Origin of the sequence: Pseudomonas sp. NPDC087342 (genome assembly GCF_044744265.1) — a bacterium.
Classification (GTDB): domain Bacteria; phylum Pseudomonadota; class Gammaproteobacteria; order Pseudomonadales; family Pseudomonadaceae; genus Aquipseudomonas; species Aquipseudomonas nunensis.
Genome location: NZ_JBIUXZ010000003.1, coordinates 284,675 through 342,345, shown reverse-complemented (window position 1 = coordinate 342,345; position 57,671 = coordinate 284,675). Strand labels below are relative to the sequence as shown.

Annotated in this window: 50 protein-coding genes and 3 pseudogenes (1 of these 53 cut by a window edge); 27 read left to right on the top strand and 26 right to left on the bottom strand. The window is 51.3% G+C overall.

Annotated features, from left to right (window positions below; translation table 11 throughout):
- Positions 1–983 precede the first annotated feature (983 nt).
- A complete protein-coding gene (locus ACIOYV_RS11935) occupies positions 984–1,244 on the top strand; it encodes a DUF1652 domain-containing protein (RefSeq protein ID WP_401323904.1) in 261 nt (86 codons plus the stop codon).
- Between the two features lie 52 nt (positions 1,245–1,296).
- On the opposite strand, the gene ACIOYV_RS11930 is transcribed toward ACIOYV_RS11935, so the two are convergent.
- From ACIOYV_RS11930 to ACIOYV_RS11920, 3 genes are all read right to left on the bottom strand, one after another.
- The gene (locus ACIOYV_RS11930; RefSeq protein WP_401323902.1) at positions 1,297–1,725 is read right to left on the bottom strand and encodes a low affinity iron permease family protein; all 429 of its coding nucleotides are present in this window, start codon (positions 1,723–1,725) and stop codon (positions 1,297–1,299) included.
- A gap of 289 nt (positions 1,726–2,014) precedes the next feature.
- Entirely contained in the window at positions 2,015–2,263 is a 249-nt protein-coding gene (locus ACIOYV_RS11925) for a hypothetical protein (RefSeq protein WP_401323900.1), read from the bottom strand.
- Positions 2,260–2,517, bottom strand: a complete 258-nt coding sequence (locus tag ACIOYV_RS11920) for a DUF6555 family protein (protein ID WP_401323898.1) — start codon at positions 2,515–2,517, stop codon at positions 2,260–2,262. Before ACIOYV_RS11920 ends, ACIOYV_RS11925 begins: the two co-directional genes overlap by 4 nt.
- A 207-nt stretch (positions 2,518–2,724) precedes the next feature.
- On the opposite strand from ACIOYV_RS11920, the gene ACIOYV_RS11915 reads away from it, so the two are divergent.
- Positions 2,725–2,976 (top strand): hypothetical protein, encoded by a 252-nt coding sequence (locus ACIOYV_RS11915; RefSeq protein WP_401323896.1) that lies wholly within the window; start codon positions 2,725–2,727, stop codon positions 2,974–2,976.
- 1,112 nt (positions 2,977–4,088) lie between these two features.
- On the opposite strand, the gene ACIOYV_RS11910 is transcribed toward ACIOYV_RS11915, so the two are convergent.
- Positions 4,089–7,022, bottom strand: a complete 2,934-nt coding sequence (locus tag ACIOYV_RS11910) for a TIR domain-containing protein (protein ID WP_401323894.1) — start codon at positions 7,020–7,022, stop codon at positions 4,089–4,091.
- A 706-nt stretch (positions 7,023–7,728) separates the two neighbouring features.
- Here ACIOYV_RS11910 and ACIOYV_RS11905 point away from each other — a divergent pair.
- Positions 7,729–8,470, top strand: a pseudogene (locus ACIOYV_RS11905) (SDR family NAD(P)-dependent oxidoreductase).
- A 188-nt stretch (positions 8,471–8,658) separates the two neighbouring features.
- On the opposite strand, the gene ACIOYV_RS11900 reads toward ACIOYV_RS11905, so the two are convergent.
- The 3 genes from ACIOYV_RS11900 to ACIOYV_RS11890 all read right to left on the bottom strand — a co-directional run bounded on the left by ACIOYV_RS11900 (position 8,659) and on the right by ACIOYV_RS11890 (position 9,966).
- Entirely contained in the window at positions 8,659–8,886 is a 228-nt protein-coding gene (locus ACIOYV_RS11900) for a hypothetical protein (protein WP_401323893.1), read from the bottom strand.
- A gap of 380 nt (positions 8,887–9,266) precedes the next feature.
- Positions 9,267–9,485: a hypothetical protein gene (locus tag ACIOYV_RS11895; RefSeq protein ID WP_401323891.1), complete on the bottom strand. Its 219-nt coding sequence runs from the start codon at positions 9,483–9,485 to the stop codon at positions 9,267–9,269.
- Positions 9,486–9,570: 85 nt separating this feature from the next.
- Complete coding sequence (locus ACIOYV_RS11890; protein ID WP_401323889.1) at positions 9,571–9,966, bottom strand: hypothetical protein; 396 nt, start codon at positions 9,964–9,966, stop codon at positions 9,571–9,573.
- Positions 9,967–10,146: 180 nt separating this feature from the next.
- Between ACIOYV_RS11890 and ACIOYV_RS11885 the strand changes: the two genes are divergently transcribed.
- Genes ACIOYV_RS11885 through ACIOYV_RS11870 form a run of 4 tightly spaced genes read left to right on the top strand, consistent with a single transcriptional unit; the run spans position 10,147 to position 13,527 of the window.
- Positions 10,147–10,686 carry an AAA family ATPase gene (locus ACIOYV_RS11885; RefSeq protein ID WP_401323888.1) on the top strand — a complete coding sequence of 180 codons (540 nt, stop codon included), beginning with the start codon at positions 10,147–10,149 and terminating at the stop codon, positions 10,684–10,686.
- A 3-nt stretch (positions 10,687–10,689) separates the two neighbouring features.
- The gene (locus ACIOYV_RS11880) at positions 10,690–12,363 is read left to right on the top strand and encodes an adenylosuccinate synthetase (protein WP_401323886.1); all 1,674 of its coding nucleotides are present in this window, start codon (positions 10,690–10,692) and stop codon (positions 12,361–12,363) included.
- 3 nt (positions 12,364–12,366) lie between these two features.
- Positions 12,367–13,017, top strand: coding sequence for a DUF7002 family protein (locus ACIOYV_RS11875; protein WP_401323884.1), 651 nt, complete (start codon positions 12,367–12,369; stop codon positions 13,015–13,017).
- A 24-nt stretch (positions 13,018–13,041) separates the two neighbouring features.
- Positions 13,042–13,527: an NUDIX hydrolase gene (locus ACIOYV_RS11870; protein ID WP_401323882.1), complete on the top strand. Its 486-nt coding sequence runs from the start codon at positions 13,042–13,044 to the stop codon at positions 13,525–13,527.
- Between the two features lie 422 nt (positions 13,528–13,949).
- On the opposite strand, the gene ACIOYV_RS11865 is transcribed toward ACIOYV_RS11870, so the two are convergent.
- Genes ACIOYV_RS11865 through ACIOYV_RS11850 form a run of 4 tightly spaced genes read right to left on the bottom strand, consistent with a single transcriptional unit; the run spans position 13,950 to position 17,171 of the window.
- Positions 13,950–14,690: a DUF6602 domain-containing protein gene (locus tag ACIOYV_RS11865; protein ID WP_401323880.1), complete on the bottom strand. Its 741-nt coding sequence runs from the start codon at positions 14,688–14,690 to the stop codon at positions 13,950–13,952.
- A 48-nt stretch (positions 14,691–14,738) separates the two neighbouring features.
- Complete coding sequence (locus tag ACIOYV_RS11860; RefSeq protein ID WP_401323878.1) at positions 14,739–15,677, bottom strand: AAA family ATPase; 939 nt, start codon at positions 15,675–15,677, stop codon at positions 14,739–14,741.
- Positions 15,677–16,192: a hypothetical protein gene (locus tag ACIOYV_RS11855; RefSeq protein WP_401323876.1), complete on the bottom strand. Its 516-nt coding sequence runs from the start codon at positions 16,190–16,192 to the stop codon at positions 15,677–15,679. The genes ACIOYV_RS11860 and ACIOYV_RS11855 overlap by 1 nt, the downstream gene beginning before the upstream one ends.
- 13 nt (positions 16,193–16,205) lie before the next feature.
- Entirely contained in the window at positions 16,206–17,171 is a 966-nt protein-coding gene (locus ACIOYV_RS11850; RefSeq protein ID WP_401323874.1) for a CBASS oligonucleotide cyclase, read from the bottom strand.
- A gap of 195 nt (positions 17,172–17,366) precedes the next feature.
- On the opposite strand from ACIOYV_RS11850, the gene ACIOYV_RS11845 reads away from it, so the two are divergent.
- A complete protein-coding gene (locus tag ACIOYV_RS11845) occupies positions 17,367–17,690 on the top strand; it encodes a helix-turn-helix domain-containing protein (RefSeq protein WP_063341190.1) in 324 nt (107 codons plus the stop codon).
- Positions 17,690–18,544 carry an ImmA/IrrE family metallo-endopeptidase gene (locus ACIOYV_RS11840; RefSeq protein ID WP_401323872.1) on the top strand — a complete coding sequence of 285 codons (855 nt, stop codon included), beginning with the start codon at positions 17,690–17,692 and terminating at the stop codon, positions 18,542–18,544. Before ACIOYV_RS11845 ends, ACIOYV_RS11840 begins: the two co-directional genes overlap by 1 nt.
- Before the next feature lie 529 nt (positions 18,545–19,073).
- On the opposite strand, the gene ACIOYV_RS11835 is transcribed toward ACIOYV_RS11840, so the two are convergent.
- Positions 19,074–20,996, bottom strand: coding sequence for a hypothetical protein (locus ACIOYV_RS11835; protein WP_401323870.1), 1,923 nt, complete (start codon positions 20,994–20,996; stop codon positions 19,074–19,076).
- Positions 20,997–21,205: 209 nt separating this feature from the next.
- Between ACIOYV_RS11835 and ACIOYV_RS11830 the strand changes: the two genes are divergently transcribed.
- Positions 21,206–27,049, top strand: a complete 5,844-nt coding sequence (locus ACIOYV_RS11830) for a DUF3320 domain-containing protein (protein WP_401323868.1) — start codon at positions 21,206–21,208, stop codon at positions 27,047–27,049.
- 116 nt (positions 27,050–27,165) lie between these two features.
- Here the strand turns inward: ACIOYV_RS11830 and ACIOYV_RS11825 are convergent, their stop codons facing one another.
- Both ACIOYV_RS11825 and ACIOYV_RS11820 read right to left on the bottom strand, forming a co-directional pair.
- A complete protein-coding gene (locus ACIOYV_RS11825) occupies positions 27,166–27,411 on the bottom strand; it encodes a type II toxin-antitoxin system CcdA family antitoxin (RefSeq protein ID WP_401323866.1) in 246 nt (81 codons plus the stop codon).
- A gap of 325 nt (positions 27,412–27,736) precedes the next feature.
- A pseudogene (locus ACIOYV_RS11820) lies at positions 27,737–27,927 on the bottom strand (hypothetical protein); the annotation flags it as partial.
- A gap of 478 nt (positions 27,928–28,405) precedes the next feature.
- Here ACIOYV_RS11820 and ACIOYV_RS11815 point away from each other — a divergent pair.
- The 3 genes from ACIOYV_RS11815 to ACIOYV_RS11805 all read left to right on the top strand — a co-directional run bounded on the left by ACIOYV_RS11815 (position 28,406) and on the right by ACIOYV_RS11805 (position 32,221).
- Positions 28,406–29,770 carry an MFS transporter gene (locus ACIOYV_RS11815; protein WP_401323864.1) on the top strand — a complete coding sequence of 455 codons (1,365 nt, stop codon included), beginning with the start codon at positions 28,406–28,408 and terminating at the stop codon, positions 29,768–29,770.
- Between the two features lie 62 nt (positions 29,771–29,832).
- Positions 29,833–30,822, top strand: a complete 990-nt coding sequence (locus ACIOYV_RS11810) for a LysR family transcriptional regulator (RefSeq protein ID WP_401323862.1) — start codon at positions 29,833–29,835, stop codon at positions 30,820–30,822.
- The gene (locus ACIOYV_RS11805) at positions 30,809–32,221 is read left to right on the top strand and encodes an aspartate ammonia-lyase (RefSeq protein WP_401323860.1); all 1,413 of its coding nucleotides are present in this window, start codon (positions 30,809–30,811) and stop codon (positions 32,219–32,221) included. Before ACIOYV_RS11810 ends, ACIOYV_RS11805 begins: the two co-directional genes overlap by 14 nt.
- A gap of 616 nt (positions 32,222–32,837) precedes the next feature.
- On the opposite strand, the gene ACIOYV_RS11800 is transcribed toward ACIOYV_RS11805, so the two are convergent.
- Positions 32,838–33,722, bottom strand: a complete 885-nt coding sequence (locus ACIOYV_RS11800) for a LysR substrate-binding domain-containing protein (protein WP_401323858.1) — start codon at positions 33,720–33,722, stop codon at positions 32,838–32,840.
- A gap of 102 nt (positions 33,723–33,824) precedes the next feature.
- Between ACIOYV_RS11800 and ACIOYV_RS11795 the strand changes: the two genes are divergently transcribed.
- Positions 33,825–34,247, top strand: a complete 423-nt coding sequence (locus ACIOYV_RS11795; protein WP_401323856.1) for a hypothetical protein — start codon at positions 33,825–33,827, stop codon at positions 34,245–34,247.
- Positions 34,248–34,283: 36 nt separating this feature from the next.
- Here ACIOYV_RS11795 and ACIOYV_RS11790 read toward each other — a convergent pair whose 3' ends face one another.
- On the bottom strand, positions 34,284–34,484 hold the full coding sequence (locus ACIOYV_RS11790; protein WP_401323854.1) for a hypothetical protein: 201 nt from the start codon (positions 34,482–34,484) through the stop codon (positions 34,284–34,286).
- Between the two features lie 674 nt (positions 34,485–35,158).
- On the bottom strand, positions 35,159–36,049 hold the full coding sequence (locus tag ACIOYV_RS11785; protein ID WP_401323853.1) for a LysR substrate-binding domain-containing protein: 891 nt from the start codon (positions 36,047–36,049) through the stop codon (positions 35,159–35,161).
- Positions 36,050–36,173: 124 nt separating this feature from the next.
- Between ACIOYV_RS11785 and speB the strand changes: the two genes are divergently transcribed.
- Complete coding sequence (gene speB / locus ACIOYV_RS11780) at positions 36,174–37,133, top strand: agmatinase (protein ID WP_401323851.1); 960 nt, start codon at positions 36,174–36,176, stop codon at positions 37,131–37,133.
- Positions 37,134–37,264: 131 nt separating this feature from the next.
- On the opposite strand, the gene ACIOYV_RS11775 is transcribed toward speB, so the two are convergent.
- The gene (locus ACIOYV_RS11775) at positions 37,265–37,864 is read right to left on the bottom strand and encodes a hypothetical protein (protein WP_401323849.1); all 600 of its coding nucleotides are present in this window, start codon (positions 37,862–37,864) and stop codon (positions 37,265–37,267) included.
- Positions 37,865–38,067: 203 nt separating this feature from the next.
- Between ACIOYV_RS11775 and ACIOYV_RS11770 the strand changes: the two genes are divergently transcribed.
- The gene (locus tag ACIOYV_RS11770) at positions 38,068–38,343 is read left to right on the top strand and encodes a hypothetical protein (protein WP_401323847.1); all 276 of its coding nucleotides are present in this window, start codon (positions 38,068–38,070) and stop codon (positions 38,341–38,343) included.
- Between the two features lie 199 nt (positions 38,344–38,542).
- Here ACIOYV_RS11770 and ACIOYV_RS11765 read toward each other — a convergent pair whose 3' ends face one another.
- Entirely contained in the window at positions 38,543–39,166 is a 624-nt protein-coding gene (locus ACIOYV_RS11765) for a LysE family translocator (protein ID WP_401323845.1), read from the bottom strand.
- A 120-nt stretch (positions 39,167–39,286) separates the two neighbouring features.
- Between ACIOYV_RS11765 and ACIOYV_RS11760 the strand changes: the two genes are divergently transcribed.
- Positions 39,287–39,778, top strand: coding sequence for an Lrp/AsnC family transcriptional regulator (locus ACIOYV_RS11760; RefSeq protein ID WP_401323843.1), 492 nt, complete (start codon positions 39,287–39,289; stop codon positions 39,776–39,778).
- Positions 39,779–39,881: 103 nt separating this feature from the next.
- Here ACIOYV_RS11760 and ACIOYV_RS11755 read toward each other — a convergent pair whose 3' ends face one another.
- Complete coding sequence (locus ACIOYV_RS11755) at positions 39,882–39,992, bottom strand: hypothetical protein (protein WP_401324027.1); 111 nt, start codon at positions 39,990–39,992, stop codon at positions 39,882–39,884.
- Positions 39,993–40,342: 350 nt separating this feature from the next.
- On the opposite strand from ACIOYV_RS11755, the gene ACIOYV_RS11750 reads away from it, so the two are divergent.
- Both ACIOYV_RS11750 and ACIOYV_RS11745 read left to right on the top strand, forming a co-directional pair.
- Positions 40,343–41,452, top strand: a complete 1,110-nt coding sequence (locus ACIOYV_RS11750; protein ID WP_401323841.1) for a saccharopine dehydrogenase family protein — start codon at positions 40,343–40,345, stop codon at positions 41,450–41,452.
- The gene (locus ACIOYV_RS11745; RefSeq protein WP_401323839.1) at positions 41,449–41,922 is read left to right on the top strand and encodes a hypothetical protein; all 474 of its coding nucleotides are present in this window, start codon (positions 41,449–41,451) and stop codon (positions 41,920–41,922) included. Before ACIOYV_RS11750 ends, ACIOYV_RS11745 begins: the two co-directional genes overlap by 4 nt.
- 238 nt (positions 41,923–42,160) lie before the next feature.
- On the opposite strand, the gene ACIOYV_RS11740 is transcribed toward ACIOYV_RS11745, so the two are convergent.
- On the bottom strand, positions 42,161–42,589 hold the full coding sequence (locus tag ACIOYV_RS11740) for an Rrf2 family transcriptional regulator (protein ID WP_401323837.1): 429 nt from the start codon (positions 42,587–42,589) through the stop codon (positions 42,161–42,163).
- A 141-nt stretch (positions 42,590–42,730) separates the two neighbouring features.
- Here ACIOYV_RS11740 and ACIOYV_RS11735 point away from each other — a divergent pair, with 141 nt between their 5' ends.
- Complete coding sequence (locus ACIOYV_RS11735) at positions 42,731–43,618, top strand: NAD(P)/FAD-dependent oxidoreductase (RefSeq protein WP_401323835.1); 888 nt, start codon at positions 42,731–42,733, stop codon at positions 43,616–43,618.
- Positions 43,619–43,936: 318 nt separating this feature from the next.
- On the opposite strand, the gene ACIOYV_RS11730 is transcribed toward ACIOYV_RS11735, so the two are convergent.
- Entirely contained in the window at positions 43,937–44,347 is a 411-nt protein-coding gene (locus ACIOYV_RS11730; RefSeq protein ID WP_401323833.1) for a response regulator, read from the bottom strand.
- A 353-nt stretch (positions 44,348–44,700) separates the two neighbouring features.
- Positions 44,701–47,520: an EAL domain-containing protein gene (locus ACIOYV_RS11725; protein ID WP_401323831.1), complete on the bottom strand. Its 2,820-nt coding sequence runs from the start codon at positions 47,518–47,520 to the stop codon at positions 44,701–44,703.
- Between the two features lie 589 nt (positions 47,521–48,109).
- On the opposite strand from ACIOYV_RS11725, the gene ACIOYV_RS11720 reads away from it, so the two are divergent.
- From ACIOYV_RS11720 to ACIOYV_RS11710, 3 genes are all read left to right on the top strand, one after another.
- The gene (locus ACIOYV_RS11720) at positions 48,110–48,490 is read left to right on the top strand and encodes a YidH family protein (RefSeq protein WP_401323830.1); all 381 of its coding nucleotides are present in this window, start codon (positions 48,110–48,112) and stop codon (positions 48,488–48,490) included.
- Positions 48,491–48,500: 10 nt separating this feature from the next.
- Positions 48,501–48,782, top strand: coding sequence for a DUF202 domain-containing protein (locus ACIOYV_RS11715; RefSeq protein ID WP_401323828.1), 282 nt, complete (start codon positions 48,501–48,503; stop codon positions 48,780–48,782).
- A 708-nt stretch (positions 48,783–49,490) separates the two neighbouring features.
- A complete protein-coding gene (locus tag ACIOYV_RS11710; RefSeq protein ID WP_401323826.1) occupies positions 49,491–49,727 on the top strand; it encodes a hypothetical protein in 237 nt (78 codons plus the stop codon).
- A 744-nt stretch (positions 49,728–50,471) separates the two neighbouring features.
- Here the strand turns inward: ACIOYV_RS11710 and ACIOYV_RS11705 are convergent.
- Positions 50,472–51,446 carry a LysR family transcriptional regulator gene (locus tag ACIOYV_RS11705; protein WP_401323825.1) on the bottom strand — a complete coding sequence of 325 codons (975 nt, stop codon included), beginning with the start codon at positions 51,444–51,446 and terminating at the stop codon, positions 50,472–50,474.
- A gap of 222 nt (positions 51,447–51,668) precedes the next feature.
- Here ACIOYV_RS11705 and ACIOYV_RS11700 point away from each other — a divergent pair, with 222 nt between their 5' ends.
- Positions 51,669–53,024, top strand: coding sequence for an MFS transporter (locus ACIOYV_RS11700; RefSeq protein WP_401323823.1), 1,356 nt, complete (start codon positions 51,669–51,671; stop codon positions 53,022–53,024).
- Complete coding sequence (locus ACIOYV_RS11695; RefSeq protein WP_401323821.1) at positions 53,014–54,414, top strand: lyase family protein; 1,401 nt, start codon at positions 53,014–53,016, stop codon at positions 54,412–54,414. Before ACIOYV_RS11700 ends, ACIOYV_RS11695 begins: the two co-directional genes overlap by 11 nt.
- Positions 54,415–54,572: 158 nt before the next feature.
- Here ACIOYV_RS11695 and ACIOYV_RS11690 read toward each other — a convergent pair whose 3' ends face one another.
- Both ACIOYV_RS11690 and ACIOYV_RS11685 read right to left on the bottom strand, forming a co-directional pair.
- Positions 54,573–55,103, bottom strand: coding sequence for a RidA family protein (locus ACIOYV_RS11690; protein ID WP_401323819.1), 531 nt, complete (start codon positions 55,101–55,103; stop codon positions 54,573–54,575).
- A gap of 95 nt (positions 55,104–55,198) precedes the next feature.
- Positions 55,199–55,783, bottom strand: coding sequence for a helix-turn-helix domain-containing protein (locus tag ACIOYV_RS11685; RefSeq protein WP_401323818.1), 585 nt, complete (start codon positions 55,781–55,783; stop codon positions 55,199–55,201).
- A 554-nt stretch (positions 55,784–56,337) separates the two neighbouring features.
- On the opposite strand from ACIOYV_RS11685, the pseudogene ACIOYV_RS11680 reads away from it, so the two are divergent.
- Positions 56,338–56,996 (top strand): annotated as a pseudogene (locus ACIOYV_RS11680) (methionine ABC transporter permease).
- Positions 56,997–57,016: 20 nt separating this feature from the next.
- Positions 57,017–57,671 carry the 5' portion of a MetQ/NlpA family ABC transporter substrate-binding protein gene (locus ACIOYV_RS11675; RefSeq protein ID WP_401323817.1) on the top strand. It continues 161 nt past the right edge of the window, so 655 of the gene's 816 nt are visible here — the first part of the coding sequence; its start codon is at positions 57,017–57,019; its stop codon lies off the right edge, out of view.

Genomic DNA, 57,671 nt, shown 5'->3' with positions numbered 1-57,671 from the left:
CTCTCACCGCATTCTACCAATGGGTCCTTTCGGCAGAGCCGGTGCTGTTAGTCCCTACCGAAACCTAAGGTGCCGGTGTGCAACTGAGGAACTGACGCAAAAACGATGGAGTTACCGAATCTCCCGACCCACTGATGGTAAATTTTCCCAGCTTCGGTCGATACATTGCTCTGGCGTTTCGGCCAACAACGTAGAGAGATCAAGCTTTGCAGTGTGCGGAATGGGAGAGCCTGAAGATAGGCGCTTTTCGAGGGCGAGGCCTCGGTTCGTCGTATTGATCTTAGCTCGTCGCTTTTTAGCTTTCATGGCTCTGCTCCATCATCCGAGTCAGTTTAGTCTCAAGTCCGCCCGAGAGGAGCCGGCGATGCCGGAAAGAGGCCATTGGTGGCTGTATGACTGCTTACCGGTGTTCCTCTCCGGAATCAGATGGGTAATTGCATTGACTTGACCAGATGTTTGCATAGGACCTGACCAGCTGTTTCAGCCGGGGAGGTCAGCAAATGGCCTCCTTTTTATTCAATGCGATTAGAGAAATCGCCTCTCCTAAGTCCCCATGCCCCCGGCAATGCCGGCGCACCATTGCGCTGCTGTTTTCCTTGACCAAGGAATCTTTGTGCAAGAAGGAGAGCATCCTCCCCGTACTGCGTACTAGGCCCTACACTTGCCCAGTGTTCCGCCGTCGGTTTCATAACGCTGGTATGTCATCGCCCAAGGCTTTCTTTTGTTTTGATCTAAAATCCTTGATAACGGATGACTTTACTTCCGGCCAATGAAGTTCACCTTAGTCCTTCGGAGGTGGGTCTTACCAACCCCCTAATTTTGAAAAAAATGTGAACCAGTCAATTATTCCTGCCTTGAAAGACATTTTTTTGTCGCCAGAAATGTATCGTCTTGAACGTAGTGATCTGAAGAAGATTCGTTCTTAGCCACAGTTAAAGCATTCACGTGTCTTGCTCTCGGGAGACAACACAGGAGGACTTAAGATGATTTCAACCCTGGAGCTGCGCCGGATCATAGAGGAGAGTTTTCGACCACTGGAGTGCCAATGTACTTTGATGCCTGGAAATTCGCTTCAGGTACGCGTCACTGATCCAGCGACGGGTAGTGTGGATCTGCTTGTCACCGGCATCTCGACGCATACATTGGTCAGTCCGCGAGCCATCTCAGAGTTGATTGCTGAGCTTCGGTACGACCTTGACGCAAACAAGAAAAAAGGCCTGGTGGGTATTTCTGCCGCCCGGTGAGGCTTCGTTAGTGCTGAGGGCTTGAGCCATTCTAAAGCCCTCAACACGTCTTTTAGGACATCCGCGCTGCCGCGTGCTCTTCGACATCCATCTCTGCGACGGATCCCGTATCCGTAGAGTGCAGTTGCACCTCCTCATTATCCCCCAACTTACTGTAATGCTTGCGTAATTCGCGCAGCTCCTTGGTATCCAGATGATCCAATGAGAGGAAGGCGTTCTGCGCGTCGTTGGTTGCCCGGATCAGCTCATCGAGCTTGAGGTGCAAGATGTCATTGTCCCTGTTCTGTGTGTTCTGAATGAGAAACATCATCAGGAAGGTGATGATTGTGGTCGACGTATTGATGATCAGTTGCCACGTGTCGTTGTAGTGAAAGTACGGCCCGGTTAACGCCCAAGCGACAATCAGAAGAATAGCCGTCAGGAAGGTTTTTGAGCTGCCGGCCCAGTTAGAGAGTGCTTGGCAAAATTCTGCAAATTTCATGACGCCGAATACTTGTGGTAGGTGACTCTTCGACCACTCCAGTGCTCTGAAATTCTTTGTTACATTTCCCTGCGGTACCTTCTAGCGAGCGGTTAATGGGCATGGCCCATGATAAATCTCCGCTGTTCTGCGAGCGAGAATCCACCCACAAGGGCTATCGCAAGGCGCTATTTTTTTCTGTGCGCACCCCTTGGATTTTCGCAACGTTTCAGATCGTGCTCGGATTCTGGTTGGTGCTCTTCTAGCTCACAAAACCGCTCGGTTAGCTACCAAATCACCATGCGACTGTTCAGGGTAATGGGGAGTTTATAAGTTGCCCGCGAATGCGCAGCAGATCCTGCTGCGCTTCGGTACGTTTAGCATCGGCCAGAGCTTTAGCTTCAGTAAAACGCTCCCAGGAAACCGCACTCGTCGAATCGCCCTCAAGAACTCTGTAGGCATACGCCTCCAGCCGATCCGCTTCGAAAAAGAGAGCAGCATTACGAGTCAGTTCATCATCGCCCTGCGAAACCACAGGCGGCGTCGTTTCCTGAGTCATGTTGTAACGGCCTCCGTCCAATCAATTTTGGTGGTCTCCCGCCATCTCACATTCGTCACGCCGAATCTTTCAGCCATAGGCTTGCTGAACACCTTGAGCGGTGCCTTCCCTGGTTTGGGAATAGGCGCCAGGTCCGCATCGCAACAAGCCCAATGCCAAGCATCCGCGTTCCGCATTTTTGGCGAGCGAATAACGAACGATTTCGGCTTCCCATGAAGCTGGTATTCAATGACGTACAGATCAGTGCGACTCATGAGGCCCTCCTTTTTGCTCATATGCAAAGGAGCAATTCGCTGCTCAAAAATTCCAAAAAAATGATCTGTTCTGCTTTTTCTGTTATCGCACCTCTCGCCATTAAAATCGTCCCTCCATGGCGCTTTATCTTCCCCCTGGTCGGCTTCCCTGAACTGTCTTTAAATTAGCGGGTTCAACTGGAAAACCATGTCGAAGAGTTCATCGCCATGAATACATGCAAAAGCCTTTTCTCTACCGACCGGGAAGCCACGCTTCGCGCCTACGATCTTTGGCACCGAACATTGGATGATTGCTTGCTACGAATGGACTGTCCCGATGCCTACCATGACGAACTTCTTCGCCAGGCCGATGAAATGGACCGAATAGGTGTCGTGACGTGGCAGGAATGGCGTGAGCTGCGAATCGAGGCCGATCAAGCCTATCTGCGTGCTGTCGCCGGTGCCGATTACCACGGATGAGGCGCGAATCAGCAGAGTCGCCGTGGGCCAATTCAACGTTTGCGGAGCAAAGGGAAATACGGCTCATTGCCATTGTTGGTCGGTTACGGTTAGAAGCTCAACTGGTCAAGTCATACGCAAACAGCTGGTAAGCACTAATGCAAATGGGTGGTCAAGTAGGGTGCAATTTCGCAATCAGAGATGTCACTCATCTCAGTCTGCTCGATGGCCTCAGAAATCGTAAAATGGGAGGCACTGTTCGCGACGTCAGGTCGGCGACCGACAGCCGACAAAAAAAATGACGTGGGATCTGCTAGGTCAATTCCAGACGGTAATTGTCCTTCATGCCTGTTGCCGGATACTAGGCTTCACATGAAAGCGCCTTTGCGCGCTAATCAGGCAGACGCACAAAGCCATCAGTTATTTAGTTTATAGAATATGCCGACTCCCACTCGCCAATTCGTGGCGACGAGCCCCCTAGAGGGCAATAGAAAAACGTCTGGTAAGGGCTCGGAGCCCTGGTTGCAGGTTATACCTTGGGTGAAGAAAGTTAATATCTGATTTTACTGTATGGCACGTTTTCTGATTAGGTCATTGCCCCTGAATTTCTCAAACCCATGGAGATATCAATGAGAAACGAATTCAAGCACCGTTTCGCTGTAGTCTCTGGCGCTAGTTCCCGTAACGGACTGGCCGTTACTCAGCGCCTGCCTGAAACGGCGCGCAGGTGCTGGCGATGCCTCGCAATACAGGCGGACTCGATGCATTGTTGAGCAGTTCAGTGACAACATATTTTTGCTGGACGGTGCTGTAACCCTCGCAGACGATCAAATCAGGCTTGCAGAGTGGCTAGCGAAAATCGGTCCAGTTCATTTTCTGGTACCAAATGCTGGCATCGCACAGTTGGTAAATGGGCTGGATATTCGGGCATTTGATCGGCAGTGGGCAGTCAATGGTGCGGGCGCGTTCAATATTGAGCAGCCTGGGTAGCTCCGGACGGGCTACCACAACCACACTAGGGTTAACTATAGAATTTTCTGTCCAAGCTGGCGAAGCTGAAGTGTAGCGTCCCTTCATCCTTTTGCCAAATGACGCTGTCCCTAGCGTCATTTTCTAAAGTTTTTGACAGTGATCTAACGACCCAGGAAATCCTTGAATAATTCTCGGAATTGCCTATGTACGTTGTTTTCATTTACGAGCTTTTGCACTGGCCGCATGAATATTGGATTTACCTCATAGCGCATTTGCGCTTTCGATTTGTTTTCCAATAAAACGCCAGCTTGCAGAAGTGTCCCCAGAAATTCTTTAGTCATACTCAGTTTTGGAAACTGATACAGTTCGTCAGGAAGTTTGCTGGCAAACCCACCGCCTACAAAAAAATAGCTGAAGAATCTCTTGATCTCCTCAAGAGTTAACAACGCGCCCACATTGTCTCCGTTGATTATCAACGAGGTTGTCATCTCACCTAGATCGCAGCTGTCTAAATCGAATACTTCTGAACTCATTGTAGGCGAGCAGTTTTCGGCGTGGATGGCAATAAAAGTAGAATAATAGAATTTTGTATTACTGAAGCGACACTTCGGAAAAGAATCGTATCCATTCAATTTGCAATTCCAGAACTCTCTATCGATAAAATGAAGGAGTGGGAAATCTCCCGAAATGAATAGTCCCTTGGTAAGCCTTCTTTCACCAGTTGTTTCTTCACCAACTACGGAAAATATGGCTGTGCTGAATTCCGCTCGGTTCAAACCCTTTCCTGCTGTCGCGGCAAATAGATGAAGCAGGCAACTACATACTGCCCGTGCTGAGTCTGCTGCCCCCGCATCGCTGTTTACGTTGAGGGCAATGGCTTTAAAATGCGAATAAGCGTCTGTGAGCAAATTCTGTACTTCTTTGCGAGGCTTTGAAACGTAGAAACGACTCAACTCTTCAAAAACAGCTCCCTGGCCGGTGGCCAAGCGCGAAAAATGTTTGATAAAAAGCTCGGAAGAAATTGAATGATCTTCTAGCTTTTCAATAAGCCAAAGGCCCAGAAAATAGGACTGCAGGAAATCGTAGCGATATGCTACCACCTCGTTTGTGACTAATAGCAAAGGGTTTTTACAAAAGATATCAGTCACAGCCGAACTGGTGGCGCTCGCTGCAAGATAGGTTTCCACTACTACTGAGAATTCTGCGATTTGTGCAGTGCCAAAATAGACACTCGAAAACTCTTTCAAAACGTCAACTAGGCGAACTACAGGTGGCTTCCAGTCTTGTCGTTCACGTTCACGATCAATGATGGCGAACACAAGCAAGTCGACTGCTCGCACATTATGGGGATATCCGGCTTCGGCCATTCTGTCCTTGATCGCGCCTTCGAATTTCAGCTTAACGCCTGTGCTGATGGCTTCCTCTTCTAGCTCACACAAGGCATCAACGAAGAATGGAAGTACTGTTTCATCATCCATCGCTGTAGAGACAGCTCGTAGAGTTTCTTGAATTCTTATAACAATTGCTTGTCGCTCTTCCTTCTGTCGCCTATAGAACCGCTTCTGGACATATTGGGCGACCTCGTCCGATGTGAAACCTTTTAAATTGTAAATAGGCACTCCATGGCGACGAAGAGAGGCGACTGTAGTGCCAACTGTATCCTCTCGTCCTGCCAGGAATACCCGCGTTTGTCCTAGCTCAGCATTCAGTGCTTTAATGGACTCTACAAAAGGTACAAGCTCAAAGCTTGAGGACATCATACTCAACAGCTCGTCGATACCATCAATGAGAATCAAGAGGCTCCCGCTGATGAGCAGGAGGTCAAATACGTTGCGATTTGACGGCACCCTGATAGGCGTGGCGCCAGCAGCAGTCAAAGCCATTGAGTGTAATTCACATAGATCGAACAGTGAGGACACGTGCGAACGCCGTAGCTGGTCCCTCGGCAGTTTTTTAAGAGTGTCTGCCTCAATTAGCATGACCCTTGAGTGCTTCGATTCATTGATTGCAGCTGAAAGGCTTCTCAGAAGCGTAGTTTTGCCTGCCCCGCCGGACGCTACGAGTAAAGAGAGGGGGGGGCTATCTGCCCTGCTTACGGTGCCGTTGAGGTGGACCAGCGCCGGACCCAGAGTTTCTGGATCATGCCCGTCCACCCGATATAGCGTCTGATCGATATAAAATGGTTCTCTGAAAGGAACTGAAAGCTGTAAGGAATCGGCGTCTACGCAAAAACGGCCTAAGTAACTTTTGAATGTCAGTTCGGTTACGCTGATACTATGACCCAAGTCTTCAAGCTGCTCACCCACGTATCCTACCTTGCCAGGAGATGGGCGGAGAATGGTCAGTTCGCGAAAGCTCCGGACTTCCGTAGGAAGATCACGTATTTTGGAGACGAAGTCTTCTAGTGTTTGTCGAATATTGATATTTTGCGTTAGCACCAACAGCAGTTGTGGATGCGGGGTATCTACCCTCCACAATTCGTACTTCACTCGGCGCTGTCCCGAAAAGTCCTGTACTCGCCACAATGGCATACGGACTTTGTAAAAGCCAGCAAGCAGATCGTCAGTTCTGGTAAAAGAGAAACTGTCAGCTTCGTTAGTGCCACCCTCGGGTGATGCGGACTTGGAAATGGATTGCTGATCTTCCGAGCGATTACCAATCGATTCAATCGAATGTTTAAGATCGACTAACGCACCTAGGTACGCATCTTCTGATGTGAAATCGAAGTAGAGACTAGCAACCAGGTAGCGAGGAATCTCTGCATCAGCTTCTCTTTTTATCGCAAGAATTCGGGTTTTCGACTTGCTTGAGGACTCCATCCAATGCAACTCTGCCGCCATTGCGGTCTCACGCCCGACGCCCCCTTTACGCGCGTTTGCCCGCTCGGTGTAATTCTTTGTCACGATTACCAGTACAGCGTCGCTCTCGAAGATTGCGGCTTCCATGTACTGATTACGGTCCACGCGATGGTCCATGCCCCGTTGGTCATATTCAACATTCAAATCGGGAATCAAGTCCGTGAGGTCTTCCGCTAGCTGCTGGATCCACTGCTTGTGCTCCTCCGAGTCCCAGCTATAAGAAATGAAAACTTGCATATTAGCCTCCACGGCACTTTTTGTGCGCAGATGATATACATACTTTGGATCCATATGCATCACGATTAATGGCTATAAGCCATCGGCAGCGAGTAGTTTCCGAAACGCCTCATCTGGGCTCCAAGAGTCTCTAGCCAGACACGCGAGAACGTTTCCCACCCAAGCTATTCGCTCAATGCGCTGCCATCATAGGATTGGGAGTAGGGGCTCGAACTGGTTGTAGCCAGGTCATCAAGCGGCGGAAAACGGACGGCGGCGATCATGAGTCACGACCAGTCGACGCGTAAATGCCGTGGGTCTGCCAGGTCAATTTCAAACGCTAATTGTCCTTCGTGCCTGTTCCCGGATCTTAGGCCTCACATGAAAACGCCTATGCGCGCCAGTCAGGCAGACGCACAAAAAGCCATCTGATATCTAGTTTATAGAATATGCTTAATCCTACTCGCCAAATCGTGGCGACGAACCCTAGTGGGCGACTGAGAAACGTCTGGTAGGGCTCGGAGCCCTGTTTGCAGATCACATGTCGGGTGAAGAAGGTCTAGCGCCTAAGAAGGTCAAAACGACTCGGCCTAGTCATTACGACTATCGCGAAGCAGTTGTCATAATGACTCCATCAGCGTCAAATGCCTGAATTCATTGATTTTATTATTTGGCACGTTTTCTGATTGACATCTCCCCTGAATTTTTCAGACCCATGGAGATATCAATGAGCAACGAATTCAAGCACCGCCTCGCTGTAGTCACTGGCGCTAGTTCCGGTATCGGACTGGCCGTTACTCAGCGCCTGCTTGAAAACGGCGCGCAGGTGCTGGCGATGGCTCGCAATACCGGCAGCCTCAATGCTTTGGTTGAGCAGTTCAGTGACAACCTGTTTTTGCTGGACGGTGACGTAACCCTCGCGCACGATCAAGTCAGGCTTGCAGATGGCAGCGGAAATCGGTCCAGTTCATTTTCTGGTACCAAATGCTGGCATTGCACAGTTGGCAGATGGGCTGGACATTCCGGCATTTGATCGGCAGTGGGCAGTCAATGGTGCGGGCGCACTCAATACGTTGAGCAGCTTGCGCAGCCAACTTGCGGATAAGGTTTCAGTGGTATTTGTCGGCACATTTTTGCGTCTGAGTACTTTTCCTGGCCTTGCAGCCTACATTGCTTCCAAGGCCGCATTGAGGGCGCAGGTTCGCACACTTGCGGTCGAACTCGCTCCCCAAGGCGTACGCCTTAACATGGTTTCTCCAGGGCCTACGGCCACGCCGATCTGGAGCACACTTGGTCTCGATGATGACGCACTCGGAACCGTCGCCAGCACGGTTAAGCAACGCTTGTTACCTGGGGAGTTTTTAGAGCCAGGTGCCATAGCGGATGTCATACTTTTCCAACTGAGCCAAGGCGCACGGAGTGTGTTTGGACAGGACTGGGTAGTAGATGGCGGTTACACCTTGCGTTAAGGCTTCTGGCACTTTGTAGGCATGGGTTCGGCGCCCCGCTTTAGGTCGCTGTAGACCGAATTATGCAGCTTCTGGCAGGCGCTCAACTCGCTCCTAAGGGTCTGATCTGACCGAATGCTTCCTTCAGTACTTATGGCGTATGCAGCTAAATGCAGCGTAAATTGCTTTAGGTATGCCTAACGGGTAGATCAGCCCGGCTGCACGCGTTGTTCCAGGCTTCTTGGGCCAACGCGATTTTCTTCCGCGTAAGTTAACCCCTCATCGCTAAATTCAGCCTGAGAATTTCGGTTACGGAACTCGCCGCGGAAATCTGCGCGGGAGGGCCCTGGCAAGCGAGCGTTTAGTCGTTGAATCATCTCCGCATAGATAAATTCATTGAAACAACCTGATAGAGAAATGCTTTGAATTTTATTCAACGACCGCAATCTTTCCTCTGTGGACTATTGGAGGGCGCTCCATGAGTACGGATCTTTTCACCATTGAGTACAAGCTCCATGTTGATCAAAAGTTTTTTAGTATCCGAAATAAGATGAGAAGTAATGCGGATGCGTAACACTAGGCTAGCTGTGATGCGGGAGTGGTGCCCATACCAAAACCGGGCAGGCCTCCCCTCAAAGTTATCTCAAAGTTATCTCAAAGCCTCAAGCTGAAAAGTACGGCTTGAGTGACGTTAAGTGACGGCAGACCGCTACCTTGGTCTGGACGTAGCTCGCAGGCTCACGACCTGAGGGTTATTCAGCTCAAAGCTGTTGGTCGTTTGTGTCTACATATTGAGAGGAGTGCTTCACCGAGTGATCTAGGACTGGCGTATCTTCATAATGGAAGCTGTGATGGCTTGAGCATTTTTGTCCAACGTTTCCATCGCTGATATGGCATGAGCGGCGACATTGTCTACCCCATTTTCTGAAAGCCACTTGGTTATTTCTTCTATCGCCGCACCCAAAGCGTGTTGATTGTGCAGCAGCAATGTCAAAGCATCGGCCGTGGCGATCTGGCAGTCTGAGTTATTAGGCATGTCGGTCGTCCTTGAGAAATGACGCAAGAAACCTAGTTTAGATCCGTGTTTGCTGAGGATGGATGGGTATTCGTACAGGCCGGGGTTAGTCGTCAGTATCTGATTCAAGGGCTTTAGTTTCTGCATCCGCCGGCAGCGTATCGATGACGGTTACGCTCGCGCATGCTTTCAATAAGCGCTCCACATCCTTCGCGCTGTATCCATTGGCTTCAATGACAACCGAGCCTTCTTTCACTTGGACCATTACGCGGCGGCTTTTCCGAGCCTCGACCCAAGAGATGATCACTTTAGCAATGCCGTTCCAAGGCATAGCATCGCTCAGCGCTGAGATCATCTCGGTAAAACCCGAAGCCTGCGGCTGTCCTGAAAACTGCATCACGTTGGAATGGTGAATGGAGGCATCATCCAGCGCCGCAAGAAAAGAATCCCTACTGTGCTTGAAGAGGGTGAAGCGGATCGCGATTACAGCCTGGTCACTCATTGTTACACCCCTTAAACATAATTTATAAAAACGTCTCTATCTAACAATCGCGAAAGAGCGCCCACCTCGTTGTGAAGCCATTTGGTACCTGGCTTCGATCCACGAAGATCCGGGCCAAATTCACCAACTAAGCTACGCTTTATCGCTACATTGGTTTCGCAAGACAGGGATCGTCAAAACATGAATCGACTACTTCTCCTGAGTGGCCCGATGGCCAGCGGCAAGACGTCCGTTTCCGCCGCCCTGCAAGAGTTCCATGGATTTGTTCCGATCCGCAGTGGGTCCTTTCTGCGTGCGTACCTAGCTGCCCGGAGTGAGCCACTTGATCGTCATAACCTCCAAGAACTTGGCGATTTTCTCGACGAGGCCACCGATTTTTCGTGGCTCATAGAATCTGTAGCAAACCCAGCCATCCAAGCTCGGCCAGACGTCGAAAACTGGCTGCTTGATGCCGTCCGCAAGCCCCGGCAGGTCGAATTGTTCAGACTTCGTTTCGGCAGAGCAGTGAGGCACGTGCACTTGATTGCGCCCGAATCTGTTCTGCAGCAGAGGTACGCTGCTCGTAGCACGACCGGTCCCACCGAGTATAACAATAGCGTGCTGCATCCCAACGAGCAAAGTGCCCGTTCGCTTTCAGGTCTTGCGGACAAAGTACTCGATACGCACACGTACACCCCGTTTCAAATTGCGGATCAAATAATGGGAATCTGGGAGGAGTAGCACATGGAAACTCGGCAGATCGTCGTGATCAGTGGCAAGACCTGTAGCGGCAAAAGTGGATTGGCCAGCTTGTTGATGAAGGAATTTGGCTTTGCCGTGGTTGACGATCGTCGAGCCATTGATGATCCCGAGTGGCGCCTTCGCACGGCGCAACCCGACATGCCAGATCGCCGTCACGAAGCGAAAGACGTTGACCAGTGGATGCTCCGGGAAACTCAGGCAGTATGCGAACAGGCAGAGGATGGCCGACCGTTAGTGGTGGATCACCTAAATACGCTTGCGCAAGTACTGCATTTTCGACAGGTCTTCGGTGCAAACCTGGTGCATGTACACCTATACGCAAGCGACCCTACGCTACAAGGACGTTATGCAGAGCGAGTAGAGGGACAAGTCAATCCCTTGCCATATGACGAGGTTAATCCGCTTAAGGATCAGACCGAGATCCAGGCGCTCAAGGATGATGCCGATGTTCGTGTCTACACCGAACGCTCGGACTCAAATGACACTCTCGTGCGGGTTGCCGCCCGATTGCATTTGTACACACCGCCTGAAATCAGATGTGTGGATGTGCTGATTGGCGGACAGTATGGAAGCGAGGGAAAGGGCAACATCGTCTCTTACCTCGCGCGTGAGTACGACGTAATGATTCGCGTCGGTGGGCCTAATGCCGGACATACGGTAGCCAGCTCTGCCGGCCCTTACATTTACCACCATCTGCCTTCTGGGTCGCGGGACGTGACGGCTCGGCTGCTTCTCGGCCCTGGAATGACGATTCATTTGCCAGGACTTTTGAAGGAAATCGAGGAGTGCGGTATCGGCAAAGATCGACTTTTCATTGATCCACAGGCCACCATCATTGAAGAGGAAGATATTGGGACAGAGAGAGGCGGGCATCTGGTCTCAACCATTGCATCAACAGGGAGCGGAAGCGGAGCAGCTACGGCTCGGCGTATCTTGAGCAGGGGTAAAGATATCCGGCTAGCACGAGATGTTGATGAGCTTCGTCCGTACGTCGGCACTCCTGGGAACTATCACGGCTGCACGTCAGACCGATTGGAAGAGGCCTACCGCAGCGGCCATTCCATTTTGCTGGAGGGAACTCAGGGTAGCGGGCTGAGTATTTTCCACGGAGATTATCCTTACGTGACTTCGAGGGACACGAACGTTGCGGGATGCCTAGCCGAGGCTGGGATATCGCCCAGTAGGATCCGAAAAATCCTGATGGTCATTCGTCCCATGCCTATTCGTGTAGGCGACCCCGATGGTGAAGATGGCCACACCTCCGGGACGCTCAAACATGCGACAACCTTTGATGACATCGCAGCGTTCGCAGGCCTTGAAGCCCAAGCGTTGAACGCCGCAGAGAAAACCTCCACCACCAAGCGCAGCCGGCGGGTCGGATGGTTCGAATGGGATCAATTCCGAAAAGCATGCGCCCTGAACGCTCCGACGGATATCGTCCTGACATTTGCAGATTATTTGAAGTCATCCAACAGCAACGCGCGCAGGTTCGAGCAGCTTGATTCTGACACGATTAAGTTCGTCGAGGAGTTGGAGCGCGTTTCACAGGCTCCTGTCTCGCTTATAAACACCCGATTTTCCAGAGACCCCGACGCGAGGGATTTACGCTCTCTGATTGATCGGCGGAATTGGACTGCACGTTCTGACAGGAGATAATAGATGGATCTGGACAAGCTGATCGAGCTTTACCCTCGGGTTTATCACATGGCCGAACGTGGAGCTTGGGACAGTATTCGCACGCGCGGATTGATGAGTGCCACTGCAGTTCTGGATCACCTCGCAGTGGGAGATGGGGAGCGCGCTCAATATGAGAGTGAGCATCGTGGGCAAAAGATGGATGTGAAGGCAGGCGACCCCTCCAACATCGTGCTTCGTGATCAGAAACCCATGCCTGAAGACCGGCTGGTTAGAGCGCTTATGGGAGGAACAACACCACGTCAGTGGTACGAATTAATTAACGGTAAAGTGTTCTTCTGGGCCGAGGAAAAGCGCCTCCACGGTCTGCTCGGAGCCCGCGATTATCGAAAGCTTGAACATGATGTCCTGACGCTCGACTCGTCAACCTTCATCCCGGCATATGCCGAATCCATCTGGCTGTGCCGCATGAACTCGGGCAATACCTGGCCCATGCCTCATCGTCGCGGCACGGACATCTTCTGCAAAATTGCGGACTACCCTGTGAAGCGTTCTGGAAAACCCGTGAAGGATGTTGTTGAGCTAGTTGTCGATTATGCCGTCCCCAACATTGCTGATTATGTGGTGGAAGTTCGCAGGATGCAGGGCAGCGGGGTTTTGGGCCTCATTGGTTAGTGGTCATTAATGGAGCGGAGAAATATGCCGCGAAAGCGTTTAGCCGCTCGTTTATTGGTGATCAGCCCAAGCAATCGACTGCTGCTATTTAAGATTCAGTATCAGGTTGGGGTGTTGGCGGGCATGAGCTATTGGGCTACGCCCGGCGGAAAGCTCAGGGATGAAGAGTCGTTCGAAGCGGCGGCGGTACGTGAACTCTACGAGGAGACTGGCATTGAAGTGCCCTTCGTCGGTCGCTATATCGCACACAGGGAGTTTCTGTGGCAGATGCCTGATGGCGAGCATGTGCTCGCGGTCGAAAATTACTTTACGGTGCACTCGGGTACCGAGCAGTGTTCCTGCGCCCAGTGGAGTGCACGGGAGCGTGAAGCGGTATGTGAGGTGAGGTGGTGGTCGTCAGCAGAGCTTGCGGCGTGCCATGAAAAGGTTTTTCCGCAGGACCTGAACAACCTGTTTAGCGAGGCCTTGCTCATAGCGCCGGTTGAGTCTTGGCAGAAAGGTACGCGATGAGTCTTTTCGTGAAGCAAATGTTGTCAATCCGTAAGCCTCCGCCAAAGGTACCTTCTCAATCCTAGATGTAATGACGATGGTCTCCACCTAAAAATTGGCGGACACCATCGGCCTTAATGCTGAACTACAGTAGTTGAGTTCGACGCCCAATAACATCTTATGGGCGTCCGCTGCGTTGGTGGCATAAAATCCTGCAAGCAGCGAGGCAGACACCGCCCCATGGGTCTCTTCATCGCGACTCGATGGTCTTAGGAAGCCTTAATGGACAAAACTTTATTGAACATGCGTGAGGATTGACCATGGACTTTGAGCTGTTGAATGTGCCCGGTTAGCTTATCTTTTCTTATGCCTGACCTATACAAATCAGAGGCCATAAACTGTTTCCTTTTTACATGATTCAGGCAAGGCTATTAGCCATGTGGTCATTTGTTGATTACAGAAGCGTAAGCAGCCCAGTCGATTGCCGGGACCGTTCCCAGTGACTGGAGTCGAGCAAGCAGACGGAACAAAAAGTAGATGAGTGCGCCTTCGGACCCAACAACCTTTAAGGTCTCGTCGAAGCTGTCAAACGCACCGTCCTCCAAAGCGCATCCACAGTCCAACTTCTCCATATTTTCAGGCGGGAGGTGTTTTAGGAAATGCTCTCCTAGACCATCTGCCCAGCTCGATTTCGCGGCGACGATGCCGGCGATGATCGAAAACAGTGGTTTAGCATCGAAGGTTCCACCTGCGTGCGAGATGGGAACTGAGGTCCGATGCAGTTTACGCACCGAGGCTGCCTTATCACCGGCATATTCTATATAGCTCTTATCGAAATGCGGCTTTGACTCAAAAACGGCGTACACAGCTTCCACTGGGATGTATCGATGGTTCTGCTGGTCAAGCAGCGTTGGGGTGAAGTGACGGTCAAAAATAACTATGTCAATCTGGTCACTTCTGTTTCCTAGGCTGTCGATCACTAGGCCTGTGGCTACCGCATAGCGGTTAGGTAGATATGACCGGAAGATATCGATCCAGTGATCTTCATTCACTGCACCATGTGTACCAGCGTGTGAGATGGACTGAGCTGCACGCTTTAGCTTAATTGCTAGTTCTGTTTGCACATCGACGAAGGATTCCTTCATCCAAGCTGTGTCGGCAATGCGATCTTTTTTAGTGGCCATATTGCACTCATTCGCGATGCGATCGGTTTAAAGGTGTTTTGATAATGATCAGCTGACGTGATCCTGGAAAGGAGGTGTCGGATCCATCAGGTGCGCGATTTGTACAGCACGTCTAGGATCGACTGCGTGCGTAGGATAGGCGTCCAAGACAATGGACGGGATTAGGCGCTGACTTAGGTCAGAGAATGTGAACCCCGGAACGTTGCCCTCACGCGGACCAGTTTCTTTTACCAAGGCTTCTAGGATTGACGGTGGAATCTTCAGCGAACCTAGGCGCCTTGTTAGAATGTAGCGACGCTGCTCTTCATTTGGACGATTAAAGGTAAGTACTTCGGCTGCGCGGCGTCTCACCGCTGGATCTAATGCGTTTAAGCGATTGGTGCACATGATCACTGCCGCTGGAAGCTGCGCATTCGCGATTCTGTCGATACCGCGGATGAAGGCGTTCACACCTGCGCGATCTTCATGATGCATTTGCGCGTTTTCGCGAGATTGGGCGAGCGCGTCCGCTTCATCCACAAGCAATATGACTGCGCCCCGGGAGCTTCCCTCTCTCGATTTGAGTTTTTGGGCTTCCTCAATGGTGTAGTCAAACGCTGCTGAAATGAGTTGAGTCATTTCCCCCACGCGTCCTTGTCCACGAGTTGAGAGGCTCAGTGGGAAAAGGGTGATCGCTATTTTTTCTTGTCGAGCGACAGCATCGCCGATTGTTTCTGCAAGCTCGGTTTTGCCTGAGCCCACATCACCGGCCATGACAACGAGGGGAGGGCGACGTAACACGGTTTCCAGTAGCGCCTCGGAGCCAGGGTGGAACTTCTTCGCCCATTCGCTCAGTCCTGCGGAGTTGACCAGAAGGCCAAGTACTTTGGTCAAGCGCTGCTTCTGTTCATCTAGCCCTACGAGTCTCGCTAAACGTGCTTGCGGCTCAAAATCGGGGTAATTCATCCGGTTTTCGAACAGTTCATCCAGTGTAGGTTTAGTGCTCATTAGTAGCTCCTGACGGTCGAGCGGTTGAGGGAACGGCCACCGGAGGAGTAAGAGCGATCATCGACAAGATAGCCGCTAACACCAGGTGCAGATGCAGTTCCGCGGGAGAATGGTCGGTCTCGTTCTATGGCATCCCTTTCGCTTTGCTGTGCGAGTTCCCATGCTGAGCTATACGTCAGGAAACTATAAAAAGTCGCACCTGTAATATCCGCCCCAGGGCGAATGCGGCCAGGGGAGTCGTCGGTGCCTGTGCTGGAAAGCTCGGATGCTGAGTAGGTGAGAGTGGGTTCGATCCAGTTTCCTGCACGCTTGTATCCGTAAGTCACTGAGCTAATAAAGCCGGCTTTTAGTAGCAGTGCCACTTCCTCTTCATATTCCCCAATGTGCTGAGTGCTCGGCGACCCATAAAGGCGTTGGAGTCGCATTAGATCCGCCGCAACCTTCGATGCCATGTGTTTGGCGTGGGTGAGAGTAAATGTTTGGGTTTCCGCAGCCGTATAGCTATAGGACGACATATTGCTACCTCACTCACACTTGGAAAGAAGCCCCGAAAACCTTTTGCCAGTAACCCACGGTTAGCTGCTTGTTTGGAGCGTATAGAGCCGCATCGATCGCATCGCCGGCGTCCAGAGCAGCTTCAATGATTACATCGACATTTTGCTTCGTATAGAGACGTGCAACGTTGTTATCGGGGTTTACAGGATCAATGATCTGTACTGGATCGCTGAACACGCCGACTTTTGAGGTCGGGTAGTTGTCTTCGAAGAAGATTTTTTCCCGTAGCTCCGAGCGTGCGATGTACGTGAAGAAGGCCTGAAGGGCTTCGGGGTAATCGGAAAAGTCGACGCCTTGGTCGCTGAGTTTTGCCAAGATCATTTCGATCATGAACGACTTGAAGCGAAATCCGTCGCGCTCCTGTTTCATCAGCCGGGCCCAGTATTTCACAAGCCTTACGATTTGCGCGTAATGAGTAGGCTGTGCCTGCTTACGCTTTTTTGCGAAGGCCAAATGCAATGGGATGCTGGTTTCCAAAAAAGAGCCGTCATCCTGGCTGATCAGATTGCCACGCCATTCAGGCAGTCCCGAATACAAGACAGGAACGATGTCGACGTCCAGGCCCGAACCGCGAAATGAAACAGTTACGGAATAGGTTTGTGGAACGACTTGATCAGGGCTGAAGTTCGGAAAAGCCTTACGGAGTTTTTCCGCCAAGTAGTCGAGTAGCGCCTTGGTGTCATGTGGAGCGTCTGATCCACTCACATAAACAGCGACATCGATGTCGTTCAAGGAGCGCAAGGCGGTGCCTTTCGCCAAGCTCCCGGAGACCATCATCCGCTTCAACGAGAAATCAGGGTGATCGGAAAGATAACCTTCCAGCTTGTCTTGCAAACGCCCCGCCTGTTCGCGATATGCGCTAGCCTTGTCCTTGGGAAGGTTAACTTTTTCTTCAGCGAATCGCGCGATGTCTCGGTGGTCGACGTGCTCTCTGGACATACCTGCCCCCTGTAGGAATTGCTTCAACGAAAGGCAGGACGACTACACCTACACAACGGGTTATCGGCTAGCCTGATAAAAAGTTCGGTATAGCGAACTTTTTGTAAACCTACTCCTTTTGTCGCGGTTGTCAAACGCTTTGTTCGGAACCGTGGTAGTATTTTTCCGATCACCATCAAAAAGGGAGGCTCGATCGTGACAACCCGTCTCGGCGAAAAGCTTCGCGATCTGCGCAAGCAGCGTGGGCTGACCCTAGAGAAGCTGGCGGACATGGCAGGTCTGAGCAAAAGCTATCTGTGGGAACTAGAAAATCGTGAATCTCAGCGGCCATCCGCGGAGAAATTAACTGCACTTGCCGATGTTTTAGGCGTTGCGACACCGTATTTTTTTGAAGAAGATGTTCGCGCTCCACAGGAGCGACATTTAGATGATGCGTTTTTCCGGGGCTATAAAAACCTCGAACCGGACGCGAAAGAGCAGCTACGGAAAATTTTGGAAACCTTCAAAAAGGGATCTTGATGAGCGAAGGGCAGGTATGGACACCTCAGAAAGCGGCTAATCGCCTGTCCAAAATAGTCGAAGCCGTCGGTAATGCTCACGGTGGCAACCGATTTCCCGTAGACGTACCGATGCTTGCACTGGAAGCAGCCAACATTTTTGGCTGGTCCGACCCCATCTCTGAGGTCACCCCGGTTGATATCAAAAGCTTCGATGGCGCGTTGTTTCCAGATGATGGACGCAAGAAATGGATGCTTCTATTCAACAGCGCAATGTCATCCCCAGGTCGCATTCGCTTTACCCAAGCTCATGAGTTAGGGCACTACATCTTGCACCGTCAGATGCGGGAGGCTTTTCGGTGCAGTAGTGATGACATGCTCGATTGGGAGGAAAAAACGATCGAGGCGCAGGCTGATCTCTTTTCATCCTATCTGCTTATGCCCTTGGACGATTTTCGTGCGCAGGTCACAACGGTGATCGACCTCGAATTGCTCGGACACTGTGCGGATCGATACGGCGTGTCGTTGACAGCTGCCGTGTTGAAATGGATTCAGTACACCGAAGAGAGTGCAGTCCTTGTGTTATCTCGTGACAGTTATATGCAATGGTCATTTTCGAGCCGCCAAGCGGCGCGCGCAGGTGCTTTCTTTAGGACGCGGAAACAATTGGTTGAGGTGCCGGCTGGTGCTCTTGCGGTCGCCCCGGGAGTGAAGCATGAGCGGCGGGGTATCGAGTTACCCGCGAAGATTTGGTTTCCTCACGCAGAAGTTGGAACGACTGTCCGGGAGATGAAGGTGTCCTCCGATCAGTATGACTACGTGCTTACTCTTCTCTATTTACCTCGATCAGCATCAGTATGGCGACCATTCGATTGAGCAGAAGACTGTCGAATTGTTGGACTAGTCAGTTTTGCCGTTCGGTAAATCTTCATGTGTTTCACGAAGTCATCAGTACATAGGTGACACCACCATTGCCATCAGGACGCTCGTCGATCTTTTTTAGGGGCATGTTGCTCGCATGGTCTGGCGATAGGAATAAACGCTCTACCTGGCTCGCTATGCATGGGGAAATCGTCACAGAGCTGTATTTCCAACAGTCCGATTTTGATTTCACCTGAGAATAATAAGATGATCGGATGTGAAATTCGGGCTCATGTTCCACGTCGGATTCACCTGAGGGCAGGAGCCTGCGAGCAACTGCCCGATCTCCTTATCCTCTGGCTACAATTTTCACCATCAGTGATCTCTCACCAGTCAGTTAGGCCACGAAAAAAACATCCACTTTAATGTCTGCGCATGGCTGTCTCCGCAGTCAGCTTGATACGCCGTCAAGGTGAGTGGCCCCGCTTTGCGCGATGCGGTTTCATCAGGCTGGCTCATGCGGTCCAGCGGCTTCCCTCACCCATTACTCCATCCAAATACGTTTCGAGCTGTAACTTTCGTAATTCAATATCAACGAAAGACGATCTTTATGAGTGTCTGGAAGATAGATTTTTCCAGACGCCCGCGTGATGGCTGTGTACAAGAATGCGAGCTGCTTCGACAGCGCAGTGTTTCCACGCAAATCTGAAAAATAGTAAAGGTCTTCTGAGATTGCCATCTTTTTGAATTCGAAATTCTTGACTGTATATACTGTTGCAAGCAAATAACGCGATGGCAAATCGTGACTCAATTCGCTACGAGGAGCGTGTTGGTAGAGTTCCGCCACACCATATTTGACTCCAACCGTTTCTAGCCAATGCTCCACTCGGTTAAACGATTCATTCCAGCTCATTACTTTGCGCAGATCATCCCAAGTTCGGAATTGCGAAATCGCCTCATGTTCCGCCCGATCATTATGTTGATACAGTCCAAGACATCCATTCAGGAATGACTCGATTTTTCTCATCCAGTCGACGACCGCAGCCCCTTTCTTCATTTCGCGGTTTCGAATCAACCAGTCAAACAGGCCCCACTCGTCGGCGACCAAAATGACCGTAGGTTCAGGAGGGAAAGACTCAGACGGGTAGGCTGCCACGACCGTTTCTTTCGATTTATCGGCGACAAAGGGCATTGCACTCGCTTCGGGAAAAGCGGCTATGAGCGGATTCACAAAGTCTGCCAACGCAGGTCCGGCGCGTAGTGATATCGCCATGTCATGGTGGCGAATGTTGGCTTTGTGACGAACGTAGCGACCTTGTAAATTTTGAAATCTGTCCCCTAACGAAATTACTGTGTGCCCCGATTCATCTAGCAACTGAACCACAGGTCCAGTTAGATCCTGCGCCTCATCAACAAGGATCGTGTCCGCGTATTCGGGTATTGGAAGTCTCGCCAAAGCAACCTGCTTGATTCGGTGATACCCGCGAACTGGAAGACGGTCAGATTCGATATCGAGGCAGGTCATTCTCATCCAAAGTTTCGCCGCTGCCGCTGCGACTGCTTCTTGCTCAATCGACGATAGCCATTGTAATTGCTGACGAGGTATGTGCTTTCTCGTGATGTACGGATCGGGGGATGAGCAAAATTTTGCGAGCACTCCCCAGCACAGCGCCGCGACTTGGAAAGCATTTCGCTTCCCAATCGGCCCGAGTCCAACCTGCTCCGCGAGCACCGAATATGGGATCTGGATACGTGAAGCAGCGGTCATTTTATTCTGGAGTTCTCTGTTTCCCCTAGCCAACAGCTCCACCGCCAAATCTTTGAAGGTATTTGTTTGTATTTGTTCTTTTGAAAATCTTTTTTCTATTGGCTGAAGCTTGGGCCTTGTGTCAGCGAGAAGCATGAATCGCCGTTCTGGCATAAGCTCCAAAATCTCGCCGATAACGAAAGTCTTTCCTGTTCCCGCGTGAGCCTGCGCTTCTATCGAGTCCTTCTGGTTAGCGCGGATGGTATGGATCATCCGCAACTGGTGATCGCTCACACGCACGATCCTGCCATGAGGCCGGACATGCTCATGGCTCAAAGCCCCAATAACGATTTGTTGCCTTTTGGCGTAGTCGAAATCCCAAGAGCCGTCATGGCGAACGTAATTACGACTAGCGATCGCCTCTTGGCTCATGAGGCCGATGCCCAATGAGGGAGCCAGCATGAGGCCGGCGGTAAATCCACTTCGATTGAAATGGCTAGTCAGCGTCGATTTCAGCAATTCGATGTCACGAGGCAAAAGGTTGGCGAACGACCTTTCCATATCCAAAGGCGTGCGCACCGTCAGCTTGGGTAGCTGGTGCAAATACAATATCGCTGCGATTTCATACCGCGATAGAAGCGCGATGTCCGGACTATCACCCCGAGAAAGCGCGGCGCTCAGTTCTTCACTGACCGGTAGGTACCAGCTTGGTTTTGTCATCAAATTCGATCATCAAAGGCAAAATATGCATTCCATAATGCCATGATTCGGCCATTACAAACTGTTAGGTCGCTTCATCCCTCTCGTCTGACTAATAGGATGGGATTCTGCGATAAACAAATTCCCAACCAGTGAGTAGTCATGGAGTATACGGGGCTATTTTGCTGCCTCTTCATGAGGCAAACGCTGACAGCTTCAGGAGCCCGTGGATGAACATCAAGATTGAGGCGCTGATCGCTCGTAAGATCGGCTTCGCTTCCCACCAGAATGCCATTCCGCTTGTGCGAGAGTTGAGCATTTGGAACCAGGAAGAAGTAAATCTTGAAAATCTGGTACTGACTTTAAGCACTGACCCAGGTTTTGTTGAAAGCCGAACTTGGCATCTTGACCGTCTTCATGCGGGCGATCGTCTCAACATTTCTGAACGCGACATCAAGCTCAATGCTGGCTACCTGTCCGGGCTGAGTGAAAGCTTGAGCGCCGATGTGGTATTGCGATTGTCCCAAGGCGACAACTTGCTCGTCGAGCAGCGCTTTCCCACCGAGCTGCTCGCTCGAACTGAATGGGGTGGCTTGAGCGCCATGCCGGAGTTGTTGGCAGCTTTCTGCATGCCCAATGACCCTGCGGTAGACCGAGTGCTCAAGTCAGCGTCTCAGGTCTTACGGCGTGCGGGGAAGAAAGACGGTATTGATGGCTATGAAAGCAAATCGCGTACGCGCACTTGGGAGCTTGGCTCCGCCATTTGGTCTGCGGTGTGCAGTTTTCAATTGAGCTATGCATTGCCTCCAGCCAGTTTTGAGCAGCAAGGTCAGAAGATCAGGCCGCCAAGCGTCATTCTGGAAAACGGCGTGGCGACCTGTCTGGATACGGCATTACTGTTCGCAGCGGCTTTGGAGCAGGCAGGATTGAACGCCCTGCTTGTTATGACCAAGGGACATGCGTTTGCAGGCGTTTGGTTGCAGCCGCAAGAGTTTTCCCAGCTGCTGACCGATGAGGCATCGGCAGTACGCAAGCGTCTGGACCTCAAGGAAATGGTGGTTTTCGAAACCACCCTGGCTACGCAGGCGCCCGCGCCTAGCTTTTCCCAAGCTGTCGCGGCTGCTGAGCGACAACTCGATGATGAGCAGTTCATCATGGCTATCGATTTGCACCGTGCTCGGATGCAGAAGATCCGCCCAATGGCGCTAGTGTCATCAGTGAATGTATCTGATGTTGCCGATGATGCTCAGCCGGCGGCTGAAGGTTTGGAGGAAGCCCCAGCACTCCCAGGATTCGATGTTGAAATCAACGAGAGTACCGAAGGTCCTGCCGGCAAATTAACTCTGTGGCAACGCAAACTTCTTGATCTCACCACTCGCAACCGACTGCTGCATTTGCCAGACAGCGCGAAAGGCGTGCGTCTTCTCTGCCCGGATCCAGCAGCACTTGAAGACCTTCTTTCCAGTGGCCAGCGCATCCGTGTGGTGTCAGTACCTGACCTGAACAGCAGTGGCCGTGATGTAGCCGTATACGAGCAGCAGAATAATGAAAGTTTGGTCGACGAAGTCGCCCGTCAAGCACTCGCTCGGGGTGAAGTGCTAGCCAGCCTGGAGAAGACCAAGCTTGAAGCAACCTTGATTGAGCTGTTCCGAAAGGCGCGCAGCGATTTGGAGGAGGGCGGGGCAAACACCCTGTTTTTGGCCATTGGTTTTCTTAAGTGGAAGAAGAGCGCAGAAGATCCGAAGACCTACTCCGCGCCACTGATATTGCTGCCAGTGAAGCTTGAACGCAAAAGTGCTTTGTCCGGGGTGACGCTGACCTTGCTCGACGAGGAGCCGCGCTTCAACCTGACTCTGCTCGAATTACTACGACATGATTTTGAGTTGGTGATACCCGGGCTCGATGGCGAATTACCAAGCGATGAAAGCGGCATCGACGTAACGGGCATCTGGAATATGGTGCGGCGAGCTGTACGCGATGTACCTGGATTTGAGGTGAGCACCGAACTAGTTTTGGGCACGTTCTCATTTGCTAAATATTTAATGTGGAAGGATCTGAACGCCAATGCGGCGCAGCTACTGCGAAGCCCTTTGGTTAAGCACTTGTTGGAACCTAGCGAAGCAGGCGAAGGCTTCTCCGGCTCAGACGAGTTTCCTAGGCCCGAGCGTCTGGACTCATCAGTAACGCCTGCTCAGCTTTTCGCGCCATTGCCAGCTGACTCTTCGCAGTTATCCGCCGTCGTGGCATCTGCCAGCACTCATAGCTTTGTAATGGACGGGCCCCCGGGCACCGGTAAGTCTCAGACGATTGCAAACATGATTGCGCACAACCTCGCGTTAGGGCGTCGCGTGCTGTTCGTGGCAGAGAAACGGGCGGCCCTTGACGTGGTATATCGACGCCTGACAGAGAAGGGGCTCGGCGAATTTTGCCTGGAGCTGCATTCGAGCAAAGCGTCCAAAGTTGAAGTTCTCAAGCAGCTGGATCGCGCATGGGATGTACGCGATGCATTGAGTGCCGAGGATTGGGAGCGTGAGGCTGCTCGACTGCAAACACTGCGGTCGCGACTTAACCAGTTGGTGGAGGTCCTTCATCGTCGCTGGCGCAACGGTCTTTCCCTGCATCAGGCGATTGGTCGTGTCGTTCGTGATCACGGCCCTCAGACGCCGAAACTGGCTTGGCCACCAAGCAATGAGCACGATGCTGCCGAGTATGGGCAGTTACTCGATCTCGCGCGTCGGCTTGGGCTTAACGGTGTTGCCGCGCGCGACCTGTCAGGTAAGTTCGGTGCTCTGGCGCAGACACAATGGTCGAACGCCTGGCAGGCACAAATTGCAGACGCCTCACGTGAGTTGCCACAGGCCCTTGATGCGTTAAACGCTGCAAGTGAGAGGCTTCTTGACCTGACTCACTTGGCGTTGCCTGTGACTGAAGCCACACAGGCACAGCAGCTTCATGATTTGATAAGCCTGGTCGTTGAGTCCTATGGGATGAACCTTTCGTTCGCGTTTGCACCAGATGCGGTCACGCGTATCGAAGCAGCGCGGCGTGCTTGCCAGTTGATCGAGAACTATCGGGAGCTGGAGGAAAGCCTGTCACTGAATTACGACGATGAAGCTTGCCGTCGAATACCCCTAGAGGCAATCCACAGTGAATGGCGAGACGCAGAGGGCAAGTTCTGGTTTCTCGCTACTTTCGCCAAGAAAAAAGTAGCGAAGAAACTGGCCTCAATAGGTGGTGCGGCCGGTCTTCCGGATACGCTTGGTGACCTCTCGATTTTCGAGCGACTGCATTCGCAGCTAGTGGAGCTGGACACGCTGGCAAATGACATTCAGGCGATCCCTGGCTGGCAAGGTTTGAAAAGCGATACCGCCCGTACGCTACGCGCCATAACATTGGCTGAAACTCTGCGCGGGATGCTGAGTGGGTTGGCCGAATCACCTGATCACTTGGTTTCATTGCGCGGCGTAGTCGCGCGTCTGGTCATCGATGCGAATGAAGTGTTGGCGCCGGGTGGGCAAATCAGCGCAGCGTTATCGGCATTGCATCAGGCATTGTCTCGCTATGAAGAAGCCGCTCGGCTATTCGCTGGATTGGCTGCAAGGGACGCAGACACGCATCCAAGCGTTGCAGCGTTGCTGGCTACGTCACTTTCTATTCAGCAGCAGGAAGAGCAACTCAAGGCTTGGTGCGACTGGTGTCGAGTGCGTGAGCAGGCGTGTGAAGCCGGACTTGCAAGCCTCGCCCAAGCCCTGGAAACAGGAAATCTAATTCCGTCCGCAAGCGAGGAAACGTTTGTCACGGCCTATGCCCATTGGTTTGCGACACACGGCATCGACAGCGAGCCGCTTCTGAGGAAATTCGTTGCCGCCGAGCACATGAGTGACATCGGTGCTTTCGTTCGCCTGGATGATGAAATCGCGAAGCTGACGGTTCGTTATATTCGGGCGAAATTATGTGGCCTGATCCCTTCAAAGAATGACATCCCTAAAAGCAGCGGCTTTGCCATTCTCAAGCATGAATTGCAGAAGTCTCGCAGGCACAAACCAGTCCGGCAGTTGGCGATCGAGATGGGTGATGCGCTTAATCGTCTAGCCCCCTGCATGCTCATGAGCCCGTTGTCTATTGCACAGTTCTTGCCTGCCGATCAGCCTCCTTTCGACTTGGTAATCTTCGATGAGGCTTCGCAAATCGCGCCATGGGATGCAGTTGGTTCGATAGCCCGGGGTAAGCAAGTGGTTATCGCCGGTGACCCGCGTCAGATGCCGCCTACAAACTTTTTCAGCCGCGGCCCGAATGCCGGTGACGATGACACGGCTGAAGACATGGAGAGCATTCTTGACGAATGCTTGGGTGCTGGAGTACCGAGCCACAGTTTGAGCTGGCACTACCGGAGTCGCCATGAAAGCCTAATCGCGTTCTCCAATCACCGTTACTACGACAGCAACCTCATCACCTTTCCCGCGGCGGAAACTCGTGCAAGTGCTGTCGAGTGGCGAAGGGTTGAGGGCGTGTACGCAAAAGGGAAAGGGCGTTACAACCAAGCTGAAGCAGAAGCCATCGTCAGTGAGACCGTCAAACGCCTTACTGATCCTGAGTTCGTAGCTGCCGGTCATTCGATTGGTATTATCACGCTCAACTCTGATCAGCAAAAGTTGATCAACGACTTGCTGGACAACGCCCGTAAGCAATACCCACAAATCGAGCCTTTCTTTCAGGACACCCAGACCGAACCCGTTGTCGTCAAAAATCTAGAAACGGTCCAAGGAGATGAGCGAGATCTGATCATGCTCGGGATAGGCTATGGCCCAACCGAGCCAGGTGCGCAGGTTATGTCGATGAACTTCGGACCTCTCAACAAAGACGGTGGATGGCGCAGGTTAAACGTTGCTATCACACGGTCACGTCGAGAGATGTTGGTATTCACGTCCTTCGACCCGTCGATGATTGATCTGAACCGTACCAATGCTCGCGCAGTCCGGGATTTGAAACATTTCATCGAGTTCGCCCAGCGCGGTCCAAAAGCGCTTGCTGAGGCGATCCAAGGATCCGTGGGTGGTTATGACTCGCCATTTGAAGAGGCTGTTGCTCAAGGGCTGCGTCGTCTTGGGTGGCAAGTAGTTCCACAGATTGGCGTGTCGCGTTTCCGCATCGATTTGGGCATTGTTCACCCCGACCGTCCAGGCGACTACTTGGCTGGTGTCGAATGTGATGGCGCCACATACCACAGTGCCGCCACCGCTCGCGATCGCGACAAAGTGCGAGGCGCGATTCTCAGTGGCTTGGGCTGGAACCTAGTGCGACTTTGGTCCACGGAATGGTGGGTCGATAAGGAAGGCGCCTTACAGAAGCTCCACTTAGCTCTGAACAACCTTCTGGACCTGGCCCGAGTAGCTACTCTTAGCGGTCAGGTAACGGAGGCGCCACAGGCCGCTCCGATTCTTATCGATTTCGCAGCTGACTCCACTGTTAGCGAAGAGCATTTCGAAGCGCCGGTTGCTTCTGCGAGTGAGTCGCCAGCGGAAATCGGTGAAGTCCGAATCGCGCGTGCTCATACTGATCAGTCAGTGTCTCTTGGACAGAAGGGTGAGTACCGAGTCACTGATCTTTCTTCCCTTGCGCCCCTAATTCAATCCGAGCAGTTTCACTCGCCTGCTTACAACTCGGTGCTCCGTCAGATCATTGAAGAGGTGTTGCGCCAGGAAGCGCCAATTCTCGACACGCTCTTAGTCCAGCGTATCGCTCGCGCGCACGGCTTCCAGCGATCCGGACGGCTGATTCGAGACAGAGTGCTGGAGTTGGCTGAACAACACCATCACGTCCAGCAGGCGGGATTTGAGGAGGTGTTCGTCTGGCACGCCAAGGGCGATGTAGTGGAATGGTCTACATATCGTATTCCGGCATCAGCCAATGACGCGCGTTCAATCGAAGAAATTGCAGCGGAAGAATTGCGCATCGCAGCGAGCATTATCGATGCAGGGGATTTAGCTCTGGAGGTCGCCAGGTTGTTAGGCGTCAAACGTCTCACAGGCGCGGCGCGTAAACGTATAGAGCGCATTCTAAGCGAGAGTATCTGATTGACTCATCGTGGTGACCTTCAAATGACTGAACAGGTCACTTTGCACATCAAGCAACACTGGTACGGCAGCCTCCGTGACAGCATTGGTGTTTTTATTAACAGCGAACTCAGGCATCAGAAGCTCCGTACGTCGTCGCTGAAAACACCGTTGGTTTCGACATGTTCGTTGTATGCATTTATAGCCTTGCGATTCTCTTCCAGCCATTGCATGCACTGAATCTGTTTAACGACCTCGATCAAGGCATACTCAAAAGTTGCGGAGAGATTGATACCTAACTCCTTGGCTTTATTCAGCAAGTCTCCATTAATGCTTAGGTTAGCAGTCCGTTTGGGGGCATGGACGCTGTAGGCGGGGGACATGGGTCTACTCTTGTGTTCGTATGGCTATAAATTATGCGCCGGCGAGGGTAAGTTTGCGCTGACGGAAATGGAACAAACACAGCAGGCTGGTCCAGCCAATTAAGGCGCTGAGTTGGTGGAAATAGGTTCGAGGGTTGGCCGTAACCATGCCGTTCACCACGCCAAAGCGCAGCAGCGCCTGTATGGAGTCCGTTGGCCTTCATACTTGCGCTGTCTTCTGCTGTTGCTTCTGGCAAAAAAATCGAGAATGTCGGCGGGCTTTACCAGCATTGTTTGGCCCGTTGCGGTCGCCGCTAGGATTAGCCTGCGTGCCATGCTCGGTTACCCAACGCAAAGTTTCATCAACATTGTCTGATCCACCTTAGGGGCGTTAAGTCGGTGACTGACTTCGCCGGAGGTTTCTTGCTGCCAATAGGCTACACGGCCATCGACCCCACCGGCTGGTGTGAACTTGATGCCGGTCTCCCAGCCTTCATTTATCGAGAATGGTAGATCGGTGTCCCTTGGAGGAACATTTTTGGTCGCTACACCAGTGCGCAAGGTGTTCCTTGAGCGTTCACGGTTCCCAACGTGAGGGATGAATCTTCGCTTTTGCTTGTTTCGGCCGATGCCAAGGGCAGCGGGTTTATTGTAAATGATCAAGCGACATCAGTGGCCACTCGGAGCGGGACACTGTCACGGTGATGGGGTGGTGTGACCGGTGATGATACCTTTGCGAACACTAGACTATCGCTAAATTTTCTAATCATATCGCCGTCATCATGACCGCCAGTTGCGTGAGCGATAGGAGGACCCATGTGCATGGTCAGCACCTATGGATCGCACAATTCGACGAAATTAATCGGCAAGAGGATAAGGAAAAACGCACACTAGTATTACCTATTATGATACTGCAACTACATATGCTGAAATGCTAATGATGAAGCCATAGACTCATTACGTGCCCGGCCACCGCGCCGGATCCAACAACTATAAAAAGTAAGCGGAGACACGAATGAGCAAGCAAGTATCGTTCGAAGACCTACCGCTGACCCGCTTCCATATCAGGACGGTGTTCAGCGGTACCGGTGGACAATTCAGTGATGGCTTTGTACTGGGAATTATCGGCATCGCTGTCAGCATGGCGGCGGGGCCGCTGCAACTCACAGCGTTGTGGATGGGGTTGCTGGGCGCTGCGTCGCTCGCCGGCCTTTTCTTGGGGAGCTTGATCGGAGGCCCCCTTGCAGACAAATACGGGCGTAGGACTATTTTCGCCTGGGACATGCTGTTGTTCGCCATCATTTCCGCCTCCCAATTTTTCGTCACCTCACCAGAACAACTGCTGGTGTTGCGTCTGCTGCTGGGCCTTGTGCTGGGTTTCGATTATGTCGTCAGCAAGTCGTTAGTCACTGAATTCGCCCCGCGTCGGTATCGTGGGCGGCTGCTGAGCATCCTCGCGGTTGCCTGGGCAGGCGGCTATGTCGCCGCCTATCTCGTTGGCTTCGCGGTACGCGATATTGGCCCCGATGCCTGGCGCATTATGCTGGCGTTGAGCGGCGTTCCCGCGCTGCTTATCCTGCCGTTGCGCATGGGCGTTCCTGAGTCGCCGATCTGGTTAATGGCTCGTGGGCGTACCCAGGAAGCCATGGACATCGTGCACAGTAAGTTTGGGCCCAATGTCAGCCTGCCGGAGCCAGTGAGTACACCGAAGAAAAAAGGTGGCAACTGGGCTGAGTTGTTCAGCAAGCGCTGGCGCAAGAACACGGTGGTCGGATGTGTCTTCTACACCTGCCAGGTTATTCCGTTCTTCGCCTTGGGCACCTTTTCTCCAAGAGTCTTGGAAGCATTGAACGTCGGAGACAAATTCGTCGGTGGTCTGGTTTACAACGTGCTGCTCATGCTGGGCGCAATCCTCGGCTTATTGTGTATCGACCGAATCTCTCGTCGCGCATTTCTCGTCGGCACTTTCTACCTGAGCGCGTTGAGTCTTGGGGTGCTCGCCTATGCCGGCTTCGGCCCCTTCGGAACGATTCTGGCCTTTGGCCTTTTTGCCTGCATTCTAGCTGCCGCGGTGAATCTCGAGTTCGTATATCCCCCCGAGCTTTTCCCTACCCATCTGCGTGCGTCCGGTATCGGCCTTGCAGTTGCGTCTAGTCGTTTCGGCTCTGCGTTTGCAACGTTCCTGCTGCCTATTGCCGTGCAAAACCTCGGGATCCATACGGCTCTGGGAATCTGCGTAGGCGTCTTGATATTTGGCGGGGTGTTCTGCCATCTGTTCGCACCGGAAACCAGCACAGAAGATCTCTCTGGCGTAACGCCTGACGGACACGGTCTAGCGACAGCCTTCGTTACGCCAACCGCAGTCCGAGAGGGGAAGTGACGGGCGAGTAGGCGATCGTCACACTGAAGTTTTTCAGACCTGATAGAGCGAGCACAGACCTAATGACAGTGAAAAAACTCATCGACATGTATGCGGTTCAAGTGTTCATCGCAGTGGCCGAGGAAGGCAGCATGTCGGGTGCAGCTGCACGCATGGGGATTTCGCAGTCGGGTGTTTCGCAGATGGTCCGCCAGTTGGAGGAAGAGCTGGGTGTGATCTTGGTAGATCGATCCTCTCGCCCTCTAGTCTTGACCACTTTCGGAATAGCGCTACGCAATCGCGGTTCAGTATTGAGCGAGGAAATTCTCCATCTCAAGGCACAAGTCTTGGATGCCGGGCGTGGGGTAAAGCCCGACCTGCGAATCGGCCTTGTCGATTCCTTTGCTTCGACCTGCGGTTCGGTCTTCACGAAACGACTGTTGGGGAAAGTTGCGCAGTTATCGATTCGCACCGGCTTGAGTCCGCAGCAAGGGGAGGCGCTGTTGCGCCGTGACTTGGACCTGATTGTCACCAGTGATCCGCTCATGGATGCCAATGACCTGATCCGCTATCGGCTATTTTCGGAAAAATACTTTGTCATTACCCCCAAGGATTTGAACAAGAGAATCGCGACCATAGAAGACATACGGGCAATGGCCAATGTCATGCCCGTTGTCCGCTTCAACCGTGGTTCACAGGTGGGATTGCAGATCGAGCGCCATCTCCGCAGCCTGAATGTACGAGTGCCCAATCGGCTGGAGCTGGACAACGCCGACGCCTTGACCTCGATGGTTGCGGAAGGAATTGGTTGGGCTGTTACGAGCCCGATGTGCTTTCTCCAAGCATCCGCCTGGGCCGACAAGGTGAACGTACACCTGACCCCCGAGCTAGGGTTCGAAAGGTCCCTCTATCTCGTGGCTCGAAGAGATGAATACAGCGCTTTTTTTGCAGATGCCTGCGAAACGGCGCGTGAGGTGGTTCTCAACTCGTTTTTGCCACGGCTGCAGTCCATGGGTAGCGGAGTTGAGACATTAATAAGTTCTGACGAGGGCAACACTCTTGAATACTTTTGAATCCAAAGAATACCGTCTGGAACACGACTACGTAGGTGACGTCCAGATCGCTGCAGACAAACTCTACGGCGTGAATTCGGTGCGTGGTTTCGATAATCTCACCGTTTCTCCGTTGACTATCGCTCATTACACCGAGTTTCGTAATGCGTTCGCTCAGTGTAAGTGGGCGGCGGCCCTTGCGAACCTGGACAGCGGCGTGCTGGCGGGTGAGCAATGCGATGCCATTGTGCAGGCCTGTAAGGATGTCATAGACGGCCAATGTGATGAGTCGCTGATTGTCGATCTACTGGAAGGCTCGGGCGGTACGTCCACCAACATGAACTTTAATGAAGTGATTGCCAACCGTGCCCAGCAGATAATGGGGCATGCGACGGGCTCCTACGAAATCATCCATCCGAACGACCACGTCAATATCTCGCAGTCGACCAACGATGTTTACCCGGCGGCGATGAAGATTGCGACCTACGCAATGTTCGGGCCCCTGATCAGCGAGGTCGAGTTGCTTGCCAAACAGTTTGATCAGAAGGCTGAACAGTTTGCCGATGTCCTGCACTTGGGCCGTACCTGCTTGCAAGACGCCCAACCTATGCGTCTGGGGCAGGTATTCTCCGGTTATGCGTCACTCACCCATCGCCTGGCTGCAGAATTAGTCGACGTACGTGACAAGCTGCGCACACTACCGCTCGGGGGCACTGCGATCGGCACTGGCTTTGGTGCGCCGCCTGCCTACAGGGCGTTCGCTTTCGCGCACCTGGAGGACATCACGGGGGTCGCGTACCAAGCACCGTCAAATCCCTTCGATGCGATGCAGAATTTGGACGTGTTTTCCCGGGTGTCCGCAGAACTGCGCACATGCTCCGCCTCGTTAGCAAAAGTTGCCTCGGACCTAACGGTATTGTCATCGGGGCCAGTGGCTGGTATTGGCGAGCTGACGTTACCAGAAGCCCAGGCGGGCTCGTCGATCATGCCGGGCAAAGTCAATCCGGTACTGCCGATGGCAATGATTCAACTGAGTTTCGCGGTAATCGGTAATGATGTAGCAGTCGCTCAGGCCGTTCAATACGGAGAACTGGAAATCAACCATTTCGAGCCTGTGGTTGCCTCCCGAGTATTCGACAGCATCACGTTGTTGACCAACGGCATCCGACGGTTTCGTGAGAAGTGCGTAGCGGGGATCACTGCAGATGTAACGCGCAATGAGCAGCATCTGACTGAATCAATGGCTGTTGCCACTGCTTTGGTTCCGACGCTCGGCTATGCGCAAGTAAGTAAGCTCGCTCGTCAATCGGTGGCCGAAGGTCGTTCACTTCTGACGATTCTGGAGGAGTCCAAGATACTGTCTCGGGCGGAAGCGATGGCGGCTATCGACCAGGCGTCATACCCTGTCTTCGTCAACTGACTCATTAATTAAACGATCCCCGTCACTGACGCATTTTGCGCGCTGTGGACGGCTCGTCCTCATAACTCCAACGCAAATCCCGGGGCTATACGAGTGTAAATGCGCGACCAACCGAACACTCAGGGTGTTCGGTTGGTCCAGAAGCAAATGGGTGCAGCCCCACTCAATGATCAGATTATTTGAAGTAAGAAGGTTGAGTCCGAGTTCATTTGGTCGTCAACATGTCTATTTCTGAAGGTAATAGTCCAGTGTTTTTGCGATAGTGTTTGTACTTTGCTGCCCATAGTATTGATTTACTCAAGATGTACCTGAATTTGCGGTTATTTTTTTCTGCTCGTATCGGGGGTTTGGGCGGCAATGGAGGGCGAGTCCTGGCTTGTGGTAAACTTTCAATCAATAGATTGAGAAATCTACTGACAGTCAGTTGGTACTTGGTAAGATGCCGTGTGCAGTCTTATACTGTAAGATGACTTTAACTGGTCAGTCCGGCGCATCCTGCATTAGAAAATGCTCTCGCAGGCCCCTCAATGGAGGACAAATGATTCTACTTTGATAATTTTAGATGAGCGCACAGGAGGTGTAAAAAAACAAGGGGTCGGTCTTTCGTATTGAAAGTTTAAGTTTGAGATTTAATCAGGTTTATAAGTTTCACAACTGCTGGGTCATCGCTGTGTGACTCAGAATAACAAGCGTAGTACCTCTTTCCACTTGGCACAATTAAACCAAATGGCATAACCAATCGTTTTGAATTCAACCTTTCCACTGCCATAGACGGGTCGCCTATGACTACTCCAGCTGATGCTTCAGCCGCAGATAGTGCCACATCTAGAGTGTCGAAAAAAATTGAATGAGTGGATACATCTGCCTCGACTTTACTGCATTCTAGCCAAGTAGCCCACTCATTACCTGGTTTAGACGCATGGAGCAAGTGTTGGCCTCGAAGTGATAATCCGCTTTCTGCAATGCTCGCCATTACTGATTCGGAGCACATAGGCGTCAGGAACTCAGGGAAAAGCTCTGTACAAATAACACCCTTTGTTTCCGTGCGACCTCTCATGATGGCGATCTCTAATTCACCCTCGTTGAGCAAGGTTATGTCTTGACTTGTGCTGTTGATTTGTATTTTTTGGTCATTAAAATCTTTTTTTATCTTTTCGATTCTCGGTAGCAGCCATCTCAATGTAAATGTTGATGGCGCGGAGATGGTGATCTGCTTAGGTAGGTTTGGCTCCAGTGTTTCGTATTGCTCGAGCACTTCCAATAAGCTTTTTGAAACCGACAGAAAATGTTGTCCATGCATAGTTAGTTTCAAACCATCAATGGAACGTTCAAAAAGTACGACGCTATAATGTTCCTCGAGTTGTTTTATTTGTTTGCTAATTGCACCTTGAGATCTGTGGAGGAGTATCGAGGCTTTATTGATGCTCCTCAATTCGGCACATATCCCAAAAGATTGAATTGCCACTAGGCTTGGTAACGATTTAAATATTCTGTTTTTCATGTTGTACCGTTTCCAAAACGACATACCCGTTATCAATTATTTTACATTGCCAGCGTGATCGATGTCTAAGTATTATAGATCTAATATGAACAGGAGTAAAATATGAGCCTTTCAACTGTTACTGGTGTCGCTTCAAGAATTGATTTGGAAGCCTTGGTGGGCGTTTATCTTTTAGAGTTGGAAAAGTGTACTCCGGATACTATTTGTCCACTCTTTACTGCGGATGCAGATATTTTTTCTCCCTTCCTTGGGTGGATGAAGCCTAGGCCGTTTTTTTCTAAATTACAAGATACATCGGGTCCTAGCTCCATTACTCCGATCGATATCTGTGTGAGAACAAAAGGGCAACTGCGTGCTACTGGTTATTTTAAGTATGACTGGGTGCTGGGCGACGGTTCTAAGGTGCCGTTCGAATGTGTAGACGTTTTTGAGTTTAATGAGGCTGGTCTAATCACGAAGATGATCATTGTTTATGACACCCATCCCATTCGTGAGGCTGTTGGGGATAAATACGCGCACAACTAACCTGCGGTCTAGCATGTTGCTTGCGACGTATATTGATCATTGAAACTCACGGCCCGCAGGCGCCAAATTTTCCCAATCGACGTCGATGCTTTGCCGTGGAGTTTCATTCAAAAGTGTTTTGAGTTCATGCTGGATTGGGTGCGGAACTGGTTCGGGGGCTTCAGGTTTTGAGACTTTTGGGCTGGATGTTGACGATGCCCCTTTTTTCCTTAAGTGTTTCGTTTTCTGCGCTGACATGGCACACCTTCCTAACGTTCATGTGCAGTGAGGCCTAGAAGAGTTTTGAATTCCGGTTTCGTAAAGAATAGATCAACAGAAAAGCCAGGAGCGGTTTAATTCTTGCTGCATGCCTTTTCAGGAGGTTGATCGCAGACTCCGGACAAACAGTGGCTCAACAAGGGCTGCAGTCAGGTCAAAAGCGTAATCGAGTCGACTCACATAAAGTCTGGCGATTTATCAGAATGGCACGCATCTGCCGAAGCTGGAGATAGTCTTGGCGCTGCTCCCTTAATGGAGAGCGGAAGGAAGAGACCGCTTAATGAAGCCGCATTAAATACCAATAACAGAAACAGTGAGTTTGAACGTTGGAAGCATGAAGCCTTACGGGAGGAAATGCAGAACAGGCTGAGCAACGCGCCGGATATGATGCGAGTCCGAAAACGTACGGCAGAGCATCTCTTCGGGACACTCTAGTAATAAATGGGCGTTACGAATGCTCTGATAACGAAGTCTGAGCGGAGTAAGTGGGGAGATGAGCTGAATGACCTCAACTACAATTTTAAGCGGGTCATGAAAATTTCGGTACCAGCGGTTTTTATGAAGGCGCTATCTGCCAGAATAATTCTGTAAACCAATGCGACGCCTAGTGACGCACGATGGTAATTAGCTGATCCGAGCACGTACACGCAGATTTAACGGACCAAACTTCGCTCAATTAGCCAATCGACCAGCAGGACGATCTCGGAAACCCCGCGACTTTCTTCCTTACAGATACAGAAGTAATCCATTCCTGCCGGCACTTTCAGTGAAAAAGGCTGCACCAGTCGTCCTTCCTCCAAATCCCGGGATGAGTTGATTTCGTCACTCAGAGCAACCCCGTATCCATCCCGCGCGGCCTGTAGCGCGATGCCGAAGTCTTCGAAATGGACATCCGCATCACCTGGGTAAGGCAAGCGAGCCTCGAATAACCATCGCCGCCATTGGGTACCATCATCTTCATGCAAGAGTCGGTGATGTATCAGATCCGCCGGTTGTTTCAATGCATGTTGGCCTCGCAACAATTGCGGGCAACAGACCGGGAACATGTGCAAGGTTTGCAAGGGGCGCCACCAAAAACCCTCCCATATCGGGGCGTTATAGAGCACGGCGATGTCTGCTCTACGCCAGTCCACTTCGCTGGGATCGTCCGCACTGATGACCCGCAGGTGGATATGGGGGTGTTCAGCACGGAAGGCGAATAGTCTCGGCATCAGCCAGGACGCGCCAAAAATGGGTTCTGTCGAAATCGTCAGCACCTTAACCGAAGGCGCTTGAAAGTGCTCTTCCGAGATGAGGCGTACGCCTTCAGTAATCTCGTGCATACCGCGGGCAACCGATCGTTGCAACGCCAGCCCACTTTCAGTCAACACCAAATGACGCCCTTGTCTGTAGAACAGGTCGATGCCCAGTGAGCTTTGCAGCAGTCTCAATTGCTGACTGACCGCCCCGGGTGTTACGTGAAGCTCCGCGGCAGCCGCACCGACGTGCCCGAGTCGGGCAACGCATTCAAACACTCGAAAGGCATGGAGGGGAGGCAGGGACATAGGATTCAACTGTTTAGTTTTTTTAATCTCAGCGGACACAATTTATATAGATAGATTGGCCGTTCGGCAATCTGAATAATCTAAGGGTGATTAAGCTCAATCAAAAATTAAGAGAGTTCTCTCCATGACAGTGGTAAATGGCGACCTTAACGATCTGGCAATGACCCGCACGAGTCTTTATGGCACGGAGGCTGAATCGACCTATAGCGGTATTACGAGTTTTATGCGTCGGCGCTATAGCCGTGACCTGCGTGGCGTAGATCTGGTGATCAGCGGAGTCCCCTTTGACACCGCGACCAGCAACAGGCCTGGGAGTCGCTTCGGACCTAGATCGATTCGTGAAGCCTCGGTGCAATCTGCCTGGGTGCGCCATTGGCCGTGGGACTTTGACCCATTCGATGTGTTGGCGTGCGTTGATTACGGTGATTGCAACTTCGACTATGGCTCACCGCAGGAAACGCCCGAGAAGATTAAAGCCCATGCCGATCACATTCTGTCGGCCGGAGCTGCGATGCTGACGCTTGGGGGTGATCACTTCATTAGTTACCCCTTACTGCAAGCCCATGCCGCTAAACATGGTCCCTTGTCCATGATCCACTTCGACGCTCACCATGACACTGAGTCCGATGGTGAGGACCAGCGTATAGATCACGGTTCCATGTTCTATCACGCAGTGAGGGAAGGGCTGGTTGATCCATCCAGGTCAATCCAGATCGGCCAGCGCATGACCAACGATGAATCGATGGGATTTCAGGTGGTGGACGCACGGCAAGCCAACACCACAAGCTCGCAAAGTATTGCTCGCACGATTCGTGAGCGTGTCGGTGACCACCCTGTGTACCTGACATTCGATATCGATTGCCTGGACCCAGCATTTGCGCCTGGCACCGGCACACCTGTATGCGGTGGGCTTTCTTCCTTCCATGCCCTAGAAATTTTGCGCGGGCTACGCGGAATTAATGTGATTGGCATGGACGTAGTTGAGGTTGCACCGGCCTACGACCATGCAGAGATCACATCGCTGGCTGCTGCTGCGCTTGCGATGGAAATGATCTGCCTGTATGCGGCGCGACATAAGCTCTGAGCGGATTTCCATTGATCACGGGCGTGATCTACCCCCGTGGCACCACCACACTGGCGACAGCTGTGTTGGGTGAACACATCACTCTCTTATTGATGGATGAATTCAAATGAGCAATTACACCGCTTGTTAGATCAACGAATGGGCGACAAATGCGGCCAAGTGCTTTTCGACGACAAGGTCGCAGTTAAAACCGTGTGGTTGACGCTGCCCACAAAGCGTTTGCCGAATGGATTAAGAGTTCGCTGCGAATGCGACGTTACTGTTTGCCCGATACCGGCGGTTCGCCAAAGGCTGCTTTTGGTAGATTGCTGGCTTTCGCAAAGGACTGAAATCGACCCAAAGCAGCCGTTCAAATTCACCCAACTGAAACCAGCGCCGATGTTGAGCGTTGTAGGAAAGGTCAGATCTTCTGGAGGGGGTATCCAGGCTGGAGGAGCGTGCGCTACCGCAAGTACGAGATCGTCCAACGCCCATGGTTTATGCAGATAAATCGTTGATGGCGGAACCATCGCCTCTTCGATTGCATATCCTGATGTCAAAATCGAAGCTACGCTAGGCCATTTGCCCTTCACCATTGCGATGAATTCGGCGCCTTTTATCTGACCTGGTAGCCCCTGATCCACGATCACAAGCGGGCAGTGGCCATGAGCCTCTAAAAGATAAGTTAACGCATCGTCAGCGCTTCCGAAGGCGCAAGACTCGATGCCGATTTCAGACAAAATATCTGTCATGAGCGCACACGGGTGGGGTCGTCTTCAATGACTATAATTTTCCCTGATACGGGAAGTAAATGATTCCATCCTAAGTTCAAAAGCGTGTCCTTTTTTTCTTCGGAAAAAGCTACCTTGTATGAAATCGCCCGTATTTCTAGGTGACTATATGGGTCCAACGACCTAGTCGTTATTGGAAAACACACGAAACCATGGGGGCAGCTATGTCTTCCTCTCTTATTTCAAACTTAACAGATAAATCAGATCAACGTCCCCAGTCGGGAATTTACGCCTTGGTGAATACGTCTGCTCAGCACAGGGTGGCCATACGCACCTTGGCTGCGGAGGTATCGGAGGAACGTAAGCGATTTTCTCAACAGCGAGAGATATTCAATAATCGAATTTTAGAGCTGAAAGAAATGCTCGTGGCCATAGACATACAGGAGCGCTTGCTGCCGAAAACATTACCGGGTTGGCCCCATAGTGATTTAGAGGCGTGATAGGAGGCGTGAAGTGAGCGATTCATCTGACGAGGAGTGTAGAGCACTAGCTTGCAAATGCATCTCGGACCTCGGCTAGTGCCTGCCATGGCTGAACTCCTAGTGTCGCTTCCCTGCACCCGACACATGGACGAAATCAACCCCGGCCTCTCGCTGTTCAGCGTGGCAGGTCACACTTATTTGTAAGATCAATCTGGCCTCACAAAGCAGACCATCGCTCTACGGCTAAGATCATCGCTAACAAGATCATCACCACACCGGAAAACTGGCTGACACGCTTCGCTGCGTCAGGTCTGCCTGCGAGGACAATGTGGGAGCCGAACCCAACCGCGAGGTACACGGCGCTACAGCCAAAAATGTGCAGCATGCCCAGGCAAATGATCTGCACAGAAACCGGCCACGCTGCACCTACGCTGGTGAATTGGGGGAGCAGCGCCAGAAAGAACAGGAACAGCTTGGGGTTCAAGCCCGCCATGCAGGCACCTCTTAGCGCCCAGCGATATGCGCTGGTTGAATGCCCGGATTCACCCCGACCCACCACGGACGGGCTGAGGATCATATTGACACCCATCCACGCGAGGTAGCCTGCGCCCGCAATCGTGAGCAATGACAGTGCGCCCGGCGTGCTTACAACCAAACTGCCCACGCCAGCGGCGACTATTACCGTGGCGCACAGATGCGCAAACATCATGCCGGCCACCGCAGGAATAACCACTCGACGCCCTTGCACGCCTGTTGAGATGGCGTAAGCCCAGTCTGCGCCGGGTGTCAGCACCAATAACAAAGAGACGGTCCAAAAAGCGGCGACTACGCTAATGTTCATCAAATTTCCTCGGCTCTGTGTAGCAACTGGCTTAATATCGAGACTGGCAGTTCGCCGAATTTAGATCGGTAGAACTGCGTGTTTGCATAATATTGTTCAGTCTCAGTCGGAGAAAATACCTTGCATGAAGATACGAACCCCGTTCGGAGGGCGCGTGGCGATCAGGCCGAGCTAGACGTTATCGACAGAAAATTATTAGGTCTTTTGGCGCGAAATGCGGAGCAGAGTTACAACGAGCTGAGCCAGCAAGTGTATCTCTCAGCCCCGGCGGTTCATGAACGAGTGAAGCGCTTGAAGAGCAGGGGAGTGATTCGGGCGACGGTGGCGTTACTGGATGGCCCCAAGGTTGGCAGAGCACTGCTGGCATTCGTTCACCTAGAGACCAGCACCTGGGAAACCACCCGACGCGTACTGGAGATGTCCGCTTTCCCGGAGATTGAGGAGATCCATACCGTGGCAGGTGACACCGCGATGATTCTGAAAGTGCGAGCCGAGAACTCCGCCGCACTGGAAAGCTTGCTGGGTAAGCTGCATCACCTGGAAGGCTTCAAAGGCGTGAAAACATTTATTGCCTTGGGGACCTACCTAGAACGGGGGCCGCTACCTATTTAGCGGCACTCGTGTCTGGCGAGGTTTCCTGTCCAAACCCTCGATGGAGCTACACCCTGACTTTGTTCTACGGCAGGCGGCAGGCGTCTGTTTCGATTGTCCACAACTAACCGGCGAGTCGATCGCCGGGCACGGTGTCATAGCCGGCGGAAGTGATGAACAAGGTGCTCAAGTCCGGGCCGCCAAATGCAAAGGTGGTTGGGTTGGCAATTGGCAGTTGGCAGTTGGCAGTTCAATGAACCGATCAGGACGGCGAGAGAGTGGGCGGCAAAGAACGATCAGGACGACGCACAAGCGTAATTGATGCGGCGGATGCTATCGGTAAGATCAGGTAAAGATTTACTGGAGAGGAGTATCAAAAAGCGCTGGAAGTCCTCTATCAGCGCTCACCGAATCGTAAGCCTGTAGTGATGTATTGTTGTGCATGTGACTGACCGCTTCTGGCCTAGGGCAGACTGTCAAACCCGGCCGGCCATCCTGGGCCGATGTCTCAGTGTCTCCTCCATCATTGAACTGCCAATTCCACCCCTGTACTCTCGCCTCAAGAGTTGCTGCTAAGGACTAGCCATGCGTGTCATCGTAATCGGTGGTTTGGGTAATTATGGAGCACGGATTTGCCAGCGGCTTTCAAAAGTCTCAGGTTTGACGGTGATTGCTGCCTGTCGTAGACCTAGGACTGGCCCCCATACGTTCGCGTCTGGCCAGACTGTCTCTACTCTAGCCATTGATATCAACTCGACCGATTTTGAAACTCGCCTTATTCAAGCCGCACCTCGCTTGGTGATCCATTGCGCTGGCCCTTTCCAAGGGCAGGATTACCGGGTTGCTCTGGCGTCATGCGCGGCGGGTGCACATTACCTGGATCTCGCGGATGGCCGTGACTTTGTCGCAAACTTCGCCGCGCATGTAGATGCCTCAGCAAGGGCGGCGGGAGTCCTCGCCGTCTCTGGAGCCAGTAGCGTGCCGGGACTGTCGTCAGCCGTGGTGGATCACCTCGCCAAAACGCTACTGCGTTTGAACTCCATCAGCACCATCATCGCTCCCGGCCAGCAAGCGGTCAGAGGTATTGCAACGATCAGTGCGGTTTTTGGCTACGCAGGAATGGCATTTGCAAGGTGGAACAGTGCGGCGTGGGTGTTGCAATACGGCTGGCAAGATATCCGACGCTTTACATTCTCTGGTTTGTCCCCGCGCTGGGGAGCTGCTTGTGACGTTCCTGACCTTGCGTTGTTTCCTGGCCGATACCCTGGGGTACGCGATGTTGAGTTTCATGCCGCATTGGAGCTTCGAATTCAACATGTTGCGCTGTGGTTGGCCGCTGTTGCATCGCGCATTGGACTGCCAATGCCGATCAATCGTTGGGCCGCACGGTTGAACGCGATTTCCAGCCTCATTCTTGACCGGTTTGGAAGCGACGTTGGCGCAATGAAGGTTCAAGTGACCGGGAGTCTTGAGGGTGGAGGGCAGCGCCGTTTGACTTGGCAGCTCACCGCACCTAGTGGAAATGGCCCAGAGATACCCTGTATGGCGAGCGTGCTGCTGGCATGCAAGCTGGCGAACGGCGAGCTTTCACTGACTGGTGCCTTACCCTGCATGGGATTACTAAAACTTGAGGAATTTGATGCCGAGTTTCAACGTTGGAATATCACCTCCGACATTGCCGAGGAGATCCTATGACACCGCGTCGAATCGTCCTTGTAATGCCAGCCTGCGCTGCTGACATATTTGAAGCGTTTCACAATCACACCGTCCGCAAGCAATGGGACACACTGCTTGCCCGTGCAGCAGTAGAGGGCGGGGGCAATCACCCCTACATAGGTGCGATTACCATAAATGAGGGGCGAGGGTGGAAACGCCTCTTTGCCATGCGTACCCGCTTCGTCAATTATCGACCAGCAAAGGTTGCAGCAGCTGTGTTAGTGGAACCAGCCGGTTGTTTCCACTGGTGGGCCGCTTCAATGCGGCATCGCGACATTGACCTTAGGTCGTCAGAGCTGGTTTATACGTTTAGCGTCCAACTCCGCCCTAGGTGGTTGGGGCGCATGCTCGATCCGCTGGTTAACAGGATTTTCGAATGGGAAACGCGTAACCGTTTCGCTGCGATGGAGGTGTATCTGCGAATTCGCGCAGAAGGCCCCAAACTCTGATCACTCAGCATCGTGACGACAGCGTAGTGCAGCGTCGGTCGTCGAGGCGGCAGTTATTTCCCAAGATGAGAAGCTGGGAGAAGTTGGCGGTATTCTGGCGGCCCTATGATTGAAAGGTGGAATGTCAGCTTTCGACCCATAGCTGCCGGTGGCGACAGGCAGAGATCGGCCAAAAGCAGGCATCCGCACATGCCGGTTCGGCCAGGTACTTCTAAACGCTGCTCTGTAGATCACGGGTTTACAGACTTTGATAGCGCCGTTCGAAATCACTGGCCAGCTGTTCAAGGGTGACGCTCCCCAAGCGATCTATAAGCAGTGCTTGCGCCGCATCAAACGCTTCGGTTAGCGCAGCATTCACCGCTTGTTCGACCAGGCATTCTGGATGGTCAGTCGACAAACCGATGGCGAGAAGCGAGGGCGAGCCCAAGGCCTGATGGATGTTCAACAGTGTCATCTCTGCTAGTGGTTTCGCCAGCGTCCACCCTCCACGGTGCCCCTTTTCTGAGCGCACATAACCCTCTTCCTTGAGCAGCGCCATGGTCCGCCGAACCACCACTGGGTTGGTACCGAGCATCTGCGCGATGGTATCGGACGTGGCGGGCTGTTCATGGCGAGCCATGTGGATCAGCACGTGCAGCATGCGGGACAAGCGAGTGTCATTTCTCATGAATAGCGGATTCCTGAATTACTGGCAGTGAGTATCGCTCGATACAACATAAGTTACGAGACTGTTGACACTCCGACATCATGTAACTTACGTTGTGTCTAGAGTTCTTCGAGCAGGTCGAAGAACCAGGGAGACTGATCCATGGTTTATGACGTGATCATCGTTGGCGGCAGCTATTCCGGCATTTCCGCAGGTTTGCAACTGGCACGGGCGCGCCGGAAGGTGTTGGTGATCGATGCAGGTCAACGCCGTAACCGGTTTGCTCACAGCTCACATGGATTTCTTGGGCAGGACGGTCGTAATCCCGGCACGATTGCCAGCGAGGCACGTGCTCAGTTGCAGGCATACCCCACAGTAGAGTGGCTTTCACAATCCGCCATCCAGGCAAGGTCGGACGATGGTCGATATGTGATAACAGCCGTGAACGGGGAACAATTCGCGGCGCGGCATTTGATCCTGGCCACAGGGGTGGTGGATGAGTTGCCTGAGGTTCCCGGGTTGTCAGAGCGCTGGGGTCAGCGGGTGTTTCATTGTCCGTATTGCCACGGATATGAATTGGACGGCGGACCGATTGGAGTATTGGCGGCTTCGCCAATGGCCATCCACCAAGCGTTAATGTTGCCCGACTGGGGACCCACAACCCTTTTCCTCAACGAGATACTCGAACCTGATGTCGACCAGTTGGCAAAGCTGGCCAGGCGCGGGGTGGCGGTGGAGCGCGAACCTGTCCTGTCGGTTGGAGGGGAACAAGCCGATGTGACGCTCGCCAGCGGTCGTGTGATCAAACTTGCAGGGCTGTTCACTCAGCCTCGGACACGCATGGGCAGCCCACTGGCAGCGCAACTGGGGTGCGAGTTTGAAGCCGGCCCGACGGGTGAGTTCATCAAGGTCGATGCGATGCGCCAAACAAGTGTCCCCGGCGTATTTGCCTGCGGGGATGCGGCAATCGCCGCAGGTAATGTGGCAATCGCAGTGGGTGATGGCGCACGCACGGGCGGCGCGGCACACCAGTCACTGATCTTTCGCTGAATACGGGTAGTAAGCGGACTCAGCGATGATGCACCCGGCACCGTGACCGCTTTGGGTCGACTGCGCCCCGTCGCCACCGGCGGCACTCGGCAGATTGCTGCCCGTCGCTATGGGCCGCTTTTCGATTGCAAATTCAGCAGTTCGAATGGACCCTCCGAAGCCGCCGTCAAAATTCGGCGTTTTGGGAAGGTCACGTTCTCTGCATGGCATATCCAGGCTTGAGAATGTTCGCTACCGGAAGGACGAGATAGTCTAAACAGCCATAAATCATTGATGGCGGAAGCATAGAATCTTCATCTACATGCCCGCGATCTACGTTTAAGTCTTGCGGATGGGGTGGCCAGGCTGAAGAAGTGATGCCACCGCGATCACGAGATCGTCTAGAGCCCACGGCTTGTGCAGATAAATGATGGAAGGCGGTATCGTTTCTGGATTTATCAGATATCCCGAAGTGAGAATTGCTGAGATGGCCGGCCATTTGCTCCTTACCATTTGAATAAACTCTGTACCCTGAATTTGCCCTGGAACACCGTGATCAGCAATCACTAGTCGGCATTGCTCATGGGCTTGCAGAAGATGGGTAAGCGCGTCATCGGCGGTCTCAAACGCTATAGCCTTGGCACCTATCTCAGCGACGATATCCACCATCAATGAACGCAAGATCGGATCGTCTTCCACGACGACCACCACTCCCTGAATTGGCAAAATGCCTTCCCAATTAACGTTCACTCATTGATACCTTAGTCGGGCAAACGTGCCGACGTCATAAACCAGGCGTTAAGTGTATGCCTAATTCAAGAATTTGCAGTTCTCAAAACATTTCTTTTGATGACTCAAGTCACAGCAATGGAAAGCTGATGGAACATCTCGACGAGGTAATCCAAACGCAGCGAACGCTAATGGGTGAGCTGCCCTCTCAAGAAGACCATTTGAATTTCCTAGCAGCGCACAGGGATATGCCGAAATGGTCAACATGCCGCTGCGCCTTCCTCTTCCCTGCTGCCAGACTCACTCGAAACCCACCGCGAAAACCAGCTCGCCACCTTGCCGGCAGGATTGATGACGATAGCGACGTGGATAGATCAGAGGAGATCCACTGGTGTTTCCAGCAGTGCCCTTGGCGATCGGTCAAGGATCCATTGAACTAACTCCAGTGGAGCCAAAGGGCGCGCGAAGCAATAACCTTGCGCTACCTGGTAGCCCTGACCTCGAAGAATTTCAAGTTGCGCATCGGTCTCAACACCTTCGGCGACAATGTTTAACTGCAGGCTCTTGCAGATACCCGCAATCGAGTGGGCTAGCATCTGGGCACTTTCACTTTTTTCGATATCGTCAATAAAACTCTTGTCCAACTTAATGGTATCAACGGGTAGTCTCAGTAGGTAGCTAAGACTGGAGTAGCCGGTGCCAAAATCGTCTATAGATAGGCTAATGCCTAATTGCCGGACTTCAGTAATGATCGATATGACATTGTCTGTGATGTCCAGTATTAAGTCTTCCGTGACCTCTAGCGTCAAGCAAGAAGGTGAGAGGTTATACGTTATGAGCAGAGACTGGATCAGATCAATAATTGCTCGGTCACGAAAGGCTACGGGGAAGATATTCACCGACATATGAGGCACAAGAATCCCTGAGTCCTGCCATTGAGCCATCTGCCGACAGGCTTCAGTGAGTACCCATTGATTGAGCTTGGGCATCAATCCCGCCTCGCGCACCAGTGGGATGAATCGATTTGGAGGGATATTTCCAAGCTCTGGATGACACCAACGTGCAAGTGCCTCAACACCATAAAATTGATAGTCGTCGAGCTTAATTTGGGGCTGGTAATGCAGCGTCAGCTGATTGCTCTCGAAGGCATTTTTGTATGCCAGGCTCAGTGTCAGTTCGTCATCAATTGTGTCGTTGATCACCTGGTCGAAAACCTCAATTGCTTGGCGGCCTGCGGACTTTGCTTTATACATCGCCTGGTCGGCGTGCAGAAGCAACGAGTGAATGTCGTTACCGTGGTCTGGGTAAATGCCGATACCAATGCTGGCGGAGGGAGCAATTTTTACATCAGCCAACATCATAGGTTCGGATAGTGTACTGATCATTCTTTCTGAAAAGGCAATCGCCTGTTCAGCACTGGAGGGGGACAGAATAATGACGAATTCATCTCCTGAAAGGCGGCTGACAAAATCGTCACCCCTCACAGAACTCTGAAGCCTCCTTGCTATTTCAGACAGAAGTAAGTCGCCTGCAGCATGCCCCAGTGAATCATTGATTTGCTTAAATTTGTTAATGTCGATAAAAAGGACTGCCATTGATGAATGCGACCGCTGAGCATTTACAATCATTGAGTTTGATTTCATCATCAATAGTCGTCGATTGGGCAGCATCGTCAGGCTGTCATAGTAGGCGAGTCGTTCAATATCGTTAATAAAGCTATCCCTTTCAACGGCTAGAGCGCACAGCTTCAGGCTCGTTTCGAGCAGCCTATGATGTTGGGCTGCGGGTAGGTTATTGTCACGATAGTAAAGGGTAAATGTACCTAAAGTGCGTCCGTTGCTGGAGCGAATAGTGTTAACCCAGCCGGCCGTGAAACCGAACGATTGCGAGAGCTTGTGATCAATACAATCCCCCTTGTACGATGCAGGATCAGTGAAATTCAGGATGAAGCTTTCCTTCATCTCTATTTTTTTCAAGAGGGATCTTTCGCCAAGGTTTTCCAATGAGTGAAGTAGCCCTGCCGGCAAGTTAAACTCCGCCACCAGTGGAAGGTAGCCCTGGTCATCAAATCGTCTTATTGAAACGCCGATTTCTGGAGCGATACGCCCTATCTCCAGACAAATCAACTTCATGACGTCGGAAAGTGATTCTTCGCGAGCCATTGCGCTGAGTACTTTAAATTGCAACTCATCATTCACCTTGGCCTCAGTGATATCAGTAACAATTGCCACCACATCCTGCTGAATACCTTGAGTGTCGAGCACTGGATTGGCGACTACGCGTACCCATAATGGATTCTTTGATTTGTTGTAGACCAGTAATTCAGTAGTGTGGCTTTCTCCATTTTGGATACTATTTCTGAAAGATAAGACTGCTTCCGGATTAGTATGGCGGCCATAAAATATTTCGTGCGGCTTTTTTCCCACCAGATATGATGTTTCATAGCCCAGCATGCGCACAAAACCCTCATTTACATAGGTGATTGTACTATTCGGATCGGTTACGATGATTGCGCTGTCAGTTCGATTTACAGCGATTTTTAGAAGCCGTGTTTTCTCTAGTTTTTTTATTATGTATGAAAATAGTAATGTTGTGATTAATGCTAGTGTAAGTATCATAGCGGCAGCAATGATGTATATTTTAAATCGGTCGCCCATGGACTGAAGTGAAGACTGGCTGATGTTGTTTCCGTACTTTATAAAGTTTTTTTGTTCAAGCAAAAATTGCTCTTGGATTTCCTGTACTGGTTGAGCAATTGCCCAGTGTACGTCGCCAGCACCCGTGTACTTGACCAGTTGACTGAGCACGTCCACATACCGTGAATACACGACTTTTAAGGCTTGGACCCGGATATGGTTTTCTTCATCTACCCTTGTACGCGTGAGAAACCGGTCAAACGATTCATTCGCCAGTGTCAATTCTACACGTGCGTGTTGCACCATTTCATGCGGAATTGAATTAAATAGGACTATGCGAGTGTTGGCTCGCGATAGTGAGAGCCGTGCTTCCATCAAATGCTGAACTGTTTCTGCCACTGCGTCGACTTGATCGACAGCAACATTTGATAGGTTTCCAATGCTCGATTGGTTGCTACTTACTAACCAAAAACTGAGGACCAAAGTTGCACACTGGAATACCAGCGCTGTAGTCAGGATCGTCATCGAACCATTAGGCAGTGCAAGCTTGCGACGCAAATGATCCTCCTCTGTCTCGGACAGATAGGGAAGTGCTTGTAAAAGGAGTAGCCAGTTCAAAAGTATTTGACTGGAAATTCAATGTCCTACGAGAGGATTTGGTGGTCGAGATTGTACCGGATGGCGTCAGGAAAATTCGTAGCAAGGTGTTGCAGGGTTTTTCCATTCAAAGGGACCGCAACTTCTCCTGATGTTGCTGGATCGGTGGCGCTAGGACGGTAGATTTTATAAGAAAGTAATGGTGAGGTGAAATGGTTAAACGTACTGGAAGCGATATTCTGTTTTACTGGCCGAATGGTCAGGAAGATAATGAAGGTGTCTTCTTATCGCGATGTAAGCACATCGCGCTGCGGAGGAAAAACTCCCTGCTTCTGCAATCGCAATCAGAACGCAGTTGTTTGAGTGTCATCGGGACTTCCGGGGCCATCCCAGTGTGTTATGGGCTGTATTGAAAGACGATATTGGTTTAGCACGCAGCGCCTCACTAGGATGGCGCTATTGCTTTCATATGACCTGTTTATTTATTTAGTTGCAACGATAGCGTGTTGATTTTCAATGCTTTGCATCCAAGCACTGTGGAGTGCACTACATGAAGCCGAGTGCATTTTCCTCTGCCCTACATCGGCTATTGGTCGGGCAGGGCCAGGATCCTGATCCTCGCTTTACTTTGGCCAACGAACGCACCTTTCTGGCCTGGATTCGCACGGCACTGGCATTGTTGGCCACTGGTATCGCTGTCGAAGCGTTTACTTCGGGCCTGTTCGGCACTGGTGTTAAACGCTTTCTGATAACCGGTTTGCTGAGCTTAAACTTGATAGTCAGCCTCAGCGCCTTCTGGCGCTGGTTGAGTGTCGAGCGTGCATTGCGGCGGCAGGCTTCATTGCCGCTGTCACTTCTGACGCCGTTGCTCTCTTTGGGGTGTGCGGTTCTGATTGGCGGTGTGATGGCGGCGTTCCGGTGGCAGGGGTGAGTGATGGGGGTTGCAGCCAGAGCGAACGGACTTGGCATGGAAGCGAACACAAATTCTGCTGATGTTGGTGGCTTGTCTCGTTCTGCGTTGCCTGCAGCACCACCCCCTACTAAGCACCACGCTACTAACGCTGATAGGTTTACTTGTGTTGCTAATTTTGGTTGAGCAGGGCCTGAGCTATCGCCGAGCGCTTCTTGGCATAGTCGGTCAGGGCGCAATTCGTAACTCATTGCCGTTATTGATTTTAGCCATGTGCACCGCCCTATTAGCGGCGTTGGCCCTGATAGCTTAAGCTTGATTTCCGCCGTCGATATGTAGAGCTATCATTGAGCCGAACTGGTCCTGGCTTAGGAATTACTGGGGGCAGTCTACGTCACCGGTGACCAGCGTGATGCGATGTGGTAGGTGTGCGCAGATGCCTTCAACTGGAAATGGCCCGGCCTGCATTTTATTGTCTGAAATAGATTAGCTAGTTATAACTGGGAGAGGGGGCATCTGGATTGCAATAATTGCAATAATTGCAATATGTAGGCTGCCTAATTCGCTCCCGACGTCGCTGAAGCCCTATTCAGTACTCTCTATAAATGATTTTACTGAAATTTTATCCAAAAAGATGCTGTAGGCATTGCAATTTTATGTGCGCATAAATAAGCTTTTGCAGCGTAGAGAATGTTGCTATGGAAGGGGTGAACGGGGCATCCACTAAGCAGCAACTGTTGCTATTGTTTGGGTGGGGTAATAATTCTGAAATATGATCATGTATTATTAGTGTAATATAATCATGTTTTAAGAGTCTGATATCTCGTCTGGAACGATTTTAACGGGGTGTTGTATGCGCCAAAAATGTTCTATATGGCGTAACGCTTACTTCGGCGTTGCTCGCTAAAAAATAGAATTATTATCTTTGGGAGGTGAGGTCTTCAGTATTTTGTCATTAACTTGTCTTATATTTCTAAGAAAATTTCTTTAACTTCTTCATGCGGAATGTCAGGGCATTTTTATGGGCGCAGAAAGTCGAAGAAAAAATCAGCATTTGCCTGAGAATAGAAACTTGCAAATGAGAATGGTTGGCTCATCGAGTTGTGATAATGTTTATTTGTTTAATTTATGCGAATTCCGAGCCGAACTTTTACGACGATATCCAGTAGGTTTGATAGACGATGCAGAAATTGAAGAGCTTCTTAAAAGCTGGCTGAATGATCGTGCATTAGAAACAGAGGAGAAAAAAATTAAATGAAACGCATTTGTTGTACCCGGTTTTGTAAAGCGTGGGGGGGTAATAAAAAACTTTTCACATGTATCCATCATTAATATCAGATTTGATGCAGGTGGAATCGGCGAAGTGCGTGCAGTGTATATATAAATAGCTCACGTGTCCCCACTGGAAATACGCCGTTTGCATGAACGGTTGGTAGATCCACACCCGCGAATTGAGTTGCCAAATGGCCTTCGAACTTTCCTGATTGGAGGAGTGTTGCCATGGCTTGTATTCAATCGAAAGGGGTGGGTGATACTCCTGCTACGTAATTCAGAATTCTGATTGGATTTGCTCAAACGTTCCGATCATGCGATCTGGGTAGGGTGCGATTCAGCCACTGGACTTGTCTATATTGTTGTGTTGACACGATTTATTGGCGTTCCGCCTTTAGCTTGCTGAGTTATGTCCAGTCGACCACCCTGAAAGGCAGCTGGGTATCTGGATGTTCGGGGCGAAATAGATTGGTAGCGAATGAGATGTTACTGACTGAAAAGATGTTGTATTCACCATTTTTAACAGAGTAAGGAAAGTGCAGACGTTTTGCTAGGTAATATGTTCTGATCAATTGGGTCAGGTTTCGTGAGAGCAAGCCCTTCGCGCTCACGGCTACGCGCCACTATATTACTCTCACCTTGTAACATTACGGCGCATGTACTCTAGTAGAAAATTACCAGTATCAGCATGCAATCGACAAGTATGCTCAACGATTGAGTTTCGTATTATTTAGGGATAATCCTCTAAGGAAACACAGTTGGAAGGTAGGCAGTTCTTTAGCGCGATGTTGTGCGAAAGCAATCTGGAGATTTCATCAGTCACTATCCGAGCTATTTGCTTTGTTAAGGCTGGAAACTCTCCGCTTCGCCCAACAAGGTAAATATTTCGTTTATCCACATTGTTTCCGAGGAGGAAAATGTCAAGGCTTTCTATGACGTCGGAGGGCGTTTGCAGCAAGCATGTAGGTGTTGTAATTGCCCACCCAAGGCCTTGGGTCACTAGCAGCGTGAGGGTGTCGGCATGGTCAACCTCCAGCTTGCGGGGGGGATCCAACGAGAGTTGCTTTAGTATTCGCTCAATTCGAGTGCCCAAAGCGGAGGTCCGGCTAAAACGAATAAATGATTGAGTTCTGCAAAGATGCGCCAAAGCAACTTTTTTTAAGTCAACATCAGGCTGCTTCTGCACGATGCCGATGAATCGTTCATGGTAGAGGAGTTTTTGGTCGAAATCAGTGCTGTCGACAAAACCATTTGTAGTGATTACTAGGTCGATTTCTCGTCTCTTTAAAGCCTCCTCCATTGAATAGGCCATGCCTATTTGGACCGATAGCGAGTTCGTCTGCTCCATGAGCTTTTTTATCAGAACCACACCTGCGGTATTGGCGACAGAGTCGATAATTCCGATCCGTAGGTTAGTCGTGCCGTGTTGCATCACATCAACCGCTTGTGCTCGAAATGCCCTTGCCTGAGTCACAAGCTTTTCACCATTTTCGCTTACGAACAGCCCTGCGGCAGTCAAAGCAAGGGGACGGTGAGTGCGATCAATTAATTGAAGTCCAAAGCTTTTTTCGAGCTGCGCTACTGCCTGAGAGACCGCTGATTGGCTAAGTTTGAGCGTTCGAGCTGCGGCAGACATGCTGCCCGTGGATGCGACCTGGAGGAAGATATCCAGCTGATACAAATCAATCGGGCCGGCGGATGCCATCGGATTCTCCTGTAAACGGGCTTGTCGGCCGCCTCCCTAACCTATGACCCAAGCGTAGGGGGCGGTGGACACGCTTGAGTGGGCGAGGCGAGTACATCACCACTTTGCTCTCCATCACCATTGCTTAACATCATCATTAATTGTTGTGGACATAGTATCGCCTCCCCAAGCTGCTACCGACATGCAGGTACGAGCCTGCGTATGCTTTCCTTGGAGATAATTATGAATAATACCCATGGGGCATCGGCGGTTGTAGAGACAACCTTGACCAAGCCTACTGTTAATTTTGAAGATGCGCCTGCTTCGCTATTTCATTGGCGGGTTGCAATCGCTGGCACCGGCGGGCAATTCAGCGACGGGTTCGTCCTAGGCATTATTGGACTGGCGCTCACTCTAGCCGCACCGCAACTGCATTTGGACGCATTCTGGATGGGAATACTCGGTGCTGCCTCGCTAGCGGGGCTTTGCGTCGGCAGCTTGTTCGCCGGAGCGCTCGTAGACAAAATTGGCCGAAAAATGCTGTTTAACTACGACATGGTGCTCTTCGCTGTGATCTCTATTTCCCAATTCTGGGTAGAGCACGCATGGCACTTGCTGATTATTCGAGTTTTACTCGGATTGACCCTTGGTCTTGACTACGTGGTTAGCAAAGCCTTGGTTATCGAATATGCACCTAAGCGGTGGAGAGGGCGGATGCTGAGTGGTCTGGCCATCGCTTGGGCTCTCGGATATGCGTGCGCCTACATTCTTGGGTACTTTCTGAAGGACCACGGGCCGGATATCTGGCGTGTAATGCTAGCAACCAGTGCCATCCCGTCACTAATCGCGCTCGCGCTTCGATTTAACATTCCAGAGTCTCCACTTTGGCTGCAGCGTAAAGGACGGGTTCAAGAAGCTAATGACCTTGTGGCCAAGCACCTCGGCGATCATGTGGTGTTACCTCGACCAGCTCAGACCACTACAGCGCCAGTACGGGAGCGGCTTCTTTCACGTAAGTGGGGACGCAACCTCTTTATCGCTGGTTTTTTCTACATGTGTCTGGTCATCCCGTATTTTGCACTAGGGACTTTTTCCCCCTTGGTATTCCAGTCACTCAATATTACCGATAAGTTTTTGGGGGGATTGGTTTACAACGTATTTCTCGTGCTGGGGACTATCTTAGGAGCCGTTTTAGTCGATAGGATTAGCCGACGTGTATTCCTAATCGGAGGCTTTTTTATAGGGGCGGCGCTGCTTACCTGTATGACCTTTTCTACAACGTTGCCTAGCTATGTCATCATCGGCTGCTTCGCATTGTTCGCTTTCATTTTAAGCGGGACGAATAACCTCTGTTTCGTCTATCCTGGCGAGCTGTTTCCTACGTCTATTCGAGCTACTGCACTCGGCGTTGCTACGGCGATAAGCCGACTCGGTTCAGCAGCTTCAACGTTTATTTTTCCTACCATCGTCGCCAGCTTCGGTGGGCAGTTCGCCGTATTCCTTTGTGTCGCAGTGCTTCTGATTGGCGGAATAGTCTGTGCACTTTGGGCTCCTGAAACGAGGCACGCATCTATGGGAGCGGTGAATAGTGAGCGCTGAATATGGTTTGCTGCGTACGGAAAAGGATGCGTTGGGGCATTGCGATCTTCCGATAGATGCCCTTTATGGGATTAACACCTATCGATCAGCTAAGAATTTCGCTTACGCCGGGGAGCGGCTCTGCGATTACCCAAATTTCCTCAGCTGGTTGATAAAAATTAAATGGGCTGCAGCAATCACTAATGGTGCATACGGCAAGATTGCTCCAAGTACAGCAGAAGCGATTTCAGCCGCTTGCAAGGAAATCGTGGAAACCCAAACGTTCGAACCTTTTATCGTTGATATGTTAGAAGGTGCTGGTGGCACCTCCATCAACATGAACGTGAATGAGGTACTGGCCAACCGAGCATTGCAGCTTCAAGGCAAATGCCCAGGGGAATATCATCTAATAAACCCTTTAGATGACGTCAATCATGCACAGTCCACAAGCGATGTATTAATTGCTGCAATAAAACTAACACTGCACGGCGAGGTTGGTCAGCTTGTAGCGAAGCTGCGTAGCTGTGGCGAGACATTTCGTGAACAGGAGATTAGATTTAACAATACTTTGCGCATTGGCCGGACCTGCATGCAAGATGCGCTACCAGTGAGGGTCGGACAGTCTTTCGGCGGATACGCCGAACTTGTAGATCGAAGCGCAAGAAACCTTGAAGAAATACAAAAATCTTTAAATTCTGTACCACTTGGAGGGACTGCCATCGGCACTGGTTTGGGAGCCTACCCTGGTTATACCGATATGATTTTGAGTGTTCTTAGGGATTTTTCCAATCAGCCTTTGGTCGCTGACAAAAATTTTTTCGATGGCATTCAGAATCTCGATCACTTCGCAACGCTTTCATCTGCTATGAAAACGACCGGGCTCGCTGTATCTAAGATTGCCAACGACTTTATTTTGCTCAGCTCTGGCCCAGTTGGTGGTTTGCAAGAGATCCGACTTGAAGCGAAGCAGGCTGGATCCTCAATGATGCCAGGCAAAGTGAATCCAGTATTCGCAATGGGAATGGTCCAGGCTGCTTTTCTTGTTTCAGGGTTAGAGGCCTCCATCGCTCCTGCGGTGGCGGCAGGGCAACTCGACTGCAACAATTACCTCCCCTTGATTGGTTACTCTTCGTTCAAAAGCATCAAAGTCCTAAACAGCGCGCTCGATGGGTTTCATGAGCATTGCGTAAAGACGCTAGAGGTTCTTGCGGATCAATGTGAATCGAATCTAATACGTTCAACTGCAGTGGCGCCTGCTTTGAAGGCTAGAATCGGGTACGAAAACACTGCAGAGCTTGTCAATATCGCACAGTTAACCGGTCGCACATTGATGGATTTAGTCGTTGAAAAAGGGCTGATGTCCGAAGGTGAAGTTTTATGCCTTCTTCATCGGGCATGCAGTAACGAGTAGCCCAATCCGCCAGCGAGCAGCGGCACTTCCAACAATTGATTTGTGTTGAATATTTTCCAGATGGTCTGCCTATTCCGTCGAGATAGGTCAGACCATCTGGCTATTTAAAAGGGCAATACAGTTTAAGATAAATTCTGTTGTAACAGATCTATCGGTTGTCATACAACTGCAACCGATGCCATCTCAAACAGGATATCCGGATGGTACAGCCTCTTCACCTCTAGCAATGTTGATGTTGGCTTGCACCCAGCTTTTTCCATGCGAGTTGTGAGAGTCTCCATGGCTGCAAAAAATTGTTCAATGTCCACGGTGTAGTAAGTAACACTGACTACATTTGCCAGCGTTGCACCAGCTTCAGCCAGAATTACCTCAAGGTTGTCTAGCGATTTTTCGAGCTGAGCGCCCATATCTCCTTTATGAAGGATATTGCCGCCGCCATCTACAGAGCTTTGCCCGGAAACGTAGATTGTGTGGGAGGCGGGGGGTGCTACCCGGCCCCAGACAAAGCCATGAGGCTCATTCCACGTCCAGCCTTTGGGTGTGAGTACAGAGGGAAGGGAACCGACCGGTTTGTGCGACGGATTTTCTGGTGCCGCCAGCGATTTTTTCGAAATCAGTGCAACTACTGGTATAGCCGCAACTGCAATTAATCCTTTGATTAAGCGTCTTCTTACTGTGATATTTGGCATTTCAGTTTTACCTTTTTTGGGATGCAGAAGCCCGTTAACCAATTCTTATTGCTTGGCATTACGGGTTTGGGAACGCTAAAGTCTTTGGCAACGGTCTAGTGTATGTCCGTCTCTTTAAGTGGAGTCGCTGGCGGTGTCAGTATGAAAATCGCGCGAAACGGTACGTCACCCTTGTTAGCAAAACCATGTGTTTCTGAAGTAATGAACGATAGGCTGTCGCCTTCCTTCAAATCGAATAAGTCTTGGTTGACCTGAACGGTGCCTTGGCCCGCCGTAACCACCAGCAAGATAGAAGTATCACCATAAGTCAGGTCGTCTATCTGGTCACCTGGAGCTAGGTCTAGCTCGTATGCTTCGACATGCTGAAATGGCCGAGGTGTAATCAGATATTTCTTTGATGCCTCTCCCCATTCGACATAAGTCCTTTCTTCCTTGCGTACTACCCTAGAGCGTGGAGCGGCTTCACCATCGCTGATCAGATCTGCTAAAGACAATCCCAATGAGGTGGCTATCCGAACCATGGTGGCAAAAGCCGGCGAAGCTTTCCCGTTTTCGATCTGGCTGATCATGCTCGCGCTTATGTCTGATTCATCCGCTAGTCGGCGGACGGTCATTTTGCGCATCTTGCGAAATTCGCGGATCTTCAGTCCTAGGGCGGTGAGGGATTTTTGGGGAGGCATTGCACAGCTCATTAAAAGTTAATTCACTGCTATTAAACAATTTGTTCAGTCGGTTGTCAAGCGGCAGTGATGCTCTAAACGAAGCCGGCGACGCCGAAGGCAACCACGTGGCTGTAGCCGCAAGCACTAATCCCCAGAAAGTCTCTATCAATGATTCGATCGAGCCAATGCACGCGTGATAATTCTTCCAGGGCTTTACGTGTCTTACTCACCGGAATTCAGCGTTTCCACAGCTGCCAAATGACGCTTGGGTCTTTTAAGTGTTGCGTCAGAAACACCGACTCAACAAATTGCTGTTGAATGAAAAAGCCGAAAATGCGAGTTAGATAAGATAACATATTGTTTTATATTGAATTTTCTCAATGGCATAAGTATTGCTATTGGCAATATGCAGGCTTTCGCATCGATGCTGATATTTCGCAAAAAACTGAAAAGCAGATGAGACGGCTTGCAGACCAATACTAGCAACGGACCCGGCTCAAACCAGAAGCTAGCGACTTGGCTTAGCGGCCTAACGCCGCCTTTTTCATTCGTGGATTTGAGGAAAGATACTGATGACATTTGAATTTATCGATTGGGGCCAGATCATCGAAGCCAGCGTAGACACGTTGTCCATGCTCGGCGGTGCATTGCTCTTCACTGTGTTGTTTGGACTGCCATTGGGGGTGGCACTGTTCCTCACTGGCAAACGTCAACTTCTCGCGCAGCCGTTTCTTTATGGCGTAGTGTCTTTCGTACTAAATATCCTGCGTTCCGTGCCTTTCATTATTTTGCTGATCGTACTGATTCCAGTGACCACGATGCTCACCGGCACATCGTTAGGAGTCCGCGGAGTGATTCCACCGCTCGTAGTAGGCACAACGGCATTTTTCGCACGTTTGGTGGAAACCGCGTTGCGCGAAGTTGACCGCGGCTTAATCGAAGCCGGCCAATCAATGGGCGGTAGCACTTGCAAATCGTCTGGTTCACCCTACTTCCTGAAGCCCGATTGGGTCTTATTTCAGCGGTTACCGTTACTGCCATCGTGTTGGTTGACTACACCGCTATGTCCGGCGCCATCGGTGGTGGTGGTATCGGTGACTTAGCCATTCGCTATGGCTACCAGCGCTTCCAAACAGAGGTAATGATTGTCACCGTGCTATTGCTCATCGTCCTAGTGCAATTGTTGCAAACCACTGGTAACCGCCTCATTTCCCATTTCAGCCGTAAATAACCCTCAAAGGAAATACATATATGAAATTAAGCCAATGGGCGGCCTCGACCCTGGTTGCCTCCAGTCTGTTGTTTGCTAGCCTTTCGCAAGCTGGCGAAAAACTCATCATAGGTGCAAGCCCGATACCCCATAGTGAAATCCTTGAATTCATCAAGCCCATCGTGGCCAAACAAGGAGTTGATCTGGATATCCGCGTGTTCTCGGACTATATCCAGCCCAACTCTCAGTTGGTATCCAAGCAATTGGACGCCAACTACTTCCAATACCGACCTTTCCTTAATGATTTCAATCGTGAGCGCCATACCCAACTGGTGCCCATCGTTCCTGTACACATCGAACCCTTCGTTGCCTATTCGCAGAAGATTACTGACGTCAGCCAGTTGGCCGATGGTGCACGTGTCGCCATTCCGAATGATCCGGTCAATGGCGGGCGTGGCCTCCTAGTGCTGCAGAAGCTAGGCCTAATTAGGCTGAATGGCAAAGGCGATTTGGAAACTCCAGAAGACCCGCTGCCGACGCTACGCGACATCACCGAGAATCCAAAAAAACTCAAGATTGTAGAGCTGGAGTCGGCTATGTTGCCGCGATCACTGAGCCAAGTCGACTTGGCTGCCCTAAACGGTAACTACGTACTGGAAGCTAAGCTGCCGCTAGAAAAATCGCTATACATTGAGA

Excerpts from the sequence above, each read along its gene's own strand:
- ACIOYV_RS11935 (WP_401323904.1), top strand. The coding sequence starts at position 984 with ATGATTTCAACCCTGGAGCTGCGCCGGATCATAGAGGAGAGTTTTCGA.
- ACIOYV_RS11930 (WP_401323902.1), bottom strand. The coding sequence starts at position 1,725 with ATGAAATTTGCAGAATTTTGCCAAGCACTCTCTAACTGGGCCGGCAGC.
- ACIOYV_RS11925 (WP_401323900.1), bottom strand. The coding sequence starts at position 2,263 with ATGACTCAGGAAACGACGCCGCCTGTGGTTTCGCAGGGCGATGATGAA.
- ACIOYV_RS11920 (WP_401323898.1), bottom strand. The coding sequence starts at position 2,517 with ATGAGTCGCACTGATCTGTACGTCATTGAATACCAGCTTCATGGGAAG.
- ACIOYV_RS11915 (WP_401323896.1), top strand. The coding sequence starts at position 2,725 with ATGAATACATGCAAAAGCCTTTTCTCTACCGACCGGGAAGCCACGCTT.
- ACIOYV_RS11910 (WP_401323894.1), bottom strand. The coding sequence starts at position 7,022 with ATGCAAGTTTTCATTTCTTATAGCTGGGACTCGGAGGAGCACAAGCAG.
- ACIOYV_RS11895 (WP_401323891.1), bottom strand. The coding sequence starts at position 9,485 with ATGCCTAATAACTCAGACTGCCAGATCGCCACGGCCGATGCTTTGACA.
- ACIOYV_RS11890 (WP_401323889.1), bottom strand. The coding sequence starts at position 9,966 with ATGAGTGACCAGGCTGTAATCGCGATCCGCTTCACCCTCTTCAAGCAC.
- ACIOYV_RS11885 (WP_401323888.1), top strand. The coding sequence starts at position 10,147 with ATGAATCGACTACTTCTCCTGAGTGGCCCGATGGCCAGCGGCAAGACG.
- ACIOYV_RS11880 (WP_401323886.1), top strand. The coding sequence starts at position 10,690 with ATGGAAACTCGGCAGATCGTCGTGATCAGTGGCAAGACCTGTAGCGGC.
- ACIOYV_RS11875 (WP_401323884.1), top strand. The coding sequence starts at position 12,367 with ATGGATCTGGACAAGCTGATCGAGCTTTACCCTCGGGTTTATCACATG.
- ACIOYV_RS11870 (WP_401323882.1), top strand. The coding sequence starts at position 13,042 with ATGCCGCGAAAGCGTTTAGCCGCTCGTTTATTGGTGATCAGCCCAAGC.
- ACIOYV_RS11865 (WP_401323880.1), bottom strand. The coding sequence starts at position 14,690 with ATGGCCACTAAAAAAGATCGCATTGCCGACACAGCTTGGATGAAGGAA.
- ACIOYV_RS11860 (WP_401323878.1), bottom strand. The coding sequence starts at position 15,677 with ATGAGCACTAAACCTACACTGGATGAACTGTTCGAAAACCGGATGAAT.
- ACIOYV_RS11855 (WP_401323876.1), bottom strand. The coding sequence starts at position 16,192 with ATGTCGTCCTATAGCTATACGGCTGCGGAAACCCAAACATTTACTCTC.
- ACIOYV_RS11850 (WP_401323874.1), bottom strand. The coding sequence starts at position 17,171 with ATGTCCAGAGAGCACGTCGACCACCGAGACATCGCGCGATTCGCTGAA.
- ACIOYV_RS11840 (WP_401323872.1), top strand. The coding sequence starts at position 17,690 with ATGAGCGAAGGGCAGGTATGGACACCTCAGAAAGCGGCTAATCGCCTG.
- ACIOYV_RS11835 (WP_401323870.1), bottom strand. The coding sequence starts at position 20,996 with ATGACAAAACCAAGCTGGTACCTACCGGTCAGTGAAGAACTGAGCGCC.
- ACIOYV_RS11830 (WP_401323868.1), top strand. The coding sequence starts at position 21,206 with ATGAACATCAAGATTGAGGCGCTGATCGCTCGTAAGATCGGCTTCGCT.
- ACIOYV_RS11825 (WP_401323866.1), bottom strand. The coding sequence starts at position 27,411 with ATGTCCCCCGCCTACAGCGTCCATGCCCCCAAACGGACTGCTAACCTA.
- ACIOYV_RS11815 (WP_401323864.1), top strand. The coding sequence starts at position 28,406 with ATGAGCAAGCAAGTATCGTTCGAAGACCTACCGCTGACCCGCTTCCAT.
- ACIOYV_RS11810 (WP_401323862.1), top strand. The coding sequence starts at position 29,833 with ATGACAGTGAAAAAACTCATCGACATGTATGCGGTTCAAGTGTTCATC.
- ACIOYV_RS11800 (WP_401323858.1), bottom strand. The coding sequence starts at position 33,722 with ATGAAAAACAGAATATTTAAATCGTTACCAAGCCTAGTGGCAATTCAA.
- ACIOYV_RS11795 (WP_401323856.1), top strand. The coding sequence starts at position 33,825 with ATGAGCCTTTCAACTGTTACTGGTGTCGCTTCAAGAATTGATTTGGAA.
- ACIOYV_RS11790 (WP_401323854.1), bottom strand. The coding sequence starts at position 34,484 with ATGTCAGCGCAGAAAACGAAACACTTAAGGAAAAAAGGGGCATCGTCA.
- ACIOYV_RS11785 (WP_401323853.1), bottom strand. The coding sequence starts at position 36,049 with ATGTCCCTGCCTCCCCTCCATGCCTTTCGAGTGTTTGAATGCGTTGCC.
- speB (WP_401323851.1), top strand. The coding sequence starts at position 36,174 with ATGACAGTGGTAAATGGCGACCTTAACGATCTGGCAATGACCCGCACG.
- ACIOYV_RS11775 (WP_401323849.1), bottom strand. The coding sequence starts at position 37,864 with ATGACAGATATTTTGTCTGAAATCGGCATCGAGTCTTGCGCCTTCGGA.
- ACIOYV_RS11770 (WP_401323847.1), top strand. The coding sequence starts at position 38,068 with ATGTCTTCCTCTCTTATTTCAAACTTAACAGATAAATCAGATCAACGT.
- ACIOYV_RS11765 (WP_401323845.1), bottom strand. The coding sequence starts at position 39,166 with ATGAACATTAGCGTAGTCGCCGCTTTTTGGACCGTCTCTTTGTTATTG.
- ACIOYV_RS11750 (WP_401323841.1), top strand. The coding sequence starts at position 40,343 with ATGCGTGTCATCGTAATCGGTGGTTTGGGTAATTATGGAGCACGGATT.
- ACIOYV_RS11745 (WP_401323839.1), top strand. The coding sequence starts at position 41,449 with ATGACACCGCGTCGAATCGTCCTTGTAATGCCAGCCTGCGCTGCTGAC.
- ACIOYV_RS11740 (WP_401323837.1), bottom strand. The coding sequence starts at position 42,589 with ATGAGAAATGACACTCGCTTGTCCCGCATGCTGCACGTGCTGATCCAC.
- ACIOYV_RS11735 (WP_401323835.1), top strand. The coding sequence starts at position 42,731 with ATGGTTTATGACGTGATCATCGTTGGCGGCAGCTATTCCGGCATTTCC.
- ACIOYV_RS11720 (WP_401323830.1), top strand. The coding sequence starts at position 48,110 with ATGAAGCCGAGTGCATTTTCCTCTGCCCTACATCGGCTATTGGTCGGG.
- ACIOYV_RS11710 (WP_401323826.1), top strand. The coding sequence starts at position 49,491 with ATGGGCGCAGAAAGTCGAAGAAAAAATCAGCATTTGCCTGAGAATAGA.
- ACIOYV_RS11705 (WP_401323825.1), bottom strand. The coding sequence starts at position 51,446 with ATGGCATCCGCCGGCCCGATTGATTTGTATCAGCTGGATATCTTCCTC.
- ACIOYV_RS11700 (WP_401323823.1), top strand. The coding sequence starts at position 51,669 with ATGAATAATACCCATGGGGCATCGGCGGTTGTAGAGACAACCTTGACC.
- ACIOYV_RS11690 (WP_401323819.1), bottom strand. The coding sequence starts at position 55,103 with ATGCCAAATATCACAGTAAGAAGACGCTTAATCAAAGGATTAATTGCA.
- ACIOYV_RS11685 (WP_401323818.1), bottom strand. The coding sequence starts at position 55,783 with ATGCCTCCCCAAAAATCCCTCACCGCCCTAGGACTGAAGATCCGCGAA.